Source organism: Gemella haemolysans, from assembly GCF_901873445.1.
GTDB classification, from domain to species: domain Bacteria; phylum Bacillota; class Bacilli; order Staphylococcales; family Gemellaceae; genus Gemella; species Gemella haemolysans_C.
In genome coordinates, this window is record NZ_CABFLN010000042.1 from 57,672 (window position 1) to 115,342 (window position 57,671).

General features: G+C 32.3%; 47 protein-coding genes (2 of these 47 cut by a window edge). 34 read left to right on the forward strand and 13 right to left on the reverse strand.

What is annotated here, in order from left to right; translation table 11 throughout:
• Nucleotides 1-1,021 carry the 5' portion of a tryptophan synthase subunit beta gene (trpB, locus tag JX287_RS05930; protein ID WP_204643564.1) on the reverse strand. The gene continues 188 nt to the left of window position 1, outside the view, so the window shows 1,021 of its 1,209 coding nt (coding positions 1-1,021); the start codon lies at nt 1,019-1,021; its stop codon lies beyond the left edge, outside the window.
• Nucleotides 1,022-1,503: 482 nt separating this feature from the next.
• Here trpB and JX287_RS05935 point away from each other — a divergent pair, with 482 nt between their 5' ends.
• The 9 genes from JX287_RS05935 to JX287_RS05975 all read left to right on the forward strand — a co-directional run bounded on the left by JX287_RS05935 (nt 1,504) and on the right by JX287_RS05975 (nt 13,260).
• Nucleotides 1,504-2,319 carry an MBL fold metallo-hydrolase gene (locus tag JX287_RS05935; protein WP_204643566.1) on the forward strand — a complete coding sequence of 272 codons (816 nt, stop codon included), beginning with the start codon at nt 1,504-1,506 and terminating at the stop codon, nt 2,317-2,319.
• A 338-nt stretch (nt 2,320-2,657) separates the two neighbouring features.
• Nucleotides 2,658-3,662: an ABC transporter ATP-binding protein gene (locus JX287_RS05940; protein ID WP_204643568.1), complete on the forward strand. Its 1,005-nt coding sequence runs from the start codon at nt 2,658-2,660 to the stop codon at nt 3,660-3,662.
• Nucleotides 3,655-4,587: an ATP-binding cassette domain-containing protein gene (locus JX287_RS05945; protein WP_204643570.1), complete on the forward strand. Its 933-nt coding sequence runs from the start codon at nt 3,655-3,657 to the stop codon at nt 4,585-4,587. The genes JX287_RS05940 and JX287_RS05945 overlap by 8 nt, the downstream gene beginning before the upstream one ends.
• Nucleotides 4,587-5,552, forward strand: coding sequence for an oligopeptide ABC transporter permease (gene opp4B / locus JX287_RS05950; protein WP_204643572.1), 966 nt, complete (start codon nt 4,587-4,589; stop codon nt 5,550-5,552). Before JX287_RS05945 ends, opp4B begins: the two co-directional genes overlap by 1 nt.
• A 14-nt stretch (nt 5,553-5,566) precedes the next feature.
• A complete protein-coding gene (locus tag JX287_RS05955) occupies nt 5,567-6,472 on the forward strand; it encodes an ABC transporter permease (protein WP_204643574.1) in 906 nt (301 codons plus the stop codon).
• A 448-nt stretch (nt 6,473-6,920) separates the two neighbouring features.
• The gene (locus JX287_RS05960) at nt 6,921-8,729 is read left to right on the forward strand and encodes an ABC transporter substrate-binding protein (protein WP_204643576.1); all 1,809 of its coding nucleotides are present in this window, start codon (nt 6,921-6,923) and stop codon (nt 8,727-8,729) included.
• A gap of 451 nt (nt 8,730-9,180) precedes the next feature.
• The gene (locus JX287_RS05965) at nt 9,181-10,986 is read left to right on the forward strand and encodes an ABC transporter substrate-binding protein (RefSeq protein WP_204643578.1); all 1,806 of its coding nucleotides are present in this window, start codon (nt 9,181-9,183) and stop codon (nt 10,984-10,986) included.
• Nucleotides 10,987-11,224: 238 nt separating this feature from the next.
• Nucleotides 11,225-12,121, forward strand: a complete 897-nt coding sequence (locus JX287_RS05970) for a DMT family transporter (RefSeq protein ID WP_204643580.1) — start codon at nt 11,225-11,227, stop codon at nt 12,119-12,121.
• 74 nt (nt 12,122-12,195) lie between these two features.
• Entirely contained in the window at nt 12,196-13,260 is a 1,065-nt protein-coding gene (locus tag JX287_RS05975; protein WP_204643582.1) for an endonuclease, read from the forward strand.
• 369 nt (nt 13,261-13,629) lie between these two features.
• Here JX287_RS05975 and JX287_RS05980 read toward each other — a convergent pair whose 3' ends face one another.
• Both JX287_RS05980 and JX287_RS05985 read right to left on the reverse strand, forming a co-directional pair.
• Nucleotides 13,630-14,829: a dicarboxylate/amino acid:cation symporter gene (locus tag JX287_RS05980; protein ID WP_204643584.1), complete on the reverse strand. Its 1,200-nt coding sequence runs from the start codon at nt 14,827-14,829 to the stop codon at nt 13,630-13,632.
• Between the two features lie 200 nt (nt 14,830-15,029).
• On the reverse strand, nt 15,030-16,355 hold the full coding sequence (locus tag JX287_RS05985; RefSeq protein WP_204643586.1) for an FAD-containing oxidoreductase: 1,326 nt from the start codon (nt 16,353-16,355) through the stop codon (nt 15,030-15,032).
• A 292-nt stretch (nt 16,356-16,647) separates the two neighbouring features.
• On the opposite strand from JX287_RS05985, the gene JX287_RS05990 reads away from it, so the two are divergent.
• Nucleotides 16,648-16,983, forward strand: a complete 336-nt coding sequence (locus tag JX287_RS05990; RefSeq protein WP_275576621.1) for a zinc ribbon domain-containing protein YjdM — start codon at nt 16,648-16,650, stop codon at nt 16,981-16,983.
• A 253-nt stretch (nt 16,984-17,236) separates the two neighbouring features.
• On the opposite strand, the gene JX287_RS05995 is transcribed toward JX287_RS05990, so the two are convergent.
• On the reverse strand, nt 17,237-18,439 hold the full coding sequence (locus tag JX287_RS05995; RefSeq protein WP_204643594.1) for a peptidoglycan bridge formation glycyltransferase FemA/FemB family protein: 1,203 nt from the start codon (nt 18,437-18,439) through the stop codon (nt 17,237-17,239).
• 204 nt (nt 18,440-18,643) lie between these two features.
• On the opposite strand from JX287_RS05995, the gene JX287_RS06000 reads away from it, so the two are divergent.
• Nucleotides 18,644-18,910, forward strand: coding sequence for a hypothetical protein (locus JX287_RS06000; protein WP_204643595.1), 267 nt, complete (start codon nt 18,644-18,646; stop codon nt 18,908-18,910).
• Between the two features lie 64 nt (nt 18,911-18,974).
• On the opposite strand, the gene JX287_RS06005 is transcribed toward JX287_RS06000, so the two are convergent.
• A complete protein-coding gene (locus tag JX287_RS06005; RefSeq protein ID WP_204643597.1) occupies nt 18,975-20,069 on the reverse strand; it encodes a metallophosphoesterase in 1,095 nt (364 codons plus the stop codon).
• A 341-nt stretch (nt 20,070-20,410) separates the two neighbouring features.
• On the opposite strand from JX287_RS06005, the gene JX287_RS06010 reads away from it, so the two are divergent.
• Both JX287_RS06010 and JX287_RS06015 read left to right on the forward strand, forming a co-directional pair.
• Nucleotides 20,411-20,716: a DUF898 family protein gene (locus JX287_RS06010; protein ID WP_204643599.1), complete on the forward strand. Its 306-nt coding sequence runs from the start codon at nt 20,411-20,413 to the stop codon at nt 20,714-20,716.
• Nucleotides 20,717-21,198: 482 nt separating this feature from the next.
• Nucleotides 21,199-22,248, forward strand: a complete 1,050-nt coding sequence (locus JX287_RS06015) for a DUF389 domain-containing protein (RefSeq protein WP_204643682.1) — start codon at nt 21,199-21,201, stop codon at nt 22,246-22,248.
• Nucleotides 22,249-22,392: 144 nt separating this feature from the next.
• Here the strand turns inward: JX287_RS06015 and JX287_RS06020 are convergent, their stop codons facing one another.
• Nucleotides 22,393-23,019: a superoxide dismutase gene (locus tag JX287_RS06020; RefSeq protein WP_048803104.1), complete on the reverse strand. Its 627-nt coding sequence runs from the start codon at nt 23,017-23,019 to the stop codon at nt 22,393-22,395.
• A 422-nt stretch (nt 23,020-23,441) separates the two neighbouring features.
• Between JX287_RS06020 and JX287_RS06025 the strand changes: the two genes are divergently transcribed.
• Nucleotides 23,442-24,611 carry a hydroxymethylglutaryl-CoA synthase gene (locus JX287_RS06025; RefSeq protein ID WP_204643601.1) on the forward strand — a complete coding sequence of 390 codons (1,170 nt, stop codon included), beginning with the start codon at nt 23,442-23,444 and terminating at the stop codon, nt 24,609-24,611.
• Between the two features lie 11 nt (nt 24,612-24,622).
• The gene (locus JX287_RS06030; RefSeq protein ID WP_204643609.1) at nt 24,623-25,891 is read left to right on the forward strand and encodes a hydroxymethylglutaryl-CoA reductase, degradative; all 1,269 of its coding nucleotides are present in this window, start codon (nt 24,623-24,625) and stop codon (nt 25,889-25,891) included.
• Nucleotides 25,892-26,000: 109 nt separating this feature from the next.
• Here JX287_RS06030 and JX287_RS06035 read toward each other — a convergent pair whose 3' ends face one another.
• Nucleotides 26,001-26,873 (reverse strand): hypothetical protein, encoded by an 873-nt coding sequence (locus tag JX287_RS06035; protein ID WP_204643611.1) that lies wholly within the window; start codon nt 26,871-26,873, stop codon nt 26,001-26,003.
• Between the two features lie 227 nt (nt 26,874-27,100).
• On the opposite strand from JX287_RS06035, the gene JX287_RS06040 reads away from it, so the two are divergent.
• Both JX287_RS06040 and JX287_RS06045 read left to right on the forward strand, forming a co-directional pair.
• Entirely contained in the window at nt 27,101-28,279 is a 1,179-nt protein-coding gene (locus JX287_RS06040; RefSeq protein WP_204643613.1) for an acetyl-CoA C-acetyltransferase, read from the forward strand.
• 137 nt (nt 28,280-28,416) lie between these two features.
• Complete coding sequence (locus JX287_RS06045; protein ID WP_204643615.1) at nt 28,417-29,046, forward strand: O-antigen ligase family protein; 630 nt, start codon at nt 28,417-28,419, stop codon at nt 29,044-29,046.
• A 410-nt stretch (nt 29,047-29,456) separates the two neighbouring features.
• On the opposite strand, the gene ung is transcribed toward JX287_RS06045, so the two are convergent.
• Nucleotides 29,457-30,143 (reverse strand): uracil-DNA glycosylase, encoded by a 687-nt coding sequence (gene ung, locus JX287_RS06050; protein ID WP_204643617.1) that lies wholly within the window; start codon nt 30,141-30,143, stop codon nt 29,457-29,459.
• Nucleotides 30,144-30,286: 143 nt separating this feature from the next.
• Between ung and proC the strand changes: the two genes are divergently transcribed.
• Nucleotides 30,287-31,078, forward strand: a complete 792-nt coding sequence (gene proC, locus JX287_RS06055) for a pyrroline-5-carboxylate reductase (RefSeq protein WP_204643619.1) — start codon at nt 30,287-30,289, stop codon at nt 31,076-31,078.
• A 194-nt stretch (nt 31,079-31,272) separates the two neighbouring features.
• On the opposite strand, the gene pepF is transcribed toward proC, so the two are convergent.
• Nucleotides 31,273-33,081 (reverse strand): oligoendopeptidase F, encoded by a 1,809-nt coding sequence (gene pepF, locus JX287_RS06060; protein ID WP_204643626.1) that lies wholly within the window; start codon nt 33,079-33,081, stop codon nt 31,273-31,275.
• A gap of 162 nt (nt 33,082-33,243) precedes the next feature.
• Nucleotides 33,244-34,095 carry a hypothetical protein gene (locus tag JX287_RS06065; RefSeq protein ID WP_204643628.1) on the reverse strand — a complete coding sequence of 284 codons (852 nt, stop codon included), beginning with the start codon at nt 34,093-34,095 and terminating at the stop codon, nt 33,244-33,246.
• A gap of 170 nt (nt 34,096-34,265) precedes the next feature.
• Here JX287_RS06065 and JX287_RS06070 point away from each other — a divergent pair, with 170 nt between their 5' ends.
• The 5 genes from JX287_RS06070 (at nt 34,266) to JX287_RS06090 (ending at nt 39,761) form a co-directional block, all read left to right on the forward strand.
• Nucleotides 34,266-35,366 carry an NAD(P)/FAD-dependent oxidoreductase gene (locus JX287_RS06070; protein ID WP_204643630.1) on the forward strand — a complete coding sequence of 367 codons (1,101 nt, stop codon included), beginning with the start codon at nt 34,266-34,268 and terminating at the stop codon, nt 35,364-35,366.
• Nucleotides 35,367-35,651: 285 nt separating this feature from the next.
• Nucleotides 35,652-36,458, forward strand: a complete 807-nt coding sequence (gene cdaA / locus JX287_RS06075; protein ID WP_204643632.1) for a diadenylate cyclase CdaA — start codon at nt 35,652-35,654, stop codon at nt 36,456-36,458.
• An 11-nt stretch (nt 36,459-36,469) separates the two neighbouring features.
• Nucleotides 36,470-37,432 carry a CdaR family protein gene (locus JX287_RS06080; RefSeq protein ID WP_204643634.1) on the forward strand — a complete coding sequence of 321 codons (963 nt, stop codon included), beginning with the start codon at nt 36,470-36,472 and terminating at the stop codon, nt 37,430-37,432.
• A gap of 2 nt (nt 37,433-37,434) precedes the next feature.
• A complete protein-coding gene (locus JX287_RS06085; protein ID WP_204643636.1) occupies nt 37,435-37,686 on the forward strand; it encodes a hypothetical protein in 252 nt (83 codons plus the stop codon).
• 203 nt (nt 37,687-37,889) lie between these two features.
• Nucleotides 37,890-39,761 carry a polysaccharide biosynthesis protein gene (locus JX287_RS06090; RefSeq protein ID WP_204643637.1) on the forward strand — a complete coding sequence of 624 codons (1,872 nt, stop codon included), beginning with the start codon at nt 37,890-37,892 and terminating at the stop codon, nt 39,759-39,761.
• A 92-nt stretch (nt 39,762-39,853) separates the two neighbouring features.
• Here the strand turns inward: JX287_RS06090 and JX287_RS06095 are convergent, their stop codons facing one another.
• Nucleotides 39,854-40,087 (reverse strand): hypothetical protein, encoded by a 234-nt coding sequence (locus JX287_RS06095; protein WP_204643639.1) that lies wholly within the window; start codon nt 40,085-40,087, stop codon nt 39,854-39,856.
• 434 nt (nt 40,088-40,521) lie between these two features.
• Here JX287_RS06095 and JX287_RS06100 point away from each other — a divergent pair, with 434 nt between their 5' ends.
• The 4 genes from JX287_RS06100 (at nt 40,522) to ftsH (ending at nt 45,099) form a co-directional block, all read left to right on the forward strand.
• The gene (locus JX287_RS06100; protein WP_204643641.1) at nt 40,522-41,136 is read left to right on the forward strand and encodes a S1 RNA-binding domain-containing protein; all 615 of its coding nucleotides are present in this window, start codon (nt 40,522-40,524) and stop codon (nt 41,134-41,136) included.
• The gene (gene tilS / locus JX287_RS06105) at nt 41,126-42,442 is read left to right on the forward strand and encodes a tRNA lysidine(34) synthetase TilS (RefSeq protein ID WP_204643649.1); all 1,317 of its coding nucleotides are present in this window, start codon (nt 41,126-41,128) and stop codon (nt 42,440-42,442) included. Before JX287_RS06100 ends, tilS begins: the two co-directional genes overlap by 11 nt.
• Nucleotides 42,443-42,446: 4 nt before the next feature.
• Nucleotides 42,447-42,992, forward strand: coding sequence for a hypoxanthine phosphoribosyltransferase (hpt, locus tag JX287_RS06110; RefSeq protein WP_204643651.1), 546 nt, complete (start codon nt 42,447-42,449; stop codon nt 42,990-42,992).
• A 100-nt stretch (nt 42,993-43,092) separates the two neighbouring features.
• Complete coding sequence (ftsH, locus tag JX287_RS06115; RefSeq protein WP_204643658.1) at nt 43,093-45,099, forward strand: ATP-dependent zinc metalloprotease FtsH; 2,007 nt, start codon at nt 43,093-43,095, stop codon at nt 45,097-45,099.
• A 124-nt stretch (nt 45,100-45,223) separates the two neighbouring features.
• Here ftsH and JX287_RS06120 read toward each other — a convergent pair whose 3' ends face one another.
• Nucleotides 45,224-47,449 carry an HAD-IC family P-type ATPase gene (locus JX287_RS06120; RefSeq protein WP_204643660.1) on the reverse strand — a complete coding sequence of 742 codons (2,226 nt, stop codon included), beginning with the start codon at nt 47,447-47,449 and terminating at the stop codon, nt 45,224-45,226.
• Nucleotides 47,450-47,617: 168 nt separating this feature from the next.
• On the opposite strand from JX287_RS06120, the gene JX287_RS06125 reads away from it, so the two are divergent.
• Nucleotides 47,618-48,373, forward strand: a complete 756-nt coding sequence (locus JX287_RS06125) for a protein-ADP-ribose hydrolase (RefSeq protein ID WP_204643662.1) — start codon at nt 47,618-47,620, stop codon at nt 48,371-48,373.
• Nucleotides 48,374-48,449: 76 nt separating this feature from the next.
• On the opposite strand, the gene glpK is transcribed toward JX287_RS06125, so the two are convergent.
• Nucleotides 48,450-49,946: a glycerol kinase GlpK gene (glpK, locus tag JX287_RS06130; RefSeq protein WP_204643664.1), complete on the reverse strand. Its 1,497-nt coding sequence runs from the start codon at nt 49,944-49,946 to the stop codon at nt 48,450-48,452.
• 216 nt (nt 49,947-50,162) lie between these two features.
• Here glpK and JX287_RS06135 point away from each other — a divergent pair, with 216 nt between their 5' ends.
• The 6 genes from JX287_RS06135 to pyk all read left to right on the forward strand — a co-directional run.
• A complete protein-coding gene (locus JX287_RS06135; RefSeq protein ID WP_204643666.1) occupies nt 50,163-50,576 on the forward strand; it encodes a hypothetical protein in 414 nt (137 codons plus the stop codon).
• Nucleotides 50,577-50,578: 2 nt separating this feature from the next.
• Nucleotides 50,579-51,307 (forward strand): peroxide stress protein YaaA, encoded by a 729-nt coding sequence (gene yaaA / locus JX287_RS06140; protein ID WP_204643668.1) that lies wholly within the window; start codon nt 50,579-50,581, stop codon nt 51,305-51,307.
• A 54-nt stretch (nt 51,308-51,361) separates the two neighbouring features.
• On the forward strand, nt 51,362-51,952 hold the full coding sequence (locus JX287_RS06145; protein WP_204643670.1) for a flavin reductase family protein: 591 nt from the start codon (nt 51,362-51,364) through the stop codon (nt 51,950-51,952).
• A 47-nt stretch (nt 51,953-51,999) separates the two neighbouring features.
• Nucleotides 52,000-55,269 carry a DNA polymerase III subunit alpha gene (locus JX287_RS06150; RefSeq protein ID WP_204643672.1) on the forward strand — a complete coding sequence of 1,090 codons (3,270 nt, stop codon included), beginning with the start codon at nt 52,000-52,002 and terminating at the stop codon, nt 55,267-55,269.
• A 130-nt stretch (nt 55,270-55,399) separates the two neighbouring features.
• Nucleotides 55,400-56,362, forward strand: coding sequence for a 6-phosphofructokinase (gene pfkA, locus JX287_RS06155; RefSeq protein WP_048803218.1), 963 nt, complete (start codon nt 55,400-55,402; stop codon nt 56,360-56,362).
• 109 nt (nt 56,363-56,471) lie between these two features.
• Nucleotides 56,472-57,671: the 5' portion of a pyruvate kinase gene (pyk, locus tag JX287_RS06160; protein ID WP_204643674.1), read on the forward strand. It continues 246 nt past the right edge of the window; the window shows 1,200 of its 1,446 coding nt (coding positions 1-1,200); it begins with the start codon at nt 56,472-56,474; the stop codon falls past the right edge of the window.

Consider the following 57,671-nt stretch of genomic DNA (forward strand, 5'->3'; position numbering starts at 1 on the left):
CGACAGCTTCATTGTCAGTTGCACTTACGTATTCCGCGCGTTTTGTATCTTTTAGGAATGAGTGTTCAGGTCCGATACCTGGGTAGTCTAATCCTGGAGAGATTGAGTAAACAGGTTTTACTGAACCGTCTTCGTTGAATAATGCGTAAGTTTTCATACCGTCAACAACCCCTACAGTACCAAGTGTTAGTGTTGCTGCGTGACGATCTGTATCTAGACCACGACCAGCTGCTTCAACTCCTAGTAATGCTACTTCTTCGTGAGGGATAAATTCAGCGAAAGCACCTATTGCGTTAGATCCACCACCTACACAAGCTACTACTAAGTCAGGCAGACGTCCTTCTTTTTCTAAGATTTGACGTTTTGCTTCTTGACTGATAACTTTTTGGAAGTCTTTTACAATAGTAGGATATGGGTGAGGTCCTACTGCAGATCCTAGTACGTAGAAAGTATCGTCGATGTTTTCAATCCATGCTTTGAATGCAGCGTCAACAGCTTCTTTAAGAGTTTTTTCTCCTTCTTGAGCTGCGTGAACTTTTGCCCCTAGCATTTCCATTCTAAATACATTTAATCTTTGTCTTTCTACATCAAGAGCTCCCATATAGATTTCACATTCCATACCGAACTTCGCAGCGGCAGCAGCTGTAGCTACACCGTGTTGACCTGCTCCAGTTTCAGCGATAACTTTCTTTTTACCCATACGTTTTGCAAGTAAAATTTGTCCAATAACATTGTTAAGTTTGTGTGCTCCAAGGTGATTTAAATCTTCGCGTTTAAGGTAAATTTTTGCTCCTCCAAGGTAGTTTGTTAAACTTTCAGCATAATATAGTGGAGTTTCACGTCCTGAGTAATCTTTTAAGTAGTGAGCGTACTCTGCTAAAAATTCCTCATCATCTTTGTATTTATCATAAGCTGCTTCTAGTTCATCAAGGGCTTTTTGCACAACTTCAGGTACGAAGCTTCCTCCAAATTCTCCAAAGTATCCTTTTAAGTTGTTTAAGTTATTTTCTAAGTTTGTCATAATTGTTTATTTCCTTTCGAATTGTATATAAGATTTGTTTAAATTTTTTATTTTACTCCAAAAAGAAAAGACCGTATAGAATTCTATACGGCCCTTTTGCGAAATTTAAAACGAATTTTCTACAGCCGACATAGACACTTTTTAGAGTACACTAAAGTTGCGTCTACGTCATAAAAACATACACACAACATTATCTACGCCAGTTTTGCCAAGAGTTTAAAGTTGTTGTTTGTTTCATTTGTAGTTCCTCCTTCTCGTTTTTGTTGTTTTTATTATACACATTATTATTTATGAATGCAAGTTTTTTTTAATAAATTTCTAAATTTTTCTGACAATTAACTAAAAAACTCATTCTTGTTAAGGTTTTCCAGAGTTGTTTATTATGAAATTTTTTAAGAAGAATTAGTATAGTTATTCTTTCTACCTAAACTATTGTAAAAGTGATATAATAGAAAAGTGAAAAATTGGTATGGAGGTGCAACTTGAAATTATCGGTATTAGCCAGCAGTAGTAGTGGAAATAGTATTTATATAGAGCATAATAATTTTAAATGTTTAGTAGATGCTGGACTGACTGGGAAAAAAGTAGTAGAGAACTTGGCACAAATTGAGCGTGATATTAAAGATATCAATGCAATTTTTGTAACACATGAACATATTGACCATATTAAAGGAGTAGGAGTACTCGCAAGGAAGTATAACATTCCTGTTTATGCTAATAAACTTACTTGGCAAAGTATGACTAAGTGTGGTGAAATTAGCTCAGATCTTAAGTTTCATTTTGAAAAAGAAGAAAGTAAGATTTTTGATGATGTTGTAGTTAATAGTTTTGGAGTTAGTCATGATGCGATTAATCCACAGTTTTATACTTTTGAGTGTGATGGGAAAAGGGTAAGTATTCTTACGGATACGGGTTACGTTTCTGATAAGATGATTGATTATGTGAAGGATTCTCATACAATAGTTTATGAAAGTAATCATGAGGAGAATGTTCTACTTAGTGGACCTTATCCATGGACGACTAAACAGCGTATATTATCAGACATGGGTCACTTATCGAATACAGATTCTGCAAATTATTTAACGAAGATAGTAGGAGATAATACAAAAAATGTCTTTTTAGCCCACTTAAGTGAGCAAAACAATACGAAAGAACTTGCTCGTATGACAGCTGACATGACTCTTAAAAATAAAGATATAGATTGTATTTTAGAAGCAGATAAAACTATCGATTGTAATGATAAAATAATTATCATGGATACTGATCCGGTAGTTCCAACTAAGATAATAGAGATATAAAAAATAATAATAAGAACAACTCGATAAAATCAGATTTTAAAGAAATTATGATTTTTGAGTTGTTTTTTGTTATCTAATGTGGAGAATTTTAGAGGTGAACCAAAGTATTTAATTAAATATTCAGAAAATTCTAGACTTTTCTCTTTGAATTTTTTCTTTTTTATTGCTTTTTTTCTAAAAATTTTATAATATAGTATTATGTTGTTTTTATTTAAGGTTATGATTTATATAATAATCAGATTAAAAATAAAACAATATTAATTGAAAATGTAAAAAGAAATAGAGTTTAATTTATATTAATTATTGATGCAAGTTATTTTTTAGAAGGAGATAGGTAAATGGAAAAACTATTAGAGATTAAAAATCTAGAAACAGCCTTTAGGATTAAAGATGATTACTTTAATGCTGTTGATAAAGTTAGTTTAGACCTATATAAAAACGAAGTATTAGCCATCGTTGGAGAAAGTGGTTGTGGTAAGTCGACATTAGCGACTACTATTATGCGTCTTCATAATGAAAATCTTACTAAGTCAACTGGAGAAATTATTTTTAATGGGAAAAATATTCTAGACTTAACAGAAGATGAAATGAATAAAATTAGAACAAAAGATATTGGAATGATTTTCCAAGATCCACTTTCTTCGTTAAACCCATTACATAGAATTGGAAAACAAATTGAAGAAGCCTTAATTTATCACACAGAATTAAGTGCTGAAGAAAGACAAAAACGTGTTATTGAATTATTAACTCAGGTTGGTATTCCAAACCCTGAACGTTGTGCAAAACAATATCCACACGAATTATCAGGTGGTATGCGTCAGCGTGTTATGATAGCTATGGCGATGAGTTGTAAACCAAGTGTTCTTATCGCAGACGAACCTACAACAGCTCTAGATGTTACAATTCAAGCGCAAATATTAGACCTTATCAAAGAACTTCAAGCAGAAATGCATGCAGGAATTATCCTAATTACTCATGACCTTGGGGTAGTTGCTGAAATGGCTGATAGAGTAGCTGTACTGTATGCTGGAGAAGTAGTAGAAATTGGAACTGCAGAACAAATCTTCAAAAATCCAAAACACCCGTATACTCGTAGTTTATTACGTAGTATTCCTCAACTTGATGATGAAAATTCTAGTGATGACCTTTACGTTATTCAAGGGATGGTACCTTCTCTAAAAACATTAGACAGACAAGGGTGTCGTTTTGCTGATCGTATATCTTGGGTAAAAGATGAAGAACACGAACACAATCCAACTCTACATGAAGTAGAAGAAGGACATCATGTACGTTGTACATGCTATAAAAACTTTGAATTTGAAGGGGAGGAGAACAATGCTTAAAGTAGAAAATCTAAAAGTACATTATCCCATTCGCGGTGGATTTTTCAATACAATTAAAGACCATGTCTATGCAGTAGATGGGGTTGATATTGAAATCGAAGCAGGGAAAACTTATGGACTAATCGGTGAAAGTGGTAGTGGAAAAACTACTGTAGGTAAAGTAGTCTTAGGTTTAGAAAAAGCAACTGATGGGCAAATTATTTACAAAGATGAAGATATTACTAAAAAAGCAGCTCGTAAAAAACTAAAATATAATCGTGACGTTCAAATGATTTTCCAAGATGCAATGTCTAGTTTAAATCCTAAAAAACGAATTATAGACATTATTTCAGAACCTATTAACAATTTTGAAAACTTATCAGAAGAAGAGACTAGAAAACGTATATTAGAACTTCTTAATATCGTAGGTATGGGTGAAGAATCTATGTACAAATATCCATTTGAATTCTCAGGTGGACAACGTCAACGTATTGGAGTTGCACGCGCAATTGCATGTAATCCACGTTTAATTGTAGCTGATGAGCCAGTATCTGCTCTTGACCTTTCAGTGCAAGCTCAGGTATTAAATTTCATGAAAAAAATCCAAAGAGATTTTAATATAAGTTATTTATTTATCTCTCATGACCTTGGTGTTGTTAAACATATGTGTGATTACATTTATATCATGTATCGTGGTCGTATCGTAGAACGTGGAACACGTGAAGATATTTATAATAATCCACAGCACATTTATACAAAACGTCTAATCGCAGCGATACCAAGTACAAACTTAGATAAAGCTAAAGAAGTAAAAGAAATTAGGCAAGCTGTTGAAGAAGAGTATCAAAAACATTATAATGATTATTTCGATAAAGATGGAAGAGTATATCCACTTAAAAAATTAACAGATACACACTATGTAGCTATGAAAGGAGGAGAAGTATAATGTGGAAAGTAGTTTTAAAACGTTTTTTAGTAATGATACCACAACTATTCATCCTTAGTATACTAGTGTTTGGTCTAGCTAAACTTATGCCTGGGGATCCATTTAGTGGTTTAGCAGAAAATCCAAAAATATCTCAAGAACAAATTGAGGCGATTCGTCAAGCGAGTGGGTTCTATGAACCTTGGTATCAACAATACCTAACTTGGTTAAAAAACTTCATGCACGGTGATTTCGGATTAAGTTATACTACTGGTAAATCAGTAGGAACACTTTTAGGAGAAAGAATTTTCAATACATTCAATCTGTCATTATTTACTGCGGTAATTATGTATGCAATTGCAATTCCTATGGGGATGTATGCAGGTCGTTATAATGGATCTAAATTCGATAAATTCGTTAACTTCTATAACTTCTTCTTCCTAGCGATTCCATCATTCGTATTATACTTATTCATGATTGCATTATTTGGATTTGGTTTAGGATGGTTCCCAACAAGTGGATCTGTAGATGTTAACCTTGATCCAGGAACATTCACATACTATATTAACAAACTGCAACACTTAGTTTTACCAGGTATCTGTTTAGCGTTATTATCAACAGTATCAACTGTTCAATATCTACGTAATGAAGTTATCGATGCGAAACAAAGTGATTATGTTAAAACAGCGCGTTCTAAAGGTGTGCCAGTTAAAAAAGTTTACTCAGGACACATTTTCAGAAACTCTATCTTACCAATCGCAGCATTCTTCGGATTTTCTATTACTGGATTATTCAGTGGTGGTATTTTCGTAGAAACAATCTTTGGTTACCCTGGAATGGGACAATTATTCTACCAAAGTATTCAAGATAGAGACTATAGTGTTGTTACAACATTAATGTTATTCTCAGGATTCTTAACATTGCTTGGTAGTACTTTAAGTGATATTATCATGGCAATTGTTGACCCACGTATTAAATTAGACTAGGAGGAAGTTGAACAATGACAAAAGCAAAAGAAGAAAAAGTTATAACTAAAACTCCTTCTGGGTTTTCAGTTGTGGCTCGTGAATTTAAAAAGGATAAAGGTGCTTTTGCAGCTTTAATCACATTAAGTGCAATTTTAATTTTCGTAGTACTTTTCAATATTTACATTCGTGTGAGTGGAGTATATAGTACTTACTTTGATGTGGATCTATTAAATATATTCTTAAAACCTGGTGAGGATGGATTCTTATTAGGTACAGACGTAGGTGGTCACTCAGTTTTTGGTTGGCTGATGATGGGGATGCTTAACTCAATTCTTATCGCAGTTGCTGTAACGGCTTTAACAATTGGGTTTGGTGCTGTAGTAGGATTAGTTATTGCTTATTACGGTGGACGTGTTGACAACATTGTTATGCGTTTCGTAGACTTTATGGTAATTATACCAACTCTTATGGTAATCATCGTATTTGTAAGTATTAAACGTGATTACGGACTTGTACTATTCATTCTGATTTTATCAGTATTCGCATGGATGGGGGCAACTCGTTTAGTACGTAGTAAAGCATTATCAGAATCACGTCGTGATTATGTTCTTGCTTCAAAAACTATGGGAACACCAGATTGGAAAATCATGTTACAAGGAATTCTACCAAACATCAGTTCTATCATCATAGTAGAAGCTACATTATCATTAGCTGCTAATATGGGTATTGAGGTAGGTTTAACATACCTTGGATTCGGTCTTCCAGCAGGAACACCAAGTATAGGTACAATGTTATCTTATGCAAAAGATGCAGACGTTCTTATTAACAAAATGTACATTTGGCTACCAGCAGCCCTTGCGATTTTAATCATCGTTTTATGTATCAACTCTATTGGTGGTGCATTAAGACGTAGTTTAGATGCTAGGCAAAGATTATAATTTAAAAAGTCATGTAGAAGGATTTCTACATGGCTTTTTTTGCAAAATTTTCTAAAAGAGGATGAATTTTTAATTTAGTAGAGATTAGAAATTAAAAGAGAATTTGAAATTCGATTGAGGTAGATTAATATAATTGAAATATTTGATTATAGCCAAGTATAAAAAGTATCTATAATTACAGATGATTCATTACTTTTTAAGTAGCTTGACATATGAATTAAATCACTCATAAATTTTATAGATAACACAGATTTAGTTTTTAGATTGATACAGAAAATTAAGATTGTTTATATAAATTGAAAGTTAATATTAACTAATATAACTAATAAATAAAAAAACAGTGTAAAATTTTCTGACAATTACTTGACTACTATAAAATTCTCTGTTATAATTGCTAAATATAATATTAAAGAAAGGCTGTATACCGTACAGCATGGAGGATAAGATAATGGAAAAGAAAAAAATGTTAAAGGTAATTAGCTCAGCTATGGCTCTCACGATGTTGCTTGCAGGATGTTCAAGTGCAAGTAACAATAAAGCGAGCAAAGGAACAAAAGCGGCTGTTGAATTTAAGACAGCTGTGGACAATGGTGGGAATGCACTTAGTGGTCAACAATTAAAAATTGGTATAACTTCAGCGGATCCACTAACAGGGATGTTTAACCCAGTGTTCGCTTTACAGGCAACAGATAATGATGTAATGAAGTATACAATGAATGGAGCTTTCCCACTTGACGATGCAAACCGTCTAAAACAAGATGATAAAGAATCACCAGTTATGTTCCACGTAGATCGTGAGAAAAAAGAAGTTACATTAACTATCCACAAAGATCTTAAATGGAGCAATGGAGAAGATGTTAAGGCAGATGATATCGTTGCAACTTATGAACTTATGGGGAATCCTAAGTATACAGAAAACGTTCGTTACAGTGATGAATATGAAGTAATCGAAGGTATGAAAGATTACCACGATGGAAAAGCAAAAAACATCTCTGGTGTAGTTAAAAAAGATGATAAAACTGTAGTACTTAAGTATACAGAAATTAAACCAGCATTATTGTGGGGTAATGGATTCATCGGAGAATTCTTAAACAAGGCTCAAGTAGAAGCTGCATCAAAAGACTTCACTAAATTTGCTGAAGCAGACTTAAACAAAAAACCATTATCTTATGGACCATATTATTTAGATAAAGTAGTAAATGGGGAAAGTGTATTAGCGAAAGCTAACCCTTACTTCTACAAAAAATCTGATGTGAAAATTCCAGAAGTTCAATTCAAAGTAGTATCACCAGCCCAAGCGAGTGCTGTTCTTAAGAATGGTGATGTAGACTTAATGGACAGTTTAACTACAGGTATCTGGGATGGAACTAAAGATGCGAAAAACGGAACAATCTTAGGTGAATCTGATTACTATATCTCTTATGTTGGATTTAAACTAGGTAAATTTAACAAAGAAAAAGGTGAAGTAGAAGTAGATCCAAACGCAAAAGCTGCAGATAAACGAGTACGTCAAGCATTTGGTTACGCGGTAGATTGGGATCAAATCAATGAAAAAATCTATAAAGGATTACGTTTCACACCTACAGGTTCTGGATTCTATCCACCAGTAGTCAAAATGTTCCACAACAAAGATGGTGAAAAATATACTAAGAACGTAGAAAAAGCTAAAAAACTTCTTGACGAAGCAGGTCTTAAAGATACAGATGGAGACGGATTAAGAGAAGATAAAAATGGTAAAAAACTTACATTCAACTTCGCTATCCGTAACGTAGGTCAAGACTTCGACCAAACATTAGCTGATACATTCGTTAAATCTTGGAGAGAAGTAGGATTAGATGTTAAATTAGTAGACGGTAAACTTATGGCACCTAAAGACTTCTCTCAACGTACTCAAGCGGATGATCCAGGGATCGACATCTTCCAAGGAGCTTGGGCATTAGGAAGTGATCCTAACGTAGAATCATTAGTAGGAAAAACAACGCCACTTAACTTACAACGTTATACAACTGAAGAACTACAAAAATCATTAGATGCAATGGGAAGTAGTGATATGTTTGATGATGCTAAACTTAAAGAAGCATATCAAAAATTTGATAAACAATTCAGAGAAGAAGCTGCATGGTTACCATTCAGCTGGCAACAATCAATGACATGGGTTAACAAACGTGTTAAATCATTCGACTTGGCGAAACTAAAAACGGGTGAACAAAAAGTTTACGGTTTAGAGTTAACTGCTGATGCACCAGCAAAAAATTAATTTAGTTTAGGATTGAGATTTAGCTAAGGACACTTAGTTGAATTTCCCCCTAATAAACTTATATTTCATTTTATTTTCAATTAATTTTTAGGGGGCGTGTGGCGCCCCCACATTGAAAATAGATATATGAACGAAAATAGATATATGAACAAATAATAAGAATATAATAAAGTTAAAGACAATTATAAAGCAGAGTGTAGTTTTATGTAAGATAGAAATTATGCTCTGTTTTTTATTTTTTAAAATTCTGAATCTAAATTTGAGGACTAATCTAAAGTGAAAATCTAAACTAAGTGGAATAGAAAATTTAACAAGAAGTGAAATTTAATAAAAGATTTTCGTTATTTTTATACCGTTTTCTGAAAATTATCTTGATTTATCTTTCAAATGATGTTAGAATTATTCCATAAATAATTGAAAATAAATTTTTACATATTATGGAGGAAATAAAATGAAAAAGAATAAGTTTCTAAAAGTATTTAGTTCAGCGATGGCTCTTTCAGTAATTTTAGCTGGATGTTCAACATCAAGCAATTCTGGAAGCAAAAACGCTCCTAAAGCAAAAGTAGAATTTAAAACAAGTTTTGATAACGGTGGTTCAGCTGTAGATGGTGCTACATTAAAATATGGGATCTTATCAGCTCAACCATTAACAGGTCTTTGGAACCCTGTGTTCTCAGATAAAGCTGAAGATCAATACGTAAACCAAGCTGTTATGGGTGGAACATTCCCTAGTGATGAAGAAGGACGTGTCGTTCAAGATGATGCCAATGCAGCGGTTAAATTTCACTTAGACCGTGAGAAAAAAGAAGTTACATTAACAATTCACGATGGAGTTAAATGGAATAATGGTGAAGTCTTAACAACAAAAGACATCGTAGCCACATACGAACTTATGGGTAATCCTAAATTTACTACAAACACTCGTTACAACGAATCATTTGAATTTATTGAAGGAATGAAAGAATTCCACGAAGGTAAAGCGAAAAATATCTCAGGTCTTCAAGTTAAAGATGATAAAACAGTAGTAGTTAAGTACACTGAAGTACGTCCGTCATTATTATGGGGTGAAGGTTTTATAGATAGCTTCTTAAATGCTAAACAAGTAGAAGAAGCTTCTAAAGACTTCGCTAAATTTGCTGAAGCAGACTTAAATAAAAAACCATTATCATATGGTCCTTACTACATTACTAAAGTAGTAAACGGAGAAAGTGTTCTTGCAGAACAAAACCCTCACTACTACAACAAAGATAAAATGAAACTTAAAAAAATTGAGTTTAAAACAGTAGCTCCAGCTCAAGCTAGTCAATTAATTAAAAGTGGAGAAATAGACTATTTTGATAATGTAATGCCAAGTGTTTATGAAGGAGCAAAAGATGTTAAGAACGGAACATTCTTAGGTGATACTTCTCGTTATATGTCATATGTTGGATTCAAATTAGGTAAATTCGACAAAGCTAAGGGAGAAAACGTAGTTGATCCTAACTCTAAATTAGCAGACAAAAACTTACGTCAAGCATTCCTATATGCAGTTGACCGTGATCAAATCAACGAAAAAATCTTCAAAGGATTACGTTTCACACCAACAGGATCTGGTATGTACCCAGCAGCGGTAGGTAAATTAGTAAATGAAAATGCGACTGCAGTTAAAAAAGATGTAGAAAAAGCTAAAAAATTATTAGATGATGCAGGATACAAAGATAAAGATGGAGATGGATTACGTGAAGACAAAAATGGAAACAAACTTTCATTCAACTTCGCTATCCGTAACACAGGTGAAGACTATGACCAAGCATTAGCTGACGTATTCGTTAAATCATGGAAAGAAGTAGGATTAGATGTTAAATTAGCAGATGGGAAACTTATGTCTCGAAAAGACTTCTCTCAACGTGTACAAGCAGACGATCCATCAATCGATATCTTCCAAGGTGCATGGCAATATGGAACAAACCCTAACCGTCAAGAGTTACTAGGTAAAAAAGCTCCATTAAACTTATACCGTTACACTACTGAAGCATTTGAGAACAGCTTCAAAGCTCAAGGATCAGCAGATATGTTTGACGATGCTAAATTAAAAGCAGCTTACAACAAATTTGATGGTGAAGTAGCTGAAGAATTACCATTCTTCCCATTAAGCTGGGATACAAGTATCTCATTCTTCAACAAACGTGTTAAAGCTTACGACTTAGATAAAGTTAAGAAAAACCAATTCAAACTTTACGAACTTGAGTTAACAGCTAACGAAGGTGCTAAATAATAGAAATTAACTTACGACATAGATGACTTCGGTTGTCTATGTCATTTTTTAGAATATTAGTATTTCCTAGGAAATATTTAGAATAATTTGGAAATTGTTAGATATCCTATGTAGTAGCTAACAGTTGAATTTTTTATAAATAACGTATAAAATTATAAAAGTATACTGTGTTTATTACTACAATAATAAATACTTTTAGAATTTTAAATTCATAAAAATTTATAGGAAAGGTGTATTAATGAGAAAATTTATTTCAGAGTTATTATTAATAATTGTTACGATTATTTGGGGTTTGGCTTTTATTTGGCAAAATATAGCAAGTAAAGTTCTAGGACCGTTAACAGTTGTAGGGATAAGATCGGTAATCGCAGTAGTATTTCTTATTGTTGTAGCATTGCTAGTGCCGAGTTTGTATAAGAGTCAAGATCCTAAAATTTTGGATGAGCCTATAACAAAAAATAAAAGTTGGATACTTGGTGGTATCTGTGGAATAGTATTATTTTTCGCAATGTATATTTCGCAAATAGGTATTGGAATGACAACAGCAGGTAAAGCTGGATTTATTACAGTATTGTACATTTGTATAGTACCATTTATCGGGGTGTTTTTAGGGAATAAACTTAATAAATTCTTTATTATAGGATTAATTTTATCGGTAATTGGTTTTTATTTCTTATCAGTAAAAGAAGAATTTGCTTTAGAGATGGGAGATGTTATTGTCCTAATCAGTGCGGTTCTATTCGGGATTCATATAATAGTTATTGATTATTCAGCAGCTAGAGTTAATTCGATGTTCTTATCTATCGTTCAATTAGTCGTAGTATCTGTGTTAAGCTTAGTTTTAGCTATTTTCAAGGAAACGATTGTCTTTGCGGATATAATGAGCGTTATTTGGCCATTACTTGCGATAGGTGTACTTTCAAGTGGAGTAGGTTATACTTTACAGATTGTAGGTCAAAAAGACGTTCCGCCACACACAGCGTCTCTAATATTAAGTTTAGAGTCTGTTGTAGCAGCAATAGGTGGAGTGCTTATCCTTGGTGAACATATTGGGATAAGAGAAGGAATCGGTATGTTTATTGTATTTGTAGGGATTATCGTTTCTCAATTGCCCGATAAGAAGAAAGATAAATAGTATATAATGAAAAGTATTAGGGAGCGACTCGAAAATTGTGATTTTATCGAGTCCCCTTTTTTATGAGGTTAATGATGAAAAAAATATTAAAAATAGTTGTTAGTTTAGTGTTAGTAGCAGCTTTAGGTTTTGCAGGATTAGTTGGCTATTTATGGGCGACAGAATATAGTCCTAATGGAGTGGAGAGCCTGCAGGTCACTAAGCAAGGTAACTCAGAAATAGCAAAAGTAGGAACAGAATATAGTGCCCTTAACTGGAATATAGGTTATGCTGGGCTTGATAAAGATGAAGATTTCTTTATGGATGGTGGAAAGATGGTGTTACCTCTTGATAAAGCCCATGTAGAAGAAAATTTAAAAAATATTACTGAAATAGTTAAAAATGAGAAAGCTAATGTCAACTTTATTCAAGAAATTGATGAAGATTCAAAACGTAGTTATAATATAAATCAAGTTACTGCACTTGATGAAGCACTTGGTCTAAATAGTATTTTAGCTTATAATTTCAAGGTTAGATATATTCCGTACCCATTACCACCACTAGGAAAGGTGAAAAGTGGTATATATACTGCGACTGATTTTAAAATAGAAAATGCAAGAAGATTCCAAATGGCAATTCCATTTACTTTCCCTGAGAGACTAGCTAATTTAAAACGTGGATTTTCTGTTATTTATACAAAAGTAGAAAATAGTGATAAACATTTAGTGTTAATCAATGCGCATCTTGATGCTTATGATAAAGGTAATTCTGGTAAAAAAGCTCAGATGAAGCAACTTCTTGAATTTATCGATTATGAGTATAAAAAAGGAAATTATGTATTGGTTGGAGCAGATTTTAATCAGTCATTAAAAACATTAACGCAAGATGAGATTAACGTTGTTCCAAAAGAATTGTGGCGTGCTGAGAATTTAGATAAGAGTTTATTGCCGGCAGGATTTAAGTTAGTTTATGATGAAAGTAAGAATTCTGCGAGACTTAACAATAAACCTTATGTGAAAGATAGTGAAGGGACATATGGTTTCATTATTGATGGGTATATCGCAAGTGATAATATAGAAGTGCTTGGTGTAGAAACGCTAAATCAAGAGTATAGATATAGTGATCATAATCCGGTAAAACTAAGATATAAACTTAAATAGAATAAAAGAAGCGGCTCGGAGATAGAATTCTAACGAGTTGCTTTTTTGTTAAGTATTATTCGATAACCTACTGTTTTAATGTAGCTTTAGACGCTTACAATTCTTTTGCTGTGCAAAAGGACTTTCCGGCTAAAATCAAAGCCTGTAGTCTTTGATTTTCTAAATGAAACTGCAGCTACTATAAACAGTAGGTGAAATTAATTATATTATATAGTTAAAAGGATCTTTGAAACTATAAAGAACAGACGAATATATAGTTATTTCTTTTTAACAAAGTACTTATTCTTTTGATTGTGGTACGAGATGTCTATAACCAACATTTTTTTAACAATGAAAAATCCCACAAACCTAAGTTTGTGGGATAATTTTTTATGCTTTTTGTTCTTCGTCTTTTTTGAAGAATATTCTATTTAATCTATCAACAATTGCTGATAAAGCTCCATCTCCAGAGATGTTACATGCAGTTCCAAAGCTATCTTGAGTGATGTATAATGCAATCATTAGAGATAACATGATTTCATTGAATCCAAGAACTGATTGCAATAATCCAAGAGCAGCCATAACTGCACCACCTGGAACTCCAGGGGCAGCTACCATTGTTACTCCAAGAAGAAGAATGAATTTAACCATTACTGCAGCTGATGGGAATGCAGCACCGTGTTGTAACCAGAATACTGCAGATGCACATGTAGTTAATGTAATTGTACTTCCTGATAAGTGGATAGTAGCAAATAATGGAATTGTGAAGTTCGCGATGTTTTTATCAACACCCATTTTTTTAGTACTTCTTAGTGTTACTGGGATAGTAGCAGCTGAAGATTGAGTACCAATCGCTGTCATGTAAGCAGGTAAGATGTTAACAAGCATCTTGAATGGATTTTTCTTGTTAATTGTACCTGCAAAAGTATATTGAGCAAGGATAATAATGAAGTGTAAGATAATAATTAGAACGAATACCATAGCGAAGATTTTTAAGATTTTAAATACTTCACCAGAAGCGGTAATGTTCATGAATACACCTAGGATGTAGAAAGGAAGAAGTGGAATAATTACTGTAGCAAGTAATTTTTCGATGATTTCTCCGAAGTCTGCGAATCCTTGTTTTAATCCTTCTGATTGTGTTGCAGAAATCCCGATTCCTAAGATGAATGAGATAATTAATGCAGTAGTAACATCAAAAATTGGAGTCATTTTAAACTCGATAAATGGTTTTAACATTAAGTCCTCTGGATTTTTGAATGTTTGTAATGTGGCATTAGCTAAAATGTTTGGTAATACAGCTTTAGCTGTTAGGAATGCAAATGTTCCTGCGATAATAGTAGAAATATATGCAACTCCTGTTGATAATCCAAGTAATTTTCCAGCGTTGTTAGATACTTGGCTAATACCTGGTACGATAAATCCAACGATAATAAGTGGAATTGTGAATCCTAAGAATGAGCTGAAAATTGATGAGAATGTAACGAAAACTCTAATAATTGGCGTTGATAGAGTGCTTCCTAAAACTATCCCTAATGTTACAGCTATAATAAGTTTTGCTATTAATGGAATTCTTTTATATAAACTCATTGTCCAATCTCCTTTTTTTATTTATTGTATTTTTTAAAAAGACATGTGTACATTATACAAGAAAAATATTTGTTTGTAAAGGGGTTGAAGCATATTTTTCGAATTGTTTGAAAATTTTATTCTTTTATATAGAAGAAATTCCTAATAAAAAAAGCTTAAAACCCCAAATTATTATTGAGATTTTAAGCTTTCTGCAGTTATTAGATTAATTTGAATACATCGTTTAAGTTCTCAGCCATTGTTGGGTGAGTGAAGATTTGATCTCTGATGTAAGTGTAAGGAATTTTGTTATCAATTGCCATTTTAATTAGGTTGATAATTTCTTCTGAGTTTTTACCGAATAGAGTAGCTCCAAGAATTAAGTTAGTGTCTTTGTCTACAGTTACACGGAATAATCCACGTGGGTCCTGGTTAACAGCTCCTCTTGGCATGTTAGCTACTGGTAATGATGCTACTGCAACGTTAGGGTAAGTTACTTCAGCTTCTTCTTTGTGTAATCCAACGTGAGATAGTGCTGGAGAGATGAATGTTGAGTAAGGTACGTTTTTACGGTCAGCAGTTGTGTATTCTTTGTTACCATGTAAGTATCCGTTAACTACTCTGAAGTCGTCTAATGATACATAAGTGAATTGTAATCCACCGTTAACATCACCAACTGCGAATACATTTTCTACAGCTGTTTGACAGAATTCGTCAACTACGATTGTTCCGTTAGGACGTAATTCGATGTCAGTGTTTTCTAATCCTAATCCTTCAGTGTTAGCACGACGTCCAGTTGCGTGTAATACTGCTTCGAATTCTAGTGGACCGTATTTTTCTGTATCAACAACTACAAGTTCTCCGTTGTTGCGGATTTCTTTTGTTGCAGTTCCTAATTTGAACTCAATTCCTGCTTCTTCTAAGTATCCTTGAGCAAGTTCAGCGATATCTTTGTCTTCTCTTCCTAAGATTCCAGGAGCGAAGTCGATTACTGTAACTTTAACTCCAAGACGAGCATAAAGGTTAGCGAATTCTAATCCGATGTTACCTCCACCGATAATTCCTAAAGTTTTAGGAGCTTTTTCTAATTTTTGGAATTCAGTGCTATCGTAAACATTTTTAGATGTTGTTAAACCTGGAATTGGTAATACATTGTTTTTAGCTCCAGTATTAATTACTACGATTTCACCTTCAAGTTGTTTAGTTTCTCCGTTAGCAGAAATTTCTACTACTTTGTTAGAAACGAATTTAGCGTGAGCTGTGTAAACATCAACGTTTGGACTGCTGTCTAGCATAGCGAAGTTTTTAGCGTTAAGTTTAGATACAACAGCATCCCTTGTAGCTTTAGCTTCTGCGAAATCTTTTTTGTTGTCAGCAGCTACGATTAAAGTTTTAGTTGGAATACATCCGATATTGATACAAGTACCACCGTACATTGCGCTACTTTCTTCAACTACTGCTACTTTTTTTCCTTCTTTAGCAAATGTTGCTGCTAAAGTTTTTCCGGCTTTACCGAATCCTACTACTAATAAATCATATTTAACCATAATTTGATTCCTCTTTTATTTTAAATTTTATTGTTTATTGTTTATATTTGTATAATAAATATAAATGAAAACTCTTTAGTTCATATTTTACTCCTAGTTTTTTAAAATTTCAAGTACTTTGCCTACAAAAGTAGACGATTTTTTAAAAAATTTTTTTGAGAAGATGAATTACGCTTTAAATCGTTATAATATCAACGTTTTCAGGAAAATATTTTTTGATATTGTTTTGATATTGCTTCTCAATATGGTATAATATCTTTTGTACAAATATGAAATTTTATGGAGGAATATAATGACATTACCTAATTGTCCAGAATGTAAAAGTGAATATACTTATGAAGATGGAAATATGCTAGTATGTCCAATGTGTGCTCATGAATGGTCACCAGAAGATACTAGTGGAGTAGAAGAGGAAAAAGTTTATCGTGATGCTAATGGAAATGTACTTCAAGATGGAGATACAGTTTCTGTAATTAAAGATTTAAAAGTTAAAGGTAGTTCTTCTACATTAAAACAAGGAACTCGCGTTAAAAATATTAGATTAGTTGATGGAGACCACAACATCGATTGTAAAATTGACGGTTTCGGTGCTATGAAACTAAAATCTGAATTTGTAAAAAAAATATAATTAAACAAAGAGCTGACTCAATAGTAACTTCAATGGAATCATTAAGAGTTCAGCTCTTTTAATTTTTATATAGGGATTTAGTTATCTAATACTACTGTTTTTAATGTAGCTTAGGACACTTCCAAATTTTTTCTTTGAAAAGTTGGTTGAAGACGTCTCGCACCACAATCAAAAGAACAAATGTTAAAAAAATATACAATGAGTAGATTAAAACAAACAGTCTGTAAACCATAGTGATTTACAGACTTATTATTTATCTTTTTATTAATTTCAATATTTTTCTTCTTAATGGTAATCCGTAGTTGTACATTAGATTGAATGTGTGAGAGATTACTAAATCGAATTCTCCATAATATTCAACAATATTAGGAGTAAAATTAGATTTGAATGCTAGAAGGCTGTCGCTTAAATCACCTTCGATACCCCCCATAGAAGCAGTAGTGCATCCTAGTTCTTTCATTTTTAACATGCTGTCAACATATGTTTTATATTGTGCAGGAATTTTAGAAAATTTATCGTTCATTCCTGCATATAGCATCTCGGCATTTTTTCCATAGGCGATAGAAATAACTCCACAAAGTATTTCTTCTTGTGTACTATTGAAACTTTCGAAGAATTCAATAAGTTTTTTTGTAGAATTAAATTGATCTTCTAAAGTTTTTCTTTTTTTATGCATATTTTCGCCAAGTTTAAGTATTTCTTGCTCTAGAGTTTCTTTTTTCTCTCTAGTCTTAGCTAATGCATTAGCAATATCAAGATACGCTATATAAACAAGTGCACGTTCTTTGTATAATTTCATAAGTTTTTTAAAATAATCTCTGTTTCGTAAAGAAATATTTTTTCTATTTTCAGTACATTCTAAAACAAACATTAAGTCATCTAACTTATCTATTTCAACTTGTCTAACTTCTACAAAACGCTTATCTACATCTTTTAATAGACGTTTAGTGTGTTTAGGGAGTTTCTCAGGGAAATCTTCTAACATTGTTACAGCGTTAAAACGAGGTTGAATAGTATCACTCATTTTCATAGTTAAACCACGATGAGAGAATTTGTTCGATTTAAAGGAATTTAATATATTTTTATCTACTAGATTTTCTGATTCTTTATTAAATTCTTCTAGTCTTTCATTATTTAGTGGTTTAGGTATATCTATTTTTACAAGTTTAGCTTTATTTTTTCTAGCATATTTAGCTAGATTTTCTAAGAAATAGTTAAGTAATTCTATATTGTTATAGTCTAATAGTGGACCTCTAGGTAGATACCACATACCTTTTCTTATAAGTATTTGTGCAGTCGCTAATAGGTTGTCGTTATCGTCCACAACTCCAACACGTTTAAAATTCCAATTATCTTTTATTTGAGTCCATTCAGGAGATTGAAAAATGGTACAGTAGTCATTTTGTAAGATAAAATCTGTATATTGATTAATATCTATATTATCAATGAATTTCATTTTTACATCCTTTCTTTGTCACATAGGTTCTATATATGTTTTATACTACTACTAGATTATACAATATAACTGTAGAAAAAGAAACACATAAATAAAGCAGCATGTAAAAGAGAAAATATGGTTAAACTAATAATAGAGCTATTTACAATCGCATACAAAACTTATATAATTAATGTATAAAATAATTTAAAGGAAGTAATTACGATGAACATGAATACATTGTACATCATGCTTGGATTTATATTTGTCTACGCGATGATTGCTAACGCAAGAGACAAGATAAAAAAGCGTGATGAAAAGAGTAAAGAAGCATTTGAAAGATTACAAAGTGCGTCTTATAAAAAAGAATTAGAAAAGGTTATAAACTTAAGTCAAGATGATGCATTTAACATTGCAGCATTAAGAAAAGCATACTTTTTAAATGGAAAAGATGCAAAAAAACTAATAGAAATTTTTAAAAAAAATAGATAGGAAAAAAGAAACTCAACAAATCGATTTTTATGAATTGAACTGTTGGGTTTCTTGTATTTACTGATTATTTTCCTTCGATTGTAATTATCCATACTTCACTACGAGCTGTAGTTTTGAAAGGTGGTCCCCAGAAACCATAACCCGCAGAAGTGAAGAAATGTTTACCATTAATCTTTGCATAGCCATGATCTAGGGTATAAACTATATCGGTGATGAAGTTTAACGGCCATAGTTGTCCACGGTGAGTATGACCAGAGAGTTGAACATCTATAGGCAATGTAGAGTGATAATCGACAGCATCTGGCTGATGATCAACAAGTACGATAGTCTTATTTAAATCAACACTCTTAAGAAGTTCAGCAGTATCAAGTCTATCACGACTGACACTTTTATCTTTACGACCTACTAATGTAATATCGTTATTAAGTGTGATATTTTCATCAAATAATGGTATTATACCAGTTTTTTTAACTTCATCAACTATTTCTAGTGCATCACGGTCGTGATTCCCCATAGTAGTATAAACACCTAGAGGAGCTTTTAACTTGTTAAGATTTTCTTGCATATTGCGTTTTTTATACATAACCATATCATCGTCCATAAGGTCTCCTGCGATAACTACAGCATCTGGCTTCTCTTCATCAACAATCTTATTCAGTTTCTCAAGTTGAGGATTTGAGAAAAATGTTCCAAGATGAAGATCAGAGACCATAGCGATTTTAACAGGAGTATCAAGATGTTTATCTACCTTGATAGTCTTATTAATAACAGTAGGCGAGTATACCCAAAATAATCCAAGAGCAGTCATACCTAATAAATATAGAGTAGTTATACTTAAACTAATTCCTTGAGTAAGGTTTAATTTGAAGATTTTCAGTAATAACTTAGCTGCCAATAAGATAACACCTATGACAGCACCATTTAAGAAGTAGAAGTACCAGATGTTTCCATAATTTACCCAAGGTGCTCCCAATCTTAACATATAAGCTATAATAGAAAAGTTAGCAATGATAAATAGTGCGATACCAATAGCTAGTTTAACCTTAGGGGGAACAAAAGGTGAAATCATCCATTTTAAGCCTAGCCACATCAGAAATACGAGTATTTCATATACCGCAAATACCCCGATGAAACTAGCGATAAATTTCCAATTATTCAATATCAATTCTCCTTTAATCTATTTAATAACAAATGTATGAATATGTTGTATATTCATACATAGTGTTTTTCATTATATAATATGTAGTTTAAATTGTCATTAAATTAAGTCGGATAGGGTGATTCTTTTAAGTGTTGTAACTTCTTAATCTTAAAAGTTATTGGTGTTATTGCTGCTGAATGATGTTGAGCATAACCTTATCTATCTGTGGCATCTTTGCTCTTATCTATATGATTATTTTCAAGATAATGTCAAGAAGTTACCGTAAGATTGTACAAATGTAAAAAAAAAGATACAATAGGGCTTCTAGAATAGAAATAAAAGAATAGAATGGAGATAATATGAATTCTGAAAGTTATTTTGATGGAGGAATCCTAGGTTATATTGGTTATTCTATCTTAGGAGCAATAATTTGCGTGCTTACCTTGGGAATCGGAACACCTTGGGCGGTTTGTATGATGCAAAATTGGAAAACTAAACACACTGTGATTGATGGGAAACGTCTATACTTTGATGCTACTGGGGCACAGTTGTTCGGTAACTGGATCAAGTGGTTTCTTCTAACTATCATCACCTTTGGAATCTATGGCTTCTGGTTAGTTATCAAAATGCAGCAATGGATTGTAAAACACACCCATCACGTTTAATCATTAAATTCGGGTTTCCCCAAAAGCCCTAAAATTTAACAGAGTTCATATAAAAAATCATAGACGTAGTGGTTTATTAATTTAAAAAGATGGCTTTATAAAGTCTTTTTTGAAATCTAATAAACTGTGAGGGGGTGACTCGACAAAATCTTATTTCTTAAGAAATCATGATTTTTGAGTCGCTCCCAGTCTTTTGTTCTTAGAATAAGGAAACTGGAATTTTGTCAGTTCTCTATCTTGGAAAGGATATAAAAATCTTTTAAACTGATGGGTTTCCTTAGTGAAAGACTGTGAAATTTTTGATATAATATAAAGAATCAACTGATAGATGCTTTTTTATTTATCTAGAAAAAAGAGATATTTTTTAAAAGATTTACAGGTGGGAACTAAGGAAATTTAAATACGTATGAAATGTTTGATAGAAAATCACTCTATCCTCATCAATAGATAAACAGAAATAAATTAAATAAAAGGAGAAATAGATACCTGGAAATTATTCAACACGTGAATACCGTGAAAAATTATACGATGATCTTCATGTTAGATCGAGAGATACAGCAATTTTGATGTGTGCAATTTTTATTGCCTCTATTGGACTAAATATGAATTCAACAGCTGTTATTATAGGAGCCATGTTAATTTCACCTCTTATGACACCGATTGTTGGACTAGGATTAGGTTTAGCTATTTTTGACACTCGTTTAGTCAAGCAAGCTCTAGGGGTTTTACTTACTCAAGTATTGGTCAGTTTACTTGTATCGACTCTATATTTCTGGATTACTCCCTTATCTTATGCAAGTAGCGAGTTGATTGCACGAACTTCTCCAACGATTTGGGATGTCCTAATTGCTATTGCCGGTGGGGTTGCTGGTGTGATCGGTTCAAGGAAAAAAGAAGCAAATAATATTGTGCCAGGAGTAGCCATTGCTACAGCTTTAATGCCGCCTATCTGCACTGCCGGCTATGGTTTAGCTAATGGAAATGTACGATTTTTATTTGGAGCTCTCTATCTTTTCTTGATTAACTGTGTCTTTATAATGCTAGCCAACATTATTGGGGCAAAAATTTTAATGAGAAAATCTCCCTTAACTTCATTCAAAGAGCTAAACATTAAAATGAAAATTGGTTTGATATCTTTGATTGTATTATTGGTTGTTCCAGCCAGCTATTCGGCAGTTACCCTAACGATAGAACAAGCGCGAAAAGAAGGTGTCAAACAGTTTGTAGGAAAAGAGTTCACCAATCATACGGTTATCAATCAAGTCTACAAATCAAGGGACAATGAATTGGTCTTGACAATTGTTGGTGACCCGATTTCAGAAGAAGAATTAGAAATAATTCACCAAAAACAAGCCTCTTACGGTATTCAATCTGTTCAATTGAAAGTTAATCAAGTTCAGAATTCGACAAAATTAGATGGTGAAGCGACCAAGGAATTTTATGAGATTATTAATAAATATATCGATCAAAAACTATCTGAAAAAGATTCACAAAAAGATCTTGTAAAAGAAAATGAAACGGACAAGGGTTAAGGATATTCTATATCCTCAATCCTTGTCTTTTTAATTTGATTTTTTTAGAAACAGTAGTTAGGTCTTTTAGCATAGCTCGCCCAATAACGCTGAATAAAAGCATCCAGGAAATTAGATTTCCTAGATGCTTTTTTATCTATGTAATTATTTACCTAATTTTTCTAAGTGTTTAGCTAGGCGTTCGTTAACGAAATCCCAGTTTACAACACGGAAGAATTCTTTGATGTAGTCTGGACGACGGTTTTGGTAGTTTAGGTAGTAAGCGTGTTCCCAAACGTCTAATCCAAGGATTGGAGTAAGACCTGTTAAGTATGGAGAGTCTTGGTTAGCTGTAGAAGTAACTACTAATTTACCTTCTTTATCTAAAGCTAGCCATGCCCAACCACTACCGAATCTTGTAGCAGCTGCAGCTGAGAAACTCTTAACGAATTCTTCGTATCCACCAAGTTCAGCTTCAACTTTTTCTTTTACTAATCCAGCGAATTCAGAAGAATCTGCTTTAGTTAGAGATTTCCAGAATAGGCTGTGGTTGTGGTGTCCACCACCGTTGTTGATAACAGCTTGACGGATGTCAGCAGGTACGTTATCGATGTTTTTTAATAAACCGCAGATGCAGTTAGCTTCGAATTCTGGGTGTTTTTCTAAAGCTGCGTTTAAGTTGTTAACGTAAGCAGCGTGGTGTTTGTCGTGGTGAATTTCCATAGTTTTAGCGTCGATAACTGGTTCTAAGAAATCGAATCCATAAGGTAATTCAGGTAATTTAAATGTCATAGTAATAATCCTCCTAGGGTTTTTATAAATATATTATAATTATAAGAAAAATATTTAAAATAAACAACAAAAATGCTTACAAAAAATTTTTTTTCCGAATAAAAACTATTTTTATCGTTGTAATAACAACTAATTAAAATTATATAAAAGCTAATAAAGTTTGAAATAGAAATAAGGTATTTGCATGAATATACCATTATTTATATTTTATAATTGATAGATCTAAGTTTTATGATTTTTAATAGCTATCTATGGACTAATTCATGAAAATTTTATACAATAGTATTTGCATGAATTATTTTAATCATGATAGGAAATATATGGCTATTAGACTTTAATTTTTAATAGTTTAATAGTATAATTATAGTTGGAAAAAATTGTATAGATGAATGATTCGAATTTTAATCGAAAGGAATTTGATAATGAAAATAGGAATAGATAAAATTGGTTTTGCAATGCCAAATTATTATTTAGATATTCGTGATTTAGCCGCAGCACGTGGAATAGAACCAGATAAATTTACAAAAGGTTTATTACAACTTGAAATGAGTATTCCACCAGTATCTCAAGACATAGTAACTCTTGGGGCACAAGCTGCATATGAAATATTAGATAAAGATGATTTAGAAAAAATTAATATGATTATCGTAGGAACTGAGTCTGGAATTGACCAAAGTAAAGCTTCTGCGGTATTTATTCACGGTCTTTTAGATGTTCAGCCATTTGTGCGTGCTATTGAAGTAAAAGAAGCTTGTTATGGTGCGACGGCAGCATTAGATTTTGCGAAAAATCATGTTATGAATAATCCAGAATCAAAAGTTCTAGTTATAGCTAGTGATATAGCAAAATATGGAGTTAAATCATCTGGTGAATCGACACAAGGTGCAGGAAGCTGTGCGATGCTAGTTAGCAGCAACCCTAGAATCTTAGAACTTAACAATGATAATGTTTGTTTAACTCGTGATGTTATGGACTTCTGGCGTCCTAATTATTCACATTATGCATTTGTAGAAGGAAGATTTTCAACGGAACAATACCTTGATTGTTTAACTACTACTTGGGGAAGATTCTCAGAAAAATCAAAACAGAATCTTAATGATTTTTCTGCTGTGTGCTTACACTTACCATATCCCAAATTAGGATTAAAGGGTCTAAGTTTATTATTAGAACAAGCTGAAGAAGAGAAGAAAGAAGAATTACTTGCTCGTTTTAATGAGTCTATTTTATACAGTCAACGTGTAGGTAACATTTATACAGGATCATTATTCTTAGGATTGTTATCTTTACTTGAGAATAATACTACTTTAGAAGCTGGTAATAAGATTGCATTATATAGCTACGGAAGTGGTGCTGTTGCGGAAGTATTTAGTATGACTTTAGTTGATGGTTATAGAGAACAATTAAGAAATAATCGTTTTGACGATTTTGACAGTAGAACACGTATTTCAATTGATGAATATGAGAAAATGTTCTTTAGAGATACTACAGTTGATGAAGAAGGAAACTTAGATATTTCTGATATTCAAGATGAAAGCAGATTTGTTTTAGAAAAAATAGAAAATCACAAGAGAGTGTATAAAAAACAATTTTAATAGAGGGAACTATGGAAAAAATTTGGAGTGAATTTTATAAAAAAAATATTGAAGAACGTTTAGGAGTTATTGAAAAAGCTGATATTTTAAGTGAAGAGTATCTTGAATTTCTTAAAAATAATGAGGTTTTGGACTTTGATACGGCTAATAATATGGTAGAGAATGTAATAGGAACTTTCTCATTACCTTTTAGCGTTGTGCCAAATTTTACTGTTGATGGAAAACAGTATGTAGTACCATTTGTTACAGAGGAACCATCGGTAGTTGCAGCTTGTAGTAATGCTGGGAAGATAGTAGCGAAATCTGGTGGTTTCAAAACAGAAGTCCTTGACAGAAAAATGATTGGTCATGTTGCGTTATACGATGTAGCAGATACTACCTTAGCTGTAGAACGTATTTTTCAGAGTAAAGAACTCCTTTTAAAAACAGCTAATGAAGCATATCCATCTATTGTGGCTCGTGGCGGTGGAGCTTGTGATATTGAGGTTAAAGTTTTATCAGAAGAAGGCGTAGATTTCGTAGTAGTCTACCTTATCGTCGACACTTTAGAGGCAATGGGAGCCAATATGCTAAATACTATGCTAGAGGCCCTTAAAGTTTCGTTAGAATCATTAACTGAGGGCGTAGCTCTTATGGCGATTTTATCGAATTACGCGACACGTTCACTAGTTACAGCGAAATGTGCTATTCCATTCGAAAACTTAGGAGAAAATGGCGAGTATTTAGCTAAAAGAATCGAGCTTGCGAGTAAATTTGCAAAAGCAGATGTCTATAGAGCTGCTACCCATAACAAAGGTATCTTTAACGGAATTGATAGTGTTGTAATAGCGAGTGGTAATGACTGGCGAGCTATAGAAGCGGCATGTCAAAGTTATGCTGCAAAAGATGAGAAGTATAAAGGGTTATCTACTTGGCGTTGTGATGAAGTGTCTAAGGTGCTCGTAGGAGAAATTACGTTACCTATGCCGGTTGCTAGTGTAGGTGGATCTATCGGAATTAATCCTACTGTGAAAGTAGCGAGAGGATTATTAAACAATCTAGACGCGAAAACATTAGCGAGTATACTCGTTTCAGTAGGTTTAGCTCAAAACTTAGCAGCGCTAAAAGCGTTGGTGGGAGACGGTATTCAAAAAGGTCATATGAAGTTACATGCTAAATCTTTAGCGATTTTAGCAGGGGCTACTAATGAAAATATTGAATTAATAGTAGAAGAGTTAAGAAATGAAAAACATATGAATTTAGCTAGTGCTAAAAAAATAGTAGAGAAATATAGTAAGTAAAAGAATAGAAAGTGATTAGGATGTAAAAGTATTCTGGTCACTTTTTTAGTATTGTTGAAATATTAAATAAGAAACATCGCCATGTGAAATGACGATGTCTTTTGTTCTTTTAATATAATTCAAATCTTTCTACGTAGTACATAGTTCTATTAGCTCCGCTAGTATAGTTTTTATTATTTAAGCGAAGTGTCATCATACCTACAGGTTTTCTTGTAGCGACATTTTCGTATGGGATAAGAACTCTATCACCTTTAATATCCCATTTTTCTACTGGAATAAAGATTGCGTCAGTAGCACCGCCGTAGCCAATATCGCTTTTTGCTAAGAATACTTGATCTTTTGCGAAGTACACTACTTTATTTTTGTGATTCATTAATTTTTCTAAGTTTTCTTTATTATAATCATCAACATGATTATTTAATTGGACAAATTCAATTTCTTTATCATTTTGTAATCTTTGTAATACATCTTGTTTTTGGAATGTTTGAGCGTTATATGTATTTAGTAAATCCAATACTTTAGCTAAGCTTATTTGTTTTACTACATTGTCGCTACCATCATTACTAGCTATGTATCTTACAACATTGGCAGTGCTACTTCCTTGTAAGTTTAACATTCCATAAGCCATAGGTTGTAAAATTTCCCCAGCTTTAGCTAAATCATGTTTATAAGCTTGAATATTATTGTTTTGAATAGTTTGTTTAGAAGGAGTAGTCACTTTTGTTGTAACTTTTTTATTTATATTGTAATTAGTATTGTTATTATCTTTAATATTATTGTTATTAATGTTATTGTCAGTTTTAGCAATATGTTCAACTTCTTTTTGTAAATTAGCTAAAGAAGCTGGATTTTCTTCAGTAGTTTTTACCTCAGTAGTAATATTGTCATTAGTATCTACTTTTTTTGCTACTTTATCTGTGCATCCTGTTAATAATCCAATTCCTAAAATAAATATACCTGTTGTTTTTAGAAGTTTGTTCATGTTATTCACCTTCTTTTTTGTATAACTTCTTTATATTTATATTATACATTTAAAAATTACAAAAATCAATATTTTATTACAAAAATATTACATTTATATTACAAATAAATTTAAGAAGTGTTACAGAATAAAAATTTCGATAAATATAGTCATGTGTAGACAATATTTGAACAACGTTAGTTTTTATAGTAAAATATACTAGAAAATCAAATTAGGAGATAAAATACATGAATAGAGTTGCTATTGTAAGTGCAAAAAGAACTGCTATAGGAAGTTTTGGAGGGAGTTTAAAAGATGTTTCTGCTGCGAAAATCGGTGGAGAGCTTGTGAAACAATCATTAGAAAGTATAAATCTTAATCCAAATCTAGTTGATGAAATAATATTCGGTAATGTTTTGCAGACTGGTTTAGGGCAAAATGTGGCACGTCAAATTGCAGTTAATGCAGGTATTCCAAAAGAAAAAAGCGCCTTTGTTGTGAATAAAGTTTGTGGATCAGGACTGAAAAGTGTTGTTCTTGGGGTACAATCAATATTATTAGGGGATAATGATGTAGTAGTTTGTGGTGGTGTTGAGAACATGAGTGCAGCACCTCACTATACGAAGAATGCTCGTTTTGGACAAAAATTAGGCAGTTTTGAATTAGAAGATACTATAATAAATGATGGTCTTACAGATGCGTTTGAAAACTATCATATGGGTATTACTGCTGAAAATATCGCAGAACAATACAATATAACAAGAGAAGAGCAAGATGAATTTGCTCTTTCAAGTCAGAAAAAAGCAGCAGCAGCTATTGAAAATAATCAGTTTGCTAACGAAATAGCGCCGATAGTTATTAAAACTATACGAGAAGAAATTATTTTTGACACAGATGAATATGTTCGTCCGAATACAACGTTAGAAAGTTTAGCTAAATTACGACCAGCTTTCAAAAAAGATGGAACTGTAACAGCAGGAAACGCATCAGGAATAAATGATGGTGCAGCCTGTGTTATTTTAATGAGTGAAACTCGTGCTAAAGAACTAGGATTAGAAGTTCTTGCTTATATTGATGGTTATGCTTCGGCAGGATTAGACAATAAGGTAATGGGCTTAGGTCCAGTTCCAGCAACACAAAAAGTACTAGAAAAATTGAGTTTAAACATAGAAGATATAGATTTATTTGAAATGAATGAAGCTTTTGCTGCACAATCTGTAGCTGTAACTCGTTTATTAAGTTTAGATTCAAATAAAGTAAACACGCGTGGAGGAGCTATTTCACTAGGACATCCAATCGGGGCTAGTGGATGTCGAGTTTTAGTTACTTTAGTTCACGCATTAATCAATGATAATAAGGAAAAAGGTGTCTGTTCGCTTTGTATCGGGGGAGGACAAGGGATAGCTATGGTGATTTCTAGAAAATAGTTATATGATTTATATAAATATATATTTATAAGAAAAGCTGAATATCTTATTAAAATTAAAGTTATTTATGAAAATAATTGTTTATTAGTGAAGAAAGTGTTAAAATAGATAAGTGATTATTTTTAAGGAGAAATATTGTGAATAAATTCATAAAAGAACATGGACAAGTTATTTTGTGGTTTATCTTTCTAGTGTTTATGCTAATATCACTTAGTATGGTTTTTACACATGGCATTAGATATGCAGTAATAGTCTTTGTACTAAGTTTTATATTATTATGTCCACCTATTGCAAAATTAATTCAGCGTAAAACGCGATTGAAAAAAGTAGTATTAGGTGTTGTAAGTGCACTTGTAATGATGTTAACTATGTTAATGACGAATCATTTCAGTGAAGCTAGAAAAGAAGAACAAAGAAAAACTTTCCAAGAGAAAAAAGAAGAACGTGATAAAAAATTAGAAGAACAGTCTTCAGAAGAGAAAAAAGAAGATAATTCTGATGGAAATAAAGAACAACAAGTTCTTCCCCACCCTGCTTCTAAGAATAAAATAGATGAACAGGATGAAATGAAAAATGAACCCGTTCAATTAACTCAAACACAACAAAATAAACAACAACCTAAAAAAGTAGTTGTAAGAGCTAGTAAAAAGAGTGGAGTTTATTACACACCGACACACCCTTCTTATAACAATGTTGCAGCGAGAAATCTACTAGTCTTTAGTTCAGAAGAAGCCGCTCAAAGAGCAGGTTATAGAAGAGCTGCATAAAAAAATCTCAGACATTTATGTCTGGGATTTTTTGTTTAAACATAGAAATAATATAAAATAAAAAAACGCGTTTGGGGAACACGTTTTTTTAGTGAACTAAATTAAGTTCTAAGCAATTTCTTGCTTGTTTATATCTAATCTTATATACAAATAACAAAAGAGTCTTTCAACTCTTTAAAGGGAGAATGGCTTGCCTAGGGAGCGACAAGCCACATTATGAAAAAAATTAAAAAGTTTTATTATCTGTTAATATCATAAAGAATTAACCGAAATATTGGTTTAAACAAAAATAATTTCAAACTTAAAAGGGAGAAACGACAAGTGTCGTTAAGAATGAAATATTATTACTTTTGTTTAGGTAATCATTATATACCTTGTACTTAAAATATACTTAAAATTTTCTTTAATTTTTAAAAAAATGAAATTTGCTCGTTTGTTTTCATTTTTAATTCAAAATTTATAGTTTCTCTATCATTTTCAGCCAAATAACTGTTAATTTGAGAGAAGACTTTGCTTCCGAAAAAGCCACGGTATGCGGATAGTGGACTTGGATGAGCTGATTCAATAATTTTGTGTTTTGCAGAATCAATTAGTTTATTTTTGCTTCTTGCATAAGTTCCCCATAAAACAAAAACTATATTTTCATTTTTTTCTGAAATATTTTCAATTATATAATCCGTAAAATTTTCCCAGCCCATTTTACTATGACTTGCTGGAGAATTTTTTTCTACTGTTAGTACAGCATTAAGTAAAAATACACCTTGATTGAACCAAGATTCTAGGTTTCCTGTTTTTGCTGGTTTAATACCTAAGTCATTATGAAGCTCTTTGTAAATGTTAATAAGACTTTTTGGAAGTGGCACGCCATCATTTACTGAAAAACTTAACCCACATGCTTGATCAGGATTATGATAAGGGTCTTGTCCTAATATTACAACTTTAATATCTTTTAATGGTAAGTCGAAAACTCTAAAAACCTGCTCTTTTGGCGGATAGATAGTTTTAGTAAGACGTTGTTCGTCAATTTCTTTTATCATATTATTTAGTTCATCTATTTTTGGATAATTATTGAATATTTCTTCCCAGCTGCTGTGCATATAAAACTCCTTTGAATAACTGCTTGTTATAAAAGTATAACATAGTTAAATTTTTATTAAAATAGTTTTGATTGAAGTTGTCTAGGACATAAGGGTTTGGAGTATGATATAATGTTATTAACGAATATTTAGGAGGAATATGTATGAAATTAGGTTTTATCGGTGTAGGAAATATGGGGAAAGCTATCTTAGAAGGACTACTTCAAAGTTGTAAAGTTAGTAGTACTGATGTCTTTGTGAGAAATTCTTCGGATAAAAGTACTAGAAATGTTGCTGAAGAAACAGGTGCTGTATTTTGTAAGGGTCTAGAAGAAGTCGTAGAAAACAGTGATATTGTATTTTTAGGGGTGAAGCCATATTTAGTAGGAACAGTACTTGATGAAGTGAATCTTAGTTTGAAGAATAAGATTGTTATTTCAATGGCTGCAGCTGTCGAAATAAATGATTTAGAAAAGAAAATTCCGGAGACTAAAATAGTTAGAATTATGCCGAATACACCCGTAAAAATAGGAAGTGGTGTAGTAGGTGTTACATTTAATTCTTTAGTGGCAGCTGAAGAAAGAACATTAGTATTAGATCTCTTAAATAATTTAGGTATTGCCGAGGAAATATTGGAAAAAGACATGGCGGCTTTAACAGCTTTAAGTGGTTCAGGTCCTGCGTATGGATATTTATTTATAGAAGCATTAGCTGATGGAGCCGTATTAAATGGATTAAAACGTGACGTAGCTTATAGACTTGCAGCAAGTACAGTTTTGGGTGCTGCGAAGATGGTGTTAGAAACTAAAGAGCATCCAGGTAAGTTAAAAGATGATGTATGTTCACCAAGTGGAAGTACTATCGAGGCTGTGAGAGTTTTAGAAGAAAAGAATTTCCGCAGCGCAGTTATAGAATGTGAAAAAGCCTGTTTCGATAAATTAGATAGAATGAAATAGAATATAAGATTAAGATTAAAGGCTGACCCAGAAGTCCTGAAATTTAATAAAGTTCATATGAGAACTCATAGACGCAGTGGTTTATTGATATCTAAATTCGCTTTATAGAAGCTTTTTAGATATCTAATAAACTGTGCGAGGGTGACTCGACAAAATCGATTTCTACGAAATAACGATTTTTGAGTCACTCCTTTTTATCCATTTAACTCATCTGTTAAGTTGTAAAGTTCATCTACTAGGTGACCAACATAAGCAATTGCTTCTTTAAGTGGTTCATCAGTACTTACATCACAACCTGCAAGTTTAGAAAGATCTAGTGCTGACATGCTGCTTCCTTTAGAAAGAACATTTAACCAAGTATCAGAATATGAACTGTCATTATCAATCTTATTAGCGATAGCTGTACCGATTGTTAATCCTGCAGAGTAAGTGTAAGGGTATAGTCCCATGTAGTAGTGAGGTTGTCTCATCCAAGTAAGTTCTGCACCTTCATTAACTACTAAACTATCTCCGAAGAACTCTTCCATAACGTTGCGTTTTACTTCAGAAAGAACATCAGCAGTTAACATTTCATTATTATCTACCATTTTGTAGATTCTATCTTGATAAACAGCTTCTAAGTAGTGTGTTACCATATTATGGAAGTATGTTCTACTAATCATGTTGCTGATAACCCAACGTTTGAAACGAGCATCAGTGTTAGTTTTTAGTAGGTAGTTAGATACGATAACCTCGTTACAAGTTGAAGGAGCTTCAACGAAGTAAAGTGGGCAATCGTTGTTTAACATTGTTTGGTGTTTTCCTGTACTCATGAAGTGATATGCATGTCCAAGTTCGTGAGCAAGAACGAAAACTTCATTCATTTTTCCAGTCCAAGAAAGTAGGATAAATCCAGCTACATTAGGAACTGTTGCGCAGAATCCACCAGTACTTTTTCCGATGTTTTGAGGGAAGTCAGTCCAACGTTTGTCATAACTTTCATCAATCATTTTAACGTAGTCTTCACCAAGAACACCAAGTGCTTTTTTAAGGTAAGAACGAGATTCGTCGATAGTCATATCAACTTCGAAATCTGGATCTAGGTTGATCTTACAGTCTGCAAACTGCATGTCTTCAATTTTGTGCTCGCGAGCTAGAAGCTTAATGTAACGTCGGATATGAGGTGCTAAATCTGTCATAAGAGTACGGATTTGACGATCATATAGTTCGCGGTTACCATCTTGAGCAGCTAATAGGTAGTCGATAACACTATCATAACCACGCATTGTAGCAAGCATTTTTTCTTTTTTGATTTGTGAGATATACTCATTTGCTGAAGTGTTTTTATAAGCATTTAATGTTTTATAAAAACTTTTCGCAGCATTACGGCGCACTTCAGTATCATTATCCATTTCGTGTAAGTTTTCGTATAGTACAAAGCTATTTTCGAAAGTTTTTCCATTTGCTTCAAAGCTGTCGAATTGCATATCTTCATGTTTAGTTACCTCATATAGATTGTAGTAACCAGGAAGACTCTCGTAGTTTGCGATTACTTGTTCAGCTTCTTTTGATAAAGTATGTTTTTTCTCCTGAACGATTTTTTTGAAGTAATATTCTAAATCAGGACGATAGTTTTTCACGAAATCTTTAATGAATTGTTCATCTAGTTCTACAAGTTCAGTATCGAAGAAACTTAAATTCCCCGCCCATAAAGTAGAAACATCTTCAAAAAGTGTTACATTTTGCACTACATTGTCATTAAATCTATCCACCGCCATTGGTAACTCAGCGTAGTGAGATAGTTTATAGTATTCTTCATAAAGTTCTTCGTATTTTTTAATGGCAGTATCTAAAGTAGCATGATCCGCTAATTTCCCTTCGTAAGTAGCCTTGAAATCTAAGATCTCTTTTTTAATATTATCAAGGCTCGCTTTAAAATCTTCATCAGTTTTGTATAGAAGAGTCATATCCCAAGTATATTTCTCTTCGACTTCATTTCTTGGTATTAATTTCATTTCAGTCATAGTGTACCTCCTGTGTAATTGAGTCGAATTATATAGATTAATAGTTGCCTATGAGCAACTTAATAATAATTATAATACATAAATGTAGTTTGGTAAATATAAAAAAATGTGATATATTGTTAAAAAATCTAGCCAATCCAAAAGGGAAGCTAGATTTTGTTATTAATTAAATTTTATTTCATCTATTTTGTCGATTTTTCTAATGATTGAAATCTCACCTTGTGTGTCTTTTAAAATTGATTCCATTAATGTTTTGGCAGTAGTGTATTCAAGTTGACTCATAGAGTTTTTTTCTTTTTCTAGTTGTTTTTTAGCCATATCTTCTATAAACGATTTTAAATCAAGGGTAATTGTTAAGACTTCATTTGTAGTAGTATCTATTGTTGCGATAAATGATAGAGTCATGTTTGAAAGGTCACCAGCTTCTTCACTAGAAAAAGTACCTGGATTTAGGTAAAATTTATTTCCGATGTCCGATAGTTTTATTTTTCCACTAAAAGTTAGTTTATTATCTGATTTTTCATAGTTTTTATCAGTTATAGTGTTAAAAAGTGTATTTCCATTGAAAAATACTTGGATTGCAGATAAAACTTCTAAATCATCTGTAATTGTATCGGGAACTAATTTTCCATTTTCAACATTGAATTTATCGTATCCAGAATTGTTTTTCTTAAGGAAAATATGTTCTTCTTTTGTTGTGGTTTTCCCTAGTTCAGTTTCTTGCTCTGAAAATTTCTTTAAAACATTGCCACTATCGTCTATTTTAATATTAGATAATGCGTTAACTGAGTAACCCTCTGCCATAAAATTAGATTTAATGTTAACCTTAGTATCTAACTCTAAATTTTTTTCTTTTGAAAAGTTGCTAAGGGATGTTTTAATAATTTCTTCATTTGACAATTCTTTTTTTACTTCTTGTGCTGTAGGTTGATTTGCATTTTTATTTTGTGAGCAGCCTAGTGTTGTTCCGGCAAGAACAGCAATAGCGAAAGATAGTAATAGTTGTTTTTTCATTTTATACCTCTTTGATGTATTTTATTAACCAACATAATTATAACTTAAAAAGATTTTTATGTAAATAAAAGATCTAGGAAAATTCAGTATATATTATAAAAAGTTTACTAGTATTTTTTTTTGATGTATAATTTTAATTAGTAGATTTATTAAAAAAAGCGAGGTATCTTATGAAAATAGCAGTAGTAGGTGGGGGAATAGTAGGAGCTACATGTGCTTATTATTTGTCAAAAGAACAAAAAAATGAAATAGTAGTTTTTGATTATGGTTTGGGTCAAGCTACAAAAGCATCCGCTGGGATTATAAGTCCGTGGTTTTCTAAAAGACGTAATAAACCTTGGTATAAGATGGCGAGACTAGGTGCGGATTTTTATTTGAAATTAGTTAGAGATTTAGAAGCTGATGGCTATAATACTGACTTTTATTCACAATGTGGAGTATATTTATTGAAAAAAAATGAAGATAAGCTACCTGAGTTAAAAGAACTTGCTGAAAGTCGTAAAGAATTATCACCGATGATAGGAAATTTAGAGATAATCTCAAAAGAAGAGGTTCGAAAAATCATTCCTAGCTTCGATAACAATGGAGATGTATTGTACGCGAGTGGTGGTGGACGAGTAGAAGGAGAACGATTCGTTAATACTTTACTTTCTGCTTCAAAAGCTAATGTCGTTAGAGAAAAAGTTAATCTAAAGATTGTGGGAGATAAGTATGAGATTAATGGAACGATTTTTGATGTAGTCGTGCTTGCGACTGGTGCGTGGCTAAAAGATATATTAGAACCTCTTGGCTTTGATGTTGATGTTCGTCCACAAAAAGGTCAATTAAGGGATTATAAAGTTTCTGATGAAAATACAGGATTTTATCCAGTTATTATGCCTGAGGGTGAATTGGATATTATTCCATTTGAAAAAGGTGTGGTTAGTGTTGGAGCGACACATGAAAATGACATGGGCTTTGATTTAACTGTTGATAAACAGCAACTTGATGTTTTTGGTGAAGAAGCGGAGAACTTCTTAGGTGGATTGAAAAATGCACAAATAATAAATGAACGCGTTGGAATTAGGGCCTATACTAGTGATTATTCTCCATTCTTTGGAGAGATTCCAACATTGAGAAATGTTTATGCGATTAGTGGTCTTGGTTCTTCTGGTTTAACTACAGGTCCGATAATTGGTTATAGTGTAGCGAATATTATTTTAGGTAATGATATAGAATTAGACCCACAAGATTACAATATTGCAAACTATATAAAAATTAAAAATAATTAGAGCGTTTTTTAGTAGTATATTATGATTTCTATAAAATCTGTAAATCGAATATAAGATCTTTTAAAATAACGATATTGTAATTTTGATATAAGTAAAAAACTATGTAAAATAATAATTGTAAAATTTCGAAGATATTTGAAGATATTTATTGAGAATATCTTCTTTTCTTTTATAAAAAATGGCACAACGGTTGTATTTTATGATATAATTGAAAGTGGACTGTTGTACGCATTAGATGTTTTTTGCGCGCTAACGATATTATTAATCAAAGGAAGGAGATTACTTATGATAGCTGAATACTTATCAGGGGTAAGTACTCTAACACTAATTATTCATTTATTGGATATATTATTAGTTTGGTTCTTAGTTTATAAATTGCTAAGTTTATTAAAAGGTACTCGTGGTATGCAACTTGTTAAAGGTATATTAATCGTTATTGGATTGAAAATATTCTTTAACTTTATTGGATTCAAAACGATGACATATATATTCGAACAAGTAGTTACTTGGGGAGTTCTAGGAATAATGATTATATTCCAGCCAGAATTAAGACGTGCTCTTGAATACATAGGAAGGGTACAGCTATCGAATATCTTCAATATCAATTATAAAGATGTACAAAAAAATTCTACTGAACATATAATCAAAGCTGTTGTAGATTCATCAAGACATATGGCACGACGAAGAATAGGTGCACTTATAGTTTTAGAGAATAACACTGGACTTGATGAATATGTGGAAAGTGGTATTACAGTTAACGCTGAGGTTACAAATGAACTGATAATTAATATTTTCATTCCTAATACGCCTTTACATGATGGTGCAATGATAATTGATGAAAATAAAATTCGTGCTGCAAGTTGTGTGCTTCCTCTATCGGATAATAGGTCTATAGCTAGTAGTTATGGAACTAGACACCGTGCAGCTTTAGGACTATCTGAAGTGACAGATGCTATAGTAATTGCTGTATCAGAAGAAACAGGGAAAATTAGTGTATGTCAAAATGGAATTTTAACTTCAGATTTTTCGACAGAAGATTTAGCGAAATATTTAGCTAAAAACTGGAAACAGCAAGATAAAATAATTAAATAAGAGGTGATATTATGCAACTAAAAGAAAATAATAAGTTAAAGTTAATATCATTTTTAATAGCAATACTATTGTTCTTATCAGTTAATGAGAATTTCAAGAATTTCTCAGTTCTCGGAGGTGATACGAACGATAATGCTACTGCATGGGTTAGTGATATCCCACTTGAAGTTGATTATGATAAAGATAAATTGTATGTGGTAGGTATTCCTAATACTGTATCTGTGAAATTAACTGGATCACAGACAAAGGTCCAAAAAGAAAGTATCGCTAAGAATTTTAAAGCGAAGTTGAATCTTAGAAATGCTCAAATAGGTGATGATCAAAAAGTTAAGATTGAAATAGATGGATTGGAAAAAGGTGTAGATGGGACTGCAGAACCTTCTACAATAACGATATCTATTAGAGAAAAAGCGACTAGAGAGTTTAGAGTTACGCCAATAGTTAAAAAAGAGAGACTATTGATTGGTTATGAAGTAGATAAACTTAGTGTTACGAATGAAACTGTTAAGATTACTGGGGCAATCGAGAGTCTTAATAGAATAAATGAGGTTCGTGCTGAGAGCGATACACGTACGAAGATTAATAGAAATACTAGAGAAGAAGCTAAATTGATAGCTTATGATAGTGATTATAATAAAATAGAGGATATTCAAATAGAGCCAAATTCGACGCTTATGAGTATTGAGCTTAAAAATATCGAAAAAGAAGTCCCATTAGAAGTAAATACTATAGGTAGTTTACCTTCGGGATTTGAATTAGTTAGTGCTACTGCTGATGTTGCTAAGGTGACGATTAGAGCAGAGGATGCTAATGAATTGGCGAGAATAAGTGAGATGTTCGTTGATGTTGACTTGAGTGATGTTAGAGAAGAAACAGAAGAGCGTAGTAACTTGAAAATATATCCGAAAGAAAATATAAGAGTAGCGACAGATACGCCGATTGTTAAAGTAACGATCAAGATAAGGAAAAAATAAAGATGACAGATAAAAAATTGATGTTTTTAGCTATTAATATGCTTATAACGGTTTTCAGCTTAGCTATAATAATAGGAACTATGTTTATAGAAAACCAAAGCGTCAAAAAAACAGCTATTTTTGTGGCGATAACGATATTAATAGTTCAGAAATTAGTAGAGATAAAAGTAATTGAAGAAACTCGAAAAGTCAGTATTGTTATATTATTTATAATTATTGCAGCTGCAGGGTACTTCGGTTATAGATTATATTAAAATATAAAGAGCTTGAGGGAAGATTTGGAAGCTTGATTAGAATTCATGTTTTCAAATCGCCCCCGTAAAGTTTATTAGATAAGTAAAAGCTATTACTTCGTAGCGTATTTGTTTGTAAACTATTGCGGTATAGTATGTAGTTAAGTTTTATCTTGATTATATATTAACCCCTTTGCTCATTAATGAATTTAGTAGGAGATGTTATGGATAAATTATTTTCATCAAAAATATATATAAATCATAGATTTAAGCTAATTATGGTATTGGATTTATTGACGGTAATATTTGGAGTGGTAGCATCGATATTTTTAGGTAAGGCTTCGGATCCATTTTCTATGTTGAATGAACATCACATAGAAATAATAGAGTTTGTAGCGATTTCTTTAGTAATTTATACTGCTAGTTTTTATTTATTTGGTACTAATAAATCGCTATGGTCTTACTTAGGTGTAAATGAAATAGTAAATATTTGCTTTTCAGTAGTGCTAGGGGATTTAATCACTAGTATTTTATACCAATATATGCTACCTGATACATTTTCAAATGTTAGATTCGCGATTTTTTCACCGTTATTAATAATCGCCGGAATGATGTTTACAAGAATGCTTTATCGTGCTTTAAGAGAAAGAGAAGCGGGTAAATATGGAGCCACTTCTTATAAGAATACATTTATAATAGGTGCAGGAGATGCGGGTTATATTTTATTAAAAGAATTGTCTAAAAATAATATTTTCCGTGCGAATGTAGTTGGTCTTATTGATGATAATAGAAAAAACTCTGTAATCAGTGGGGTTACGGTTGTTGGAACAACGTATGATATGCTGAAACTTATTCCAAAATATGAAGTAGAACAAGTCTTTTTAGCTATTCCTTCAATTGGTGCATATGATAAAAATAGAATATTAAACGTACTAAAAGAAGCGAATGTTGCTGTTAAAGTAATGAGCTCAGGTATTGCTGTAGAGGACGGAGAAAGTATCTCTAAACACTTAAAAGACGTGTCTATTGAAGATTTATTAGGACGTGGTGAAGTGAAACTGTCTCAAGGTGAGATTCGTTCATATATTAAAGGAAAGAGTATTCTTGTTACTGGTGCTGGTGGTTCAATCGGAAGCCAGATTGTTCGAGAAATATTTAAATTCAAACCTAGTCAACTTGTTTTAGTAGATGTTAACGAGAATGCATTATACATGTTAGAACGTGATTTAGATTTTGAAAAATCACATAGTAAGGAATATGAGGATATACAATATATTTCTGAAATAGTAAGTATTCGTGAAAAAGCTGCTTTAGCTGAGGTGTTTGATAAGTATAAACCTGATGTAGTGTTCCATGCGGCAGCACATAAACATGTGCCTTTAATGGAACGTCGTCCACAAGAAGCTATAAAAAATAATGTTTTTGGAACGAAAAATGTTATGGATGTGGCAATTGAAAAAGAAGTAGAAAGATTTATTATGATTTCTACTGACAAGGCGGTAAACCCAACGAATGCGATGGGAGCTTCGAAACGTTTAACAGAGATTATCTTACAATCAAAAGGTAATAAGTACAAAACGAAATTTGCTGCGGTTAGATTTGGTAATGTACTAGGTTCTAATGGTTCTGTAATTCCTATTTTTAAAGAACAGATTAAAAAAGGTGGACCTATCACTATTACGCATAGAAATATTATTCGTTACTTCATGACGATTCCAGAAGCGGCACAATTAGTACTACAAGCTGGGTATTATGCAAGTGAAGGAGAGATTTTCCTATTAGACATGGGAGAACCCGTAAAAATAATAGATCTTGCGACAAACTTAATCAAACTATCAGGATTAGAACCATATAAAGATATCGATATCGAAGAGATCGGTCTAAGACCTGGTGAGAAGATGTATGAGGAGTTATCACTTGATTACGAAAGCAGTGAGAAAACTGATAACAAAATGATCTATAAAAATACAACTCTAGACATTGATGTAGATGAATTAGATAAAAAATTAAACGAATTAAAATTAATGCTAGGACATTCAACAAATGAAGAAATACGTAGCAAGTTATTTGAAATAATAAATTGTTATAATGGATAAAAAAAGGAGGGCGATTCAAAAATTATTTTGAATCGCCCTTTCTAGCCATATAAGGGAGTTTGTAGTATAGTTAGTGATAGAGAGTGTCTATTTTATTTTTCTACGTTTTTAGTTTTTTTAGCTATATAGTTATTTATAATCAAAGCTAATAATATAGGTAAATTCATAAGAAAAAGTTTAATCACAAATAATATGGTTTTATATTTATGTGTAAAATCTGAACTAACTACTTCATCAAGCAAGAAAATGATTATAGGACCAAATAAAAAAACATAGAATACTAGAAATATGTAATATCTTTTTTTTATTTTTTTCGTGTTTAACATAAGATACCCCCTAAAATGCAATTGCGTTTTAATTACGAACAGCATATTACTAAATGATACGAAAGAATTATCCTTCGCACCTTTAACATAACACAAAATATTAAAAAATAAAAGACTGCTAAAATCATTGTTTTTATGGTATAATAAAGGTTAGTGATGTTATTTTTAGAGATAGTTAACATAACATTATTTAAAAGAAGATTTAATAATTGAGCACTGATTTCAAAAAAGAAACTTTTTTGAAGTTGGTGTTTTTTAGTTATCATAGTTTAGATTCTGTTTGTTGGTATATTATTACCTCGGATTATCTTTGATATTTCAATAGATGAATAGAGTGTGGTATAATATTTAAGTGAAACAAATTGGAATGATCTAAGAGGTTTGAACTATTGAGATTATATAGTTTATATCTAAGTTGATAGTGAGGTGATTAAATGAGTAAAGTTTCAGGAAGGGTGACAAAGGTTGAAAGTAAAGGTCTGTACATAAAACTAGAAAATGGCCAAGATGCATTTTTACCTAAGGAAAATATGTTTATAGGAAAAAAGAAAAAGTTAGAGGAAATTTTTTCCGTTGGTTTTGTTATTAAAGCTGAGGAGAAAAGCGCAAAGGATTCTTTAGTAATCTTAACACAAAAAGAGCTAAAACAAGTTGAAGGTGAGAAGAAAAAAGTAGAGAAAAACTCTAAAGAAAAACAGAACAAAAAGAAAAATAAACCGAAGTCACCGATTAAAAAAGAAGTCAAAGAGCAACCAGAGGCTCAGAAAAAGCAAGAAGTACAGGAAGAAAAAGAAGAGCCTAAACAGGAGACAAAAACTCTAAAAGATTTGAAAAAACTTCAATTCATAGGTAATATGAAGATTTCTGTAGGAAAAGGTAAGAAGAGTAATATTACCGAGCTGTCTGAGGAGAAAGAAGAGAAAAAAGAAATTCCACCAGCACCAGAAGGACTACTAGAAAATATAATCTCAGCGACGAAGCAAGCTGAAGATAAGTTTGAAAAAATAAAGAAAGATCTTCAAGAGAGAGGTTATCTAGATGGACATTAATATTTTATGGCAAAAAACTGATAAAATAGCACTAGGTCTGTCAGGAGGAGTAGACTCTATAGCTTTATTTCATCTACTTGTTACAAATTACAAAGAGAGTTATAAAGAATTAGTGGTGTTCCACATAAACCATGGTCTAAGAGAACAGTCTTATGAAGAAGCTGAGTTTGTAGAGAATTTCGTTAAAAATTATAACGTAAAATTCTACAAAAAAGAGCTAAATATGAATGGCTTAGTAAGAGATAGTCACACATCAGAGGAAATGCTCGCAAGAAAACTGCGTTATGAAGCATTTGAGGAGATGTCTTCATTAGAAGGTGGAGTGAAGTTAGTAACTGCTCATCACAAAAATGATCAGGTAGAGAATATTCTTATGAGATTACTTAGTGGACGTAGTATGGATTATAACTTGATGATAGAAGAGCAGACTACTATCGGAAACTTAGAAGTTTATCGTCCGTTATTAAATATATTAAAAATTGATCTTGAGCAGTATGCTGATAAAAATAACTTGAAATACTACGTTGATTCAACAAACTTTGATACTGACTACACTAGAAATAATATAAGGCACAACATTGTACCATTGTTGAACGATGTAAATGCTGCGAGTTTTGATAATCTGATTAATTTTTCTAGTTATTATCAAAATATTAATACGGAGCTGAAAAACAAAGTATTAGAAGCTAAAAATGACTATGTAATTTCTGAAGAAGAAGGTAAGGTTGAATTAGACAAAGAAAAGCTATTAAAAAATACTAAAGAAGAAGTTTATTTTTTACTAAGAGATATATTAGCAAATAATTTTTGTATTTTTGATGTGAAACAAATAGCCCTATTTACAATAATAGATGACTTAAAAAATAGAAATAACAATAAAAGTTATGATTTAAAAAATAATTTAAAAATAATTAGCGAATATAATAGTATTTATATTCATAAAATCGAAAAAAAATGTTATAATGATAAGATAGAATTAATAATAGATGAAGTGGATATAAATAAAGTTTATACGTTTCATCAGAGTAATTTTCTAATAACGACAATGAATAACTCATCTGAAGTAGGATTTAACAGGGAAGATTTGCCGCTTGTAGTTACTACTAAGAGGGATGGAGATCGAATTCAAAGAGGTAAGGTTAGTAAAAAACTTTCTCGTCTTTTTATCGATGAAAAAATCCCTAAAGAACTTAGAGATAAACTTCCAGTAATTCGCAATAAAGATGGAGTTTTAGGAGTTTTAGGAATAAATACTAAAGTCAACAAAAATAAAAAATATGATTATTATATAAACATGAAAGGATAAAACAGTGGAAAATTTATTAAAAGATATCGAGAAAGTTCTATTTACACACGAGGAAATCGTAGTTGCTAGTAAAAGAATCGCTAAACAAATTGAAGAGGATTATAAAGATAAATCTCCTGTTCTAATTTGTACATTAAAAGGTGCATTACCTTTTATGGCAGAACTTATGAAGCATATTGATATTCATATAGTTATTGACTTCATGGATGTGTCTAGTTATCACGGAGGAACTGAATCTTCTGGTGTAATTAAAATCAAAAAAGATTGTGGAATGGATATCGAAGGTCGTCACGTAATTATCGTTGAAGACATCGTAGATACAGGAAGAACTCTTAAAGCTCTTATTGAAAACCTAAAAGGAAGAAATGTTGCTTCTGTAGCATGTGCTTCACTAGTAGATAAACCTGAAACTCGTGTAGTTGATGTTGAAGCTGACTACATCGGAATAGTTTCACCAAATGAATTCCTAGTAGGGTTTGGTTTAGACTATGATGAGAGATATAGAAACTTACCTTATATCGGTGTTCTAAAAGAAGAAATTTACTCATAATAATATTTTAATCAAAAAAGGTCAAAATATTAGTCAAACTTTAGTTACATATGGTAAAATAAATTATGTTTAGAAAAATGATAGGAGGAAGATTGTCTATATGAATAATAAAAAAAGGCAAAACCCTATCCTTGGTATGCTTGCGTTAATCGTTATTGCGATTGGATTATTTGCTTATTGGCAACAAGACTTACCTGGGACAACTGAAAAAATAGACTATGCTAAACTTGTTCAGACTATTAAAGATGACAAAGTTAAAGAAATAAGTCTACAAAGAAAAGATGAGAACTACAATGTTAAAGGTACTTATACAGATGGTAATAAGAACTTCGAGAGTGTAGTAGCGGCATCTGATTCTGAAGTGCAAAAACAAATTAATGAAAAAGCTAAAGATGGAAAGCTAAGTGTAGTAGAATATAAACCAGCTGAAAAAACTGGTGCAATCTTATCATTTTTAGGTAATATTATTCCATTTATCTTAATGATGGGACTATTAGTTTTCTTTATGTCACAAATGCAAGGTGGCGGTGGAGGCAAAGTAATGAGCTTCCAAAAATCTAAAGCTAAAAAAATTGATGGCGGAGAAGCAAAAGTTACATTCAAAGATGTAGCTGGAGCTGATGAAGAAAAACAAGAACTTGCAGAAATGGTTGAGTTCTTAAAAGATCACCGTAAATTCACTAAGATGGGTGCTAGAATCCCTAAAGGTGTCCTACTTGAGGGTCCTCCAGGGACTGGTAAAACTTTACTAGCTCGTGCTGTAGCTGGTGAGGCGAAAGTACCATTCTTCTCAATCTCAGGATCTGACTTCGTTGAGATGTTCGTAGGGGTAGGGGCTAGTCGTGTTCGTGACCTATTCAAAGAAGCTGAAAAGAATGCGCCATGTATCATTTTCATTGATGAGATTGATGCTGTAGGACGTAAACGTGGAAGCGGAGTAGGTGGAGGAAATGACGAACGTGAACAAACTCTTAACCAACTTCTTGTTGAAATGGATGGATTCGATGGTGAAAAAGGTATTATCGTAATTGCAGCTACTAACCGTGCTGACGTATTAGATAACGCCCTTAGAAGACCAGGTCGTTTCGACAGACAAATTAAAGTTTCTACACCTGATGTAAAAGGTCGTGAAGCAATTCTTAAAGTACATGCTAAAAACAAACCACTTGCTAAAGGTGTTGAACTTCGTTCGTTAGCAGAAAAAACTCCAGGATTTTCTGGTGCAGACCTTGCTAACATTCTTAACGAGGCAGCTTTATTAGCAGCTCGTGAAAACAAATCTAGTATTGATAAAGAAGATCTAGATGAAGCTATGGACAGAGTAATTGGTGGTCCAGCTAAACGTAGTAGAGTATACACTCCAAAAGAAAAACGTTTAGTAGCTTATCACGAAGCAGGTCACGCAATTGTAGGTATGGTACTTGATAGTGCTGATAAAGTACAAAAAGTTACTATTATCCCACGTGGTGATGCTGGTGGATATAACTTAATGATTCCGGAAGAAGAAAAATACTTCCAAACTCGTACAGATTTAATTGACAAAATCTGTGGATTACTTGGTGGACGTGCTGCAGAGCAAATTTTCTTTAATGAAGTATCTACAGGAGCTCATAACGACTTCGAACGTGTAACAGCTATTGCTCGTGCGATGGTTACAGAATACGGTATGAGTGAAGCTGTAGGTCCAATGCAAGCTCCATTCCACGATCCATACGGTGGACGTCAACTTTCAAGTATCGGTAATTACTCAGAAGAAATGCTGAAAGAAATCGATAAAGAAGTTCGTAAAATTATTAACGAATGTTACTCAAAAGTTCTTCACATTATTGAGACTCACAGAGAACAACTAGAACTTATTGCACAAACTCTTATCGAAGTTGAAACAATCGATAGAAAAGAAATCGTTGCTCTTTACCAATTTGGAAAAATGCCAAAAGACTTAGATGAAAGAGAAGCTGAACAACTAGATAAAGTAGTTAATAAGAAATATTACGAAGAACAAGCTCGTAAAGCCAAAGAAGAAGCTGAGAAAAAAGCTCAAGAAGAGGCTGAAGTAGAGAAAGAAAAAACTGACTCAAACGACGATAAATCTTCAGACGAAGAATAATAAAGAAACCCTAGATTTGGAACTAACCAAGTCTAGGGTTTTGTTATACTCTTTTGGAGAACTATTATAGTAACGTTCAATGAATGCTCATACTCAAAAACGAGCGATAAATGAGCGATAAATTTTATTTCCTTCTCGTAAAGAAGTGGACTGTTGAGATTACTATTGCAAGTATAATTATATAAATTATTTGATAAAATACTAATGGTGCAAAGTGATTTTTCAGAATAAATATATTAACTCCCACACCTATAATTGCAGCAATACTTAACATAGAAAGTAGTGCAACTTTATATTTGTTAAGAGGTAGGCTGACTTTGGCAACCATGCATAATCCATTTATTAACGCAAGAAGGAAACAGATGAATTTCGCTTGTGAATTGTCTGTGATAGCAAAGTTTGTCAGTAGTACTGTAACTACTAAAATACCACCACCGATTGCAGCGTTTGTCAGTATATCCTTCATGAAGTTATTGCTTACCTTTTCCTTATTTGCTTCGAAAGTTAGGAAGAAGGATGGAATACCGATTGTTATCGCTGAAATTATCGTAAATTGAATCGGTATAAATGCAAACTCTAAGGCGAAGATTACACTAAGTATTGAGAAGACAATCGAGAAGAATGTCTTTGTTAGGAATAGAGAAGCTACCTTTTGAATGTTATTAATAACACGACGTCCTTCCATAAGTATATCGTAGAATACTCCGAAGTCATCTGTTAAAAATACGATGTTTGATACGCTTTTTGCAGCGCTGGTAGCACCATTCATAGCAAAACTAATATCAGCCTTTTTCAAGGCAAGGACATCGTTAACACCGTCACCACTCATAGCGACAGTCTTACCGGCTTTTTGTAATACGGCTACCATTTTCTGTTTTTGTTCAGGAGTAACACGTCCGAAAATATCATTCTCAAGAACAGTTTTTTCAAACTCCTCATCAGTCACTTTAGTCATATCGATAGCCTTAGCATCTTCTTTGAAACCAGCTTTCTTAGCGACACCGTACACGGCGATATGATTATCCCCACTGATTATTTTCACTTCAACACCTTGTGATTCGAAGTATTTGAATGTTTCTTTTGTGTTTTCTTTTATTTCATCCGATAGAACTACATGTCCTACAAGTTTCATATTAGTAGGAACATTTGTACTGTCTTCAGTATAGGCTAATGATAAAATTCGATAACCTTCTTTTTTTAGATTCTCGTAATACTCATCCATTTCATCTGAGAAGCCTAAAAATTCATATGCCCCGAAGAAGTATGTTCCACCGTTTTGAAGTTTTATAAATGAATATTTATTTTTACTAGAAAAGGCTCCTAATTCCTCTATATCCCACTGTTTTTCACATGTTAGATGATTCTTTAAAGCTTTAGATGTCGCATTTTCATCATCGAAGTATGCAAGATAGCTTGATAATTTTCCTGAAACTTCGTTATTAATTTCTACAACATTCATATTACCTGTAGTGATAGTTCCTGTTTTATCGAAACAAAGAACATCAACTCTAGCAAGAGTTTCCACGCAGTATAATTCTTGAACTAGAACTTTCTTTTTAGCGAGTTTCATCGCAGCAACCGCAAGAGATACGCTGACAAGCAGGATTAAACCTTCTGGAATCATACCTACTAAAGCTCCAGCACTACGCAAGACTATTTCTACATAACCACGTCCAAGACTAGCGCCACGCATATATAACATAATTGCGACGGGTACTAATAGAATAGATATAACTTTTAAAATCTTATCCATATAGTCACGAAGTTTAGATGGGTATTTTTTAAATTCTTTAGTGCTTTTAGCAAGCTTATTGATATAGCTATCCTCTCCGACAGCAATAGCTCTTACTAAACAACTACCACTAACTACGTTACTACCACTCATTACTTTATTACCAGCAGTTTTAAAGATATTGTCACTTTCACCAGTTAGCAGTGATTCATCGACCTCGATACTACCCTCAATGATTTCAGCATCAACAGGAATTTGATCACCGAGATTTAAGTGTAAATATTCTCCAAGGACGATTTCTTCAGAATCTATATTTATTATTTCATTATCACGGTTTACTCGGTATTTATTTCTACCTAGTAAACTCAACTTCTCAAGGGCATTTTTCGAACGTACTTCTTGAAAAATACCTATTGCAGTATTTATAGTAATTACACCTAAAAACAACATATTTTCAAATCTAAGTGTCGTGGCTATAAATGCAGCTAATACTAAGTTCATAGCATTGAAAAAAGTAAAAATATTAGAAAAGATAATCTCTTTTGTAGTTTTATAAGGTTTCATATCATTAATATTTTTTTTCGCTTTAGTTATTTCTTCACTAGTTAAATATTTCATTCTACCTCCGCCATAACTATATTTTTTAATTAGTTTCTATTTTATCACACTTTAGTACAGTTTGGAAAATTAAAGGATGAGGGGAAAGATTTTAAATCTTTTAATTGCTACTTTATTTATAAAGTAGTATTATATTATTGATAAATTAATAGAATATGTGAGATTGTTATGGAAAAACTAGATTTTTTAATAAAAATACTAAATTCAGAAATAGAAATACCAGAAACGGAAAAAGAAAAGAAAGATTTATTTAGAACACTGATGAATACATGGAAAGTGTCGGAGCTACCGAGTGAATTTTATGAAGTTCAAGACGAGTACTTGCAAGGAGTTCTAAAAGTTAAAGGAATAACAAAGCTAGAAGAATTAACTGAGATTGAAGAAAATATTTACTTATGGCAAGGTGATATTACTACATTGGAAGTAGATGCTATAGTTAATGCAGCGAACAAAGCTTTACTAGGGTGTTTAATTCCGCTACATAGATGTATCGACAATGCTATACACTCGCAAGCAGGACTGCAACTTAGAAAAGAATGTGATGAAATAATGAAAGAGCAAGGTAGTTTTGAAAAAACGGGACAAGCTAAAATAACAGCGGGGTATAACTTGCCAGCTAAACATGTTATTCATACGGTTGGTCCAATAATATATCGTGTCGTTGAAGATGATGATAAGGAACTTCTAGCATCATGTTATAGAAATTCTCTAAAACTAGCTTTAGAGAATAATCTTAAAAGTATTGCTTTTTGTTGTATAAGTACGGGAGAATTTAGATTTCCGAATGATCTTGCAGCTGAAATAGCAGTTGCTGAGGTTAAGAAATTTTTAAGTGAAAATCCTAATGTTAATTTAAAAGTAGTATTTAATGTGTTTAAAGATTTAGATAAAAAGTTGTATGAAGATATTTTTTCTAGAAAATAGTTTGTTATTAATTTAAAAGGAGTGAATCGAGAATAGTGATTTAAAAATCTTATTTTCGACTTACTCCTTTTTTATTCTATTCCTCCGCAAAAATCTGTGTTGCTTTTACCGCACGTTTCCAACCTTTATATAGTTTTTCACGTTCTTCTTTTTCCATAGTAGGAACGAATAATTTTCCTGCTGTATTTAGATTTTTTAGTTCATCTAAGTTTTTCCAGTAACCAGTAGCAAGACCTGCTAAAAATGCAGCACCTAATGCTGTCGTCTCTAGATTTTCAGCACGGGCTACTTTAACGCCTAGTATATTAGCTTGGAATTCTAGAAGATAATCATTGTTAGCAGCTCCTCCATCAACTTTAAGAAGGGGTATTTCTACATTCGCATCAATTTTCATTGTATCGATAATATCGCGTACTTGATAAGCAATAGATTGTAATGTAGCTTTTACTAAATCTTCTTTTGAAGTAGCACGCGTTAGACCAAAGATAGTCCCACGAGCATTTGGATTCCAATAAGGAGCGCCTAATCCTGTGAAAGCTGGCACTAGGTATACTTCGTTGTTATTTTTAGAATTATAAGCCAATGATTCTGTTTCAGATGATTTTTTAATTAAACGTAAACCATCTCGTAGCCATTGAATGGCACTTCCTGCAATAAAAATAGATCCTTCTAAAGCGTAATAAACTTTTCCATTTATTCCAAAACCAATAGTTGTTAGTAGGTTGTTTTTAGAAAGTTCCATATTTTCTCCAGTATTCATGATGATAAATGATCCTGTACCGTATGTATTTTTTATCATTCCTTTATCAAAGGCAAGTTGTCCGAAAAGAGCAGCTTGTTGGTCTCCGGCAAGCCCACTTATTGTAACTTCACCACCGTAGAAATGATAGTCTATAGTTTTTCCGTATACTTCTGAGTTAGATTTTACTTCAGGTAGTAGAGATTCGGGTATATTTAGAATTTCTAAAATTTCTTTATCCCAAGTTAAATCTTTGATATTAAATAGCATCGTTCTAGCAGCGTTTGTATAGTCGGTAACGTGAGTTTTTCCACCTGTAAGCTTCCAGACTAACCATGTATCGATAGTTCCAAACAGTAATTCTCCATTTTCAGCTCGTTGTTGAGCGTCAGGAACATTATCTAAAATCCAACGTATCTTAGTAGCTGAGAAATATGCATCAACTACTAAACCAGTTTTTTGATGTATCATGTCTTTATAACCATCACTAACAAGCTTATTTGCTATATCAGCACTTTGTCTACTTTGCCAGACTATTGCATTATAAATAGGTAACCCAGTATTTTTATCCCAAATTACAGTTGTTTCACGTTGATTTGTAATACCGATACTGTCTATTTGATTCGGTTTTATACCACTTTCGATAAATGCTTCTGCGATTACTGATTGAACAGAGTTCCAAATTGCGTTAGCATCATGTTCAACCCACCCAGATTGAGGAAAAATTTGCGGAAACTCTTTTTGACTACTCGCTATTATCTCTGCTTTTTTATTAAAAATTATCGCTCTAGAACTAGTAGTACCTTGATCTATTGCCATTATGTATTTTTTCATACTCCACCTCGAAATAGTTATGTCACTAATATTATATCATTTTCTAATAATGTTTAAAAGCTGAAGACAATGTATAATTGTATATTGAAAGTGGGAGGTTAGGGTAAAGAGAATAGATTATTACATAGCGTATTATTAGCGTTTTTCGTATTTTTTTTATAAAATAGAGAATGATAGTTTTTTAAATAATTTATTATAAAATAAAGGAGAACTACAATGAATAGTTTACACAAATCTTTAACAGCATTATTAGAGAAATTAGAGGAAAATGGGGTTTTAAAAAAAGAAAAAATTGATACAGTAGCTCTTAAAGCTGAGGAACTTGCAAAACATATTCGTGATCGTTTTGCTAAAGAACATGCAGATTTAGAAATTCGTAGACTTTTAGAAAAAGTTCATTACGCTAATACTTATGAGGATAAAGTACTTAAAGAAACAGCATTTTTAGTTGATGAAATTAGTGAATACATGTTCAAACTTGAAGTTGCTAATCGTGATTTTGTAGTTGGGTACTTCAATACATTAATTATTAATCCTGCAATAGAGGCAACAGAATACAATTTCGTATTAATGGAAGTAGAAAGTTTAATCGAAAACAGCTTCTTAGATTTACCTGAAGAAGAGGAATAATAATGAAAATTTTAATACCGACAGCTAAAGAACTAAACAAAAAAGCAACGCCGCAAGAAGTGTTAGAACTTAGTGAAAAAAGTAATGAAATAGTTGCTGAATTTGCTAAACTTAGTGCCTCAGATTTAGCTAAAGTTTATAAAATTAAAGAAGATAAAGCGATGGAAGAATTCTCTCGCTGGAAAGACATAAAAAATAACACAGCAAAAAGTTATAAAGCATTAGACTTATTCAATGGCCTAATGTATAGAAATATAGATCGAGATAATTTTGATGAAGCTGATAAAGAGTATATAGAGAAAAATGTATTTATTACAACGTCGTTATATGGTATAATTGGTGCTTATGATTTGATCCAAGAACATAGACTAGATTTTTTACAAAATGTAAAAGTCTCAGGAGAGTCTTTAAAGAATTTCTGGCGAGCTAGTTATGATGAAAGTATTAAAGATGAAGATTTTGTTGTTTCATTATTATCTAGTGAATTTGAAGAAGTTTTTTCAAATAATCAAAAAGAGAAATTTATTAAAATCAGCTTTATGGAAGAGAAAGAAGGAAAATTAAAAGTACATTCTACAATTTCTAAAAAAGCAAGGGGTAAATTTTTAACAGAACTTATAAAAAACAAAGTCTCATCAATAGAAGAAATGAAAAAAATAAGGTTCGATGGATTTGAATTTAGTAAAGAACATTCAGAAGAAAAAGTATTAGCTTTTATAGCTAAGAGATAGGATAAATAAGGAAGAGTATACTATGAAAGGAAAAAATAAAGAGGATAGAGGAAGATGAAATTAGAAACTAAAACCAATAAATTATATTACGGATTTCCAGTAATATTAATAGGATATAAAGATAAAAAATGGAGATACAATGTGACAGCTTGTAGTTCATCATACTCTTTAGGTGATATGATTACAGTTGGACTTTCGACAGATAGCAATGCGGTTGATAATATCAAGGAGTATGGAGAGTTTACCGTTAATGTTCCTTGTCAACAAATACTAAGCAAGGTAGAGATTGCTGGTTTCCATTCAGGTCAAAATAAAATTGGAATGGCAGATATGACATATGATCCAGCAAAATATATCGATGCACCGATAATGGATGAATGTATTTTGTCACTTGAGTGCAAAATTGAGAGTATTTCAGAATATGGAAAATATACGAATTTTGTAGCTTCTATAAAACGTAGAGTAGTATGTGAGAATCTTTTAGATGAAGAAGGGAATATGAAATATACACAGTTTAACCCAATTTACTTTATGGGTGATGATAACAAACGAGTATATCGATATTTTAATGAACAAAGTAAAAATTATGGAGAAAATATGGGGTGTTCTTCAGAAGAAGATGAGTATAATCCACTTTGCGGATAATATCGATTAAACAGAACTAGAAATATTGAAGAAAGGAGGATATTAGTATGTATTACAATTTGCAGGTGCATAGTGCTTATGATCTTTTGAACAGTACTATAAAGTATGAAAAGCTGTTTTTAAAATTAGCAAGAGATAATCAAAGGTCTGTTGTTATCGTTGATCCGAATATGTACGGAGCGATAAAAGCTTATAAAGAATCTAAGAAAGCTGAAATTAACCTCATTCAAGGATTAGAAGTAAGCTTAGGATACGGGATTGGTTTTCTAAAATTCAACATACTGTGTAAATCTGAAAAGATGTTCTATAAATTATTAGAGATTTCGACTAAGTTTATGAATGGAGAAGAGTGGACTATAGAAGATTTTTCTAGCGAGATGAAAGAATATAGCGAAGACTTTGTTTTAATAGTTGTTGATGAACTTAGAGACAGTATGGAATTTTCATACTTAAACAATCTTTTTAGCAATTATGATTTTTACTTCGGTTTTAATGAAAGTTTTCAAGTAAGTCCGTATAGTTTTTATGAAAATGTTGTTTATACGAAGCCCGGCTATTATCTTAATAAAGAGAACTATCAGCAAGTCATTGTTAGTCGTGCTATTCGCGATAATAAAAAACTAAATATACAAGAACTAACGACAATTTCAGGAGATGAATTTGTAAGAGAACAAAAAGATTTTGAAGAAATATTAGCACTTGGAGACGAAGAATTACAAACGATTTTTAAGAAGTCATTTGAAAATCAGCAAAATATTGTTGATAAATGTCAATATGAGTTGAACTTTTCGGGCTATCATCTTCCTACGTATGTTTATGGAGAAAAAGAAGATATATATTCTAAGTTTTCTTCTAAAGAGTACCTGCATTACTTAGTTCAAAAAGGTGTAAAAGAAAAGCTAGTTGGTAAAGATTTATATCCTTATAAAAAACGCTATAGTTATGAGCTTAAGATTATTGATGAGATGGGCTTTAACGATTATTTCTTAATTGTTTATGATTTTGTGAAGTATGCGAAGGATAATGGCATCTTAGTAGGAGCAGGACGTGGTAGTGCTGCAGGAAGTTTAGTTTGTTATTTATTAGATATAACTGAGGCGGATCCACTAGAATACAATCTTCTGTTTGAAAGATTTTTAAACAAAGAGCGTATATCTATGCCCGATATTGATATTGACTTCCAAGATACTAGACGTGATGAAGTTATAAAATATGTAGAAGAGAAGTACGGTCAGGATAAGGTTGCACAAATTATTACTTTTACTACATTTCAATCGAAGAGTGCTGCAAGAGAATCGGCGAGAATATTGCAGTTTGATGAACAGACTTTAAAATTTATTGGTAGTAATATTAGTTCGACAAGAACATTGAAAGAATGTTATGAAATATCAGAAGAGTTAAGGGCGTTTATTAATCAGAGTAATATTAATAAACGTTGGTTTAGTATAGCGCTGAGTTTAGAGAACTTACCGAAGAATCCATCGGTGCATGCAGCTGGGATAGTAATAAGTGATGATAAACCTTTGGTTAACTATGCACCACTTGCTGAATCAAATATGACGAAGTATTTAACACAATGGACGATGGATGATGTTGAGAGTGTTGGTTTATTAAAAATAGATTTCTTAGGTATTAGATATCTTACGATGGTATCGAGTATTGTTGAAGAGATAAAAAAAGAAAATCCGACATTTGATATAACGAAGATAAATTACCAAGATCCTAAAGTGTATGAATTATTTGCTAAAGGTAAAACAGAAGGTATCTTCCAATTTGAATCTAGTGGGATGAAAGAGAAATTAAATCTTTTGAAACCTACGGAGTTTAATGATATTGTTGCGATGAATGCACTTTATAGACCGGGGCCAATGGCTCAGATAGAAGTCTATGTGCGAAGAAAAAATAAAGAAGAGCAAGTGGTATATCCGCATCCTCATTTAGAGAAAATATTAAAAGATACTTATGGGGTAATAGTCTATCAAGAACAGATTATGCTGATTGCGGTGAATTTCGCTCATATGAGTTTGAATGAAGCGGATAATATGAGAAGAGCTGTAAGTAAAAAGAAAAAAGAAGACTTAGAGTACTATGGACGTATCTTCGTAGAAAAGAGTGTTGCTGCAGGATATGATTTACAGGTTGCCAAGAAACTTTTTGATCTTATTGTAACTTTTGCGAATTATGGTTTTAATAAGAGTCACGCGGTTGTATACAGTATGCTTGCATATCGCTTGGCATATTTAAAAGTTTATTATACTAAGTACTTTATGACGGCTTTATTAAACAACGTAATTAGTAGTGAGAAAAAAATTAATGAGTATAAGCAAGAACTTAATAACCTAGGAATAAATCTGGTAAAACCTGATGTGAATCGAAGTTTATCGAATTTTAGTGTTTATAAAAATGATATTGTATTTGCTCTAACTGCGATTAAGAATGTTGGATATAGAAGTGGATATGAAATAGTACAAGATAGAATAAATTTCGGACGCTATTTAGATATAGACGATTTCCTAAAACGTATGAATAAAAAAGTAGATTATCAGGCAGCAGTTTCTTTAGTCAAGGCAGGAGCAATGGATACTTTTGGTTATAATCGTGCCACGTTAATGAAAAAAGTCGATGATTATTATTCAGATAATAGGCAGTATATTAATAATGTACGTGTTGCCTTATCCGCGGAAAGTGGCTTAACATTGAAAGTCGAAGAGGTAGAAGATTACCCGATTACAGATAGAATACAAATGGAAAAAGAAGTAACGGGTACATACTTTTTAAAACATCCCGTTCAAGTCGAAAAAGAGAAATATTCTTATCTGCCATTACAGTATATAGGAACTGAACTTAGTGATAGTTATGTTGAAATAATTACAAGAAAAGAAATTAAGACTAAAAACGGTGATTATATGGCATTTTTAACTGTAAATGATGGGAAGAATGATTATGATGTTACTGTGTTCCCAAGTGTTTATAAGTACGCTAATGTATTTATAAAAGTAGGAAGTTTTGCGGTTATGACATTGAAAAAACAGATTCGAAATGGAAGAGAACAATATATCTTAGAAAAAATTGCAAGTCTTAGAAATTATAGAGAGTACTGCCTCAGTAATATAAAAATTATCTATACGATAGTTGATGAAGAAATACTTAAATTTTTAAATGAGTATAAGTCGGAGGTAGGTAAAGTCAAGGTTGTAGCTTTGCTGAACAATGATACTAACAGAGGTAAAACGATATCAATAGAAAACGAACAGGAATTTGTTCAGAAATTTTTTGAAAATTTCCCAGGAAAACGTATCAAAATAGCATACTCTTAAAAAAAACAAAAAAAATCGAACAAAAATTAAACAAAATTATGTTTTTACTAGAAAAAATAACAAAAATATGATATTGTTGATAAGTAAATTAAAAAATAATTAATAACAAATACGAGGAAGGTAAGACTACATGAAAAAAATAGCAGTTTTAACAAGTGGTGGGGATGCACCAGGAATGAACGCAGCTGTGCGTGCCGTTGTAAGAACAGCAATCTATAATGGATTAGAAGTTTATGGAGTATATCAAGGATACAAAGGATTAGTAGAAAACAACATTAAAAAACTTGAAGTTGGAGATGTTGGTAACATCATTAACCGTGGAGGAACAATGCTTTACTCAGCTCGTCTTCCAGAATTCGCTAATCCAGAAGTTAGAAAAGGTGCTATTAAGAACTTAGAAGCATTAGGAATTGATGGATTAGTAGTAATCGGTGGAGATGGTTCATACCGTGGAGCTATGGCTTTAAGTAACGAAATGAATATCCAAACTATCGGAGTTCCTGGAACAATCGATAACGATATTTGTTGTACTGACTTTACAATTGGATTCGATACTGCACTTAACACAATCGTTGACGCTATTGACAAAGTTCGTGATACAGCATCAAGTCATGAGCGTGCATTTATTATCGAGGTAATGGGTCGTAATGCAGGGGACTTAGCACTATTTGCTGGTATCGCTGGAGGAAGTGAAAGTCTTCTAATTCCTGAGAAAAAAGAAGATATCGAAGAAGTTGTCGCTCGTATTAAAGCGGGTGAAGATCGTGGTAAAAAGCACTCAATTATCGTTCTTGCTGAAGGTGTAATGGGTGGACAAGAGCTAGCTGCAAAACTTAAAGAACTTACTGGAGAAGAAGTAAGAGCGACTATCTTAGGGCACATCCAACGTGGTGGTACTCCAACAGCCCAAGACAGAGTATTAGCATCTCGTTTAGGTAACTATGCTGTTCAATTATTATTGGCTGGTGAATCAGGACGTGCAGTAGGTATTCAAAACAACAAATTAGTAAGTACTAGATTCCAAGATGTATTTAGTGATGTTCACAATGTAGATCTTTCAATCTACGAGGTTTCTAAACAACTTTCAATTTAGTTGTAAAAACGTTTTCTTTAAATAAAAATAGTATTTTTCAAGAAAATATTTGAAAACATGTTGAAAATAAGTTAAAATATTAAAAGATAAAAAATCAAGAGGTATATTTATGATACAGAAAAAAACTAAAATAATTTGTACAATTGGGCCTAAGTCAGAAGATAAAGCAAAACTTACTGAAATGGTAGAATTAGGAATGAATGTATGTCGTCTTAACTTCTCACACGGTGACTATTCAGAACACGGAGCAAGAATTCAAACTATTAAAGAAGTAAGAGAAGCTACAGGAACTAACTTAGCTATCCTTTTAGACACTAAAGGACCTGAAATTAGAACTAATAACATGGAAAATGATGCTATCATGTTAGAAACTGGAAAAGATGTTATTGTTTCTATGACAGAAGTTCTAGGAACTCCAGAAAAATTCTCAATCACATACGGAGAATTAGTACACGACGTTAAAGCTGGAGACACTATCTTATTAGATGACGGATTAATCGGATTAACTGTAAACAGCGTAGACGCTGAAGCAGGATTAATCTACACTACAGTACAAAACGGTGGAGTACTTAAAAACAAAAAAGGAGTTAACGTTCCAGGTGTATCTACAAAATTACCAGGTATTACTCCAAAAGATGAAGAAGATATCCGTTTCGGATGTAAAAATGATATTGACTTCGTTGCTGCTTCATTCGTTCGTACTAAAGAAAACGTACTAGAAGTTAGACGTATTCTTAAAGAAGAAGGATGTGAACACGTTCAAATCATCCCTAAAATCGAATGTCAAGAAGCTATCGATAACATCGATGAAATCATCGAAGTATCTGACGGTATCATGATCGCTCGTGGTGACCTTGGGGTTGAAGTACCAGCAGAAGAAGTACCAATTATGCAAAAAGACATCATTGCTAAATGTAATGCAGCTGGTAAATTCGTAATCACAGCTACTCAGATGTTAGACTCAATGCAAAAAAATCCACGTCCAACACGTGCCGAAGTATCTGACGTGGCTAACGCAATCTACGATGGAACTGATGCAATCATGTTATCAGGAGAATCTGCAGCAGGTGCTTACCCAATCGAATCAGTTCGCACAATGGCTACAATCGCTAAACGTACTGAAGAAATGCAAGATTACTCTCGTATCTTAAAAGATCGTTCTAAAAAAGTCGTTTCTAAAGATATCACAAACGCAATTGGAGTATCTGTAGGATACACAGCTCTAAACTTAGACTTACACACAATCGTAACTTATACTGAATCAGGACAAACAGCAAGATTAATTTCTAAATACCGTCCAAACGCAGCT

Excerpts from the sequence above, each read along its gene's own strand:
- JX287_RS05975 (WP_204643582.1), top strand. The coding sequence starts at position 12,196 with ATGAAAAAAATATTAAAAATAGTTGTTAGTTTAGTGTTAGTAGCAGCT.
- JX287_RS06025 (WP_204643601.1), top strand. The coding sequence starts at position 23,442 with ATGAAAATAGGAATAGATAAAATTGGTTTTGCAATGCCAAATTATTAT.
- glpK (WP_204643664.1), bottom strand. The coding sequence starts at position 49,946 with ATGAAAAAATACATAATGGCAATAGATCAAGGTACTACTAGTTCTAGA.
- yaaA (WP_204643668.1), top strand. The coding sequence starts at position 50,579 with ATGAAAATTTTAATACCGACAGCTAAAGAACTAAACAAAAAAGCAACG.
- JX287_RS05990 (WP_275576621.1), top strand. The coding sequence starts at position 16,648 with ATGACATTACCTAATTGTCCAGAATGTAAAAGTGAATATACTTATGAA.
- JX287_RS05965 (WP_204643578.1), top strand. The coding sequence starts at position 9,181 with ATGAAAAAGAATAAGTTTCTAAAAGTATTTAGTTCAGCGATGGCTCTT.
- JX287_RS06090 (WP_204643637.1), top strand. The coding sequence starts at position 37,890 with ATGGATAAATTATTTTCATCAAAAATATATATAAATCATAGATTTAAG.
- JX287_RS06000 (WP_204643595.1), top strand. The coding sequence starts at position 18,644 with ATGAACATGAATACATTGTACATCATGCTTGGATTTATATTTGTCTAC.
- JX287_RS06035 (WP_204643611.1), bottom strand. The coding sequence starts at position 26,873 with ATGAACAAACTTCTAAAAACAACAGGTATATTTATTTTAGGAATTGGA.
- JX287_RS06070 (WP_204643630.1), top strand. The coding sequence starts at position 34,266 with ATGAAAATAGCAGTAGTAGGTGGGGGAATAGTAGGAGCTACATGTGCT.
- JX287_RS06040 (WP_204643613.1), top strand. The coding sequence starts at position 27,101 with ATGAATAGAGTTGCTATTGTAAGTGCAAAAAGAACTGCTATAGGAAGT.
- JX287_RS06080 (WP_204643634.1), top strand. The coding sequence starts at position 36,470 with ATGCAACTAAAAGAAAATAATAAGTTAAAGTTAATATCATTTTTAATA.
- JX287_RS06020 (WP_048803104.1), bottom strand. The coding sequence starts at position 23,019 with ATGACATTTAAATTACCTGAATTACCTTATGGATTCGATTTCTTAGAA.
- JX287_RS05945 (WP_204643570.1), top strand. The coding sequence starts at position 3,655 with ATGCTTAAAGTAGAAAATCTAAAAGTACATTATCCCATTCGCGGTGGA.
- cdaA (WP_204643632.1), top strand. The coding sequence starts at position 35,652 with ATGATAGCTGAATACTTATCAGGGGTAAGTACTCTAACACTAATTATT.
- JX287_RS06010 (WP_204643599.1), top strand. The coding sequence starts at position 20,411 with ATGAATTCTGAAAGTTATTTTGATGGAGGAATCCTAGGTTATATTGGT.
- JX287_RS06145 (WP_204643670.1), top strand. The coding sequence starts at position 51,362 with ATGAAATTAGAAACTAAAACCAATAAATTATATTACGGATTTCCAGTA.
- JX287_RS05955 (WP_204643574.1), top strand. The coding sequence starts at position 5,567 with ATGACAAAAGCAAAAGAAGAAAAAGTTATAACTAAAACTCCTTCTGGG.
- JX287_RS05970 (WP_204643580.1), top strand. The coding sequence starts at position 11,225 with ATGAGAAAATTTATTTCAGAGTTATTATTAATAATTGTTACGATTATT.
- JX287_RS06120 (WP_204643660.1), bottom strand. The coding sequence starts at position 47,449 with ATGAAATATTTAACTAGTGAAGAAATAACTAAAGCGAAAAAAAATATT.
- JX287_RS06135 (WP_204643666.1), top strand. The coding sequence starts at position 50,163 with ATGAATAGTTTACACAAATCTTTAACAGCATTATTAGAGAAATTAGAG.
- JX287_RS06095 (WP_204643639.1), bottom strand. The coding sequence starts at position 40,087 with ATGTTAAACACGAAAAAAATAAAAAAAAGATATTACATATTTCTAGTA.
- JX287_RS05995 (WP_204643594.1), bottom strand. The coding sequence starts at position 18,439 with ATGAAATTCATTGATAATATAGATATTAATCAATATACAGATTTTATC.
- ftsH (WP_204643658.1), top strand. The coding sequence starts at position 43,093 with ATGAATAATAAAAAAAGGCAAAACCCTATCCTTGGTATGCTTGCGTTA.
- JX287_RS06125 (WP_204643662.1), top strand. The coding sequence starts at position 47,618 with ATGGAAAAACTAGATTTTTTAATAAAAATACTAAATTCAGAAATAGAA.
- tilS (WP_204643649.1), top strand. The coding sequence starts at position 41,126 with ATGGACATTAATATTTTATGGCAAAAAACTGATAAAATAGCACTAGGT.
- JX287_RS06150 (WP_204643672.1), top strand. The coding sequence starts at position 52,000 with ATGTATTACAATTTGCAGGTGCATAGTGCTTATGATCTTTTGAACAGT.
- ung (WP_204643617.1), bottom strand. The coding sequence starts at position 30,143 with ATGCACAGCAGCTGGGAAGAAATATTCAATAATTATCCAAAAATAGAT.
- JX287_RS06030 (WP_204643609.1), top strand. The coding sequence starts at position 24,623 with ATGGAAAAAATTTGGAGTGAATTTTATAAAAAAAATATTGAAGAACGT.
- pfkA (WP_048803218.1), top strand. The coding sequence starts at position 55,400 with ATGAAAAAAATAGCAGTTTTAACAAGTGGTGGGGATGCACCAGGAATG.
- JX287_RS05985 (WP_204643586.1), bottom strand. The coding sequence starts at position 16,355 with ATGGTTAAATATGATTTATTAGTAGTAGGATTCGGTAAAGCCGGAAAA.
- JX287_RS06100 (WP_204643641.1), top strand. The coding sequence starts at position 40,522 with ATGAGTAAAGTTTCAGGAAGGGTGACAAAGGTTGAAAGTAAAGGTCTG.
- JX287_RS06085 (WP_204643636.1), top strand. The coding sequence starts at position 37,435 with ATGACAGATAAAAAATTGATGTTTTTAGCTATTAATATGCTTATAACG.
- JX287_RS05980 (WP_204643584.1), bottom strand. The coding sequence starts at position 14,829 with ATGAGTTTATATAAAAGAATTCCATTAATAGCAAAACTTATTATAGCT.
- pepF (WP_204643626.1), bottom strand. The coding sequence starts at position 33,081 with ATGACTGAAATGAAATTAATACCAAGAAATGAAGTCGAAGAGAAATAT.
- JX287_RS05940 (WP_204643568.1), top strand. The coding sequence starts at position 2,658 with ATGGAAAAACTATTAGAGATTAAAAATCTAGAAACAGCCTTTAGGATT.
- opp4B (WP_204643572.1), top strand. The coding sequence starts at position 4,587 with ATGTGGAAAGTAGTTTTAAAACGTTTTTTAGTAATGATACCACAACTA.
- proC (WP_204643619.1), top strand. The coding sequence starts at position 30,287 with ATGAAATTAGGTTTTATCGGTGTAGGAAATATGGGGAAAGCTATCTTA.
- JX287_RS06065 (WP_204643628.1), bottom strand. The coding sequence starts at position 34,095 with ATGAAAAAACAACTATTACTATCTTTCGCTATTGCTGTTCTTGCCGGA.
- JX287_RS05960 (WP_204643576.1), top strand. The coding sequence starts at position 6,921 with ATGGAAAAGAAAAAAATGTTAAAGGTAATTAGCTCAGCTATGGCTCTC.